This is a genomic window from Leptospira fainei serovar Hurstbridge str. BUT 6 (assembly GCF_000306235.2).
Classification (GTDB): Bacteria; Spirochaetota; Leptospiria; order Leptospirales; family Leptospiraceae; genus Leptospira_B; species Leptospira_B fainei.
Map to the genome: position 1 here is coordinate 111,310 of NZ_AKWZ02000011.1, position 57,671 is coordinate 168,980.

Annotated in this window: 54 protein-coding genes (2 of these 54 only partly in view); 33 read left to right on the plus strand and 21 right to left on the minus strand. The window is 44.2% G+C overall.

Features of this window, described 5'->3' with window-relative positions:
• On the minus strand, positions 1–1,037 hold the 5' portion of the coding sequence (gene zigA, locus LEP1GSC058_RS18255; protein ID WP_016551333.1) for a zinc metallochaperone GTPase ZigA. 193 nt of this gene lie to the left of the window's left edge; the window shows 1,037 of its 1,230 coding nt (coding positions 1–1,037); the start codon lies at positions 1,035–1,037; its stop codon lies beyond the left edge, outside the window.
• A gap of 171 nt (positions 1,038–1,208) precedes the next feature.
• Here zigA and LEP1GSC058_RS18260 point away from each other — a divergent pair, with 171 nt between their 5' ends.
• On the plus strand, positions 1,209–1,922 hold the full coding sequence (locus LEP1GSC058_RS18260; protein WP_016551246.1) for a leucine-rich repeat domain-containing protein: 714 nt from the start codon (positions 1,209–1,211) through the stop codon (positions 1,920–1,922).
• A gap of 10 nt (positions 1,923–1,932) precedes the next feature.
• Here the strand turns inward: LEP1GSC058_RS18260 and LEP1GSC058_RS18265 are convergent, their stop codons facing one another.
• Positions 1,933–2,775, minus strand: a complete 843-nt coding sequence (locus LEP1GSC058_RS18265) for a hypothetical protein (protein ID WP_232224748.1) — start codon at positions 2,773–2,775, stop codon at positions 1,933–1,935.
• A gap of 37 nt (positions 2,776–2,812) precedes the next feature.
• On the opposite strand from LEP1GSC058_RS18265, the gene LEP1GSC058_RS18270 reads away from it, so the two are divergent.
• Complete coding sequence (locus tag LEP1GSC058_RS18270) at positions 2,813–4,429, plus strand: peptidase M30 (RefSeq protein WP_016551381.1); 1,617 nt, start codon at positions 2,813–2,815, stop codon at positions 4,427–4,429.
• 8 nt (positions 4,430–4,437) lie between these two features.
• On the opposite strand, the gene LEP1GSC058_RS18275 is transcribed toward LEP1GSC058_RS18270, so the two are convergent.
• From LEP1GSC058_RS18275 to queA, 3 genes are all read right to left on the minus strand, one after another.
• The gene (locus LEP1GSC058_RS18275) at positions 4,438–4,749 is read right to left on the minus strand and encodes a YbaB/EbfC family nucleoid-associated protein (protein WP_016551110.1); all 312 of its coding nucleotides are present in this window, start codon (positions 4,747–4,749) and stop codon (positions 4,438–4,440) included.
• Positions 4,750–4,831: 82 nt separating this feature from the next.
• Entirely contained in the window at positions 4,832–6,454 is a 1,623-nt protein-coding gene (locus LEP1GSC058_RS18280) for a S16 family serine protease (RefSeq protein WP_016551229.1), read from the minus strand.
• Positions 6,455–6,529: 75 nt separating this feature from the next.
• Positions 6,530–7,570, minus strand: coding sequence for a tRNA preQ1(34) S-adenosylmethionine ribosyltransferase-isomerase QueA (gene queA / locus LEP1GSC058_RS18285; protein ID WP_039948860.1), 1,041 nt, complete (start codon positions 7,568–7,570; stop codon positions 6,530–6,532).
• A gap of 116 nt (positions 7,571–7,686) precedes the next feature.
• Between queA and LEP1GSC058_RS18290 the strand changes: the two genes are divergently transcribed.
• The 9 genes from LEP1GSC058_RS18290 (at position 7,687) to LEP1GSC058_RS18330 (ending at position 17,779) form a co-directional block, all read left to right on the plus strand.
• Complete coding sequence (locus tag LEP1GSC058_RS18290; RefSeq protein ID WP_016551125.1) at positions 7,687–9,015, plus strand: glycosyltransferase family 87 protein; 1,329 nt, start codon at positions 7,687–7,689, stop codon at positions 9,013–9,015.
• Between the two features lie 7 nt (positions 9,016–9,022).
• Positions 9,023–10,165 carry a glycosyltransferase family 4 protein gene (locus LEP1GSC058_RS18295; RefSeq protein ID WP_016551147.1) on the plus strand — a complete coding sequence of 381 codons (1,143 nt, stop codon included), beginning with the start codon at positions 9,023–9,025 and terminating at the stop codon, positions 10,163–10,165.
• 4 nt (positions 10,166–10,169) lie between these two features.
• Positions 10,170–10,781, plus strand: a complete 612-nt coding sequence (locus tag LEP1GSC058_RS18300) for an LIC20162 family protein (protein ID WP_016551086.1) — start codon at positions 10,170–10,172, stop codon at positions 10,779–10,781.
• A 1-nt stretch (position 10,782) separates the two neighbouring features.
• On the plus strand, positions 10,783–12,168 hold the full coding sequence (locus LEP1GSC058_RS18305) for a hypothetical protein (protein WP_016551326.1): 1,386 nt from the start codon (positions 10,783–10,785) through the stop codon (positions 12,166–12,168).
• Positions 12,169–12,248: 80 nt separating this feature from the next.
• The gene (locus LEP1GSC058_RS18310) at positions 12,249–13,748 is read left to right on the plus strand and encodes an MBOAT family O-acyltransferase (RefSeq protein ID WP_016551247.1); all 1,500 of its coding nucleotides are present in this window, start codon (positions 12,249–12,251) and stop codon (positions 13,746–13,748) included.
• A gap of 12 nt (positions 13,749–13,760) precedes the next feature.
• On the plus strand, positions 13,761–14,927 hold the full coding sequence (locus LEP1GSC058_RS18315) for an SGNH/GDSL hydrolase family protein (protein WP_016551320.1): 1,167 nt from the start codon (positions 13,761–13,763) through the stop codon (positions 14,925–14,927).
• A complete protein-coding gene (locus LEP1GSC058_RS18320; protein ID WP_016551165.1) occupies positions 14,924–16,324 on the plus strand; it encodes an MBOAT family O-acyltransferase in 1,401 nt (466 codons plus the stop codon). The genes LEP1GSC058_RS18315 and LEP1GSC058_RS18320 overlap by 4 nt, the downstream gene beginning before the upstream one ends.
• A 9-nt stretch (positions 16,325–16,333) precedes the next feature.
• Positions 16,334–17,428 (plus strand): DUF1574 domain-containing protein, encoded by a 1,095-nt coding sequence (locus LEP1GSC058_RS18325; RefSeq protein ID WP_016551076.1) that lies wholly within the window; start codon positions 16,334–16,336, stop codon positions 17,426–17,428.
• Between the two features lie 3 nt (positions 17,429–17,431).
• Positions 17,432–17,779 (plus strand): nucleotide pyrophosphohydrolase, encoded by a 348-nt coding sequence (locus LEP1GSC058_RS18330; protein WP_016551186.1) that lies wholly within the window; start codon positions 17,432–17,434, stop codon positions 17,777–17,779.
• Here the strand turns inward: LEP1GSC058_RS18330 and LEP1GSC058_RS18335 are convergent.
• Both LEP1GSC058_RS18335 and LEP1GSC058_RS18340 read right to left on the minus strand, forming a co-directional pair.
• Complete coding sequence (locus LEP1GSC058_RS18335; protein WP_016551360.1) at positions 17,772–18,170, minus strand: ExbD/TolR family protein; 399 nt, start codon at positions 18,168–18,170, stop codon at positions 17,772–17,774. The genes LEP1GSC058_RS18330 and LEP1GSC058_RS18335 overlap by 8 nt on opposite strands.
• Positions 18,167–18,652, minus strand: a complete 486-nt coding sequence (locus LEP1GSC058_RS18340; protein ID WP_016551104.1) for a MotA/TolQ/ExbB proton channel family protein — start codon at positions 18,650–18,652, stop codon at positions 18,167–18,169. Before LEP1GSC058_RS18340 ends, LEP1GSC058_RS18335 begins: the two co-directional genes overlap by 4 nt.
• Before the next feature lie 110 nt (positions 18,653–18,762).
• Between LEP1GSC058_RS18340 and LEP1GSC058_RS18345 the strand changes: the two genes are divergently transcribed.
• From LEP1GSC058_RS18345 to LEP1GSC058_RS18355, 3 genes are all read left to right on the plus strand, one after another.
• Positions 18,763–19,497: a ubiquinone/menaquinone biosynthesis methyltransferase gene (locus LEP1GSC058_RS18345; protein WP_084680436.1), complete on the plus strand. Its 735-nt coding sequence runs from the start codon at positions 18,763–18,765 to the stop codon at positions 19,495–19,497.
• A 79-nt stretch (positions 19,498–19,576) separates the two neighbouring features.
• Positions 19,577–21,469 (plus strand): LruC domain-containing protein, encoded by a 1,893-nt coding sequence (locus LEP1GSC058_RS18350; RefSeq protein WP_016551109.1) that lies wholly within the window; start codon positions 19,577–19,579, stop codon positions 21,467–21,469.
• A gap of 55 nt (positions 21,470–21,524) precedes the next feature.
• Entirely contained in the window at positions 21,525–22,907 is a 1,383-nt protein-coding gene (locus LEP1GSC058_RS18355) for a PrsW family glutamic-type intramembrane protease (RefSeq protein ID WP_039948808.1), read from the plus strand.
• Between the two features lie 25 nt (positions 22,908–22,932).
• Here LEP1GSC058_RS18355 and LEP1GSC058_RS18360 read toward each other — a convergent pair whose 3' ends face one another.
• From LEP1GSC058_RS18360 to LEP1GSC058_RS18390, 7 genes are all read right to left on the minus strand, one after another.
• A complete protein-coding gene (locus tag LEP1GSC058_RS18360) occupies positions 22,933–24,918 on the minus strand; it encodes a hypothetical protein (RefSeq protein WP_016551235.1) in 1,986 nt (661 codons plus the stop codon).
• A gap of 136 nt (positions 24,919–25,054) precedes the next feature.
• Complete coding sequence (locus LEP1GSC058_RS18365; protein WP_016551161.1) at positions 25,055–25,507, minus strand: TraR/DksA family transcriptional regulator; 453 nt, start codon at positions 25,505–25,507, stop codon at positions 25,055–25,057.
• 11 nt (positions 25,508–25,518) lie between these two features.
• Complete coding sequence (gene rpmG, locus LEP1GSC058_RS20095; protein ID WP_010409750.1) at positions 25,519–25,671, minus strand: 50S ribosomal protein L33; 153 nt, start codon at positions 25,669–25,671, stop codon at positions 25,519–25,521.
• Between the two features lie 122 nt (positions 25,672–25,793).
• On the minus strand, positions 25,794–26,759 hold the full coding sequence (locus tag LEP1GSC058_RS18375) for a bile acid:sodium symporter family protein (protein ID WP_016551297.1): 966 nt from the start codon (positions 26,757–26,759) through the stop codon (positions 25,794–25,796).
• 3 nt (positions 26,760–26,762) lie between these two features.
• On the minus strand, positions 26,763–27,908 hold the full coding sequence (locus LEP1GSC058_RS18380) for an aminotransferase class V-fold PLP-dependent enzyme (protein WP_016551350.1): 1,146 nt from the start codon (positions 27,906–27,908) through the stop codon (positions 26,763–26,765).
• A gap of 92 nt (positions 27,909–28,000) precedes the next feature.
• Positions 28,001–28,750, minus strand: coding sequence for a ferritin-like domain-containing protein (locus tag LEP1GSC058_RS18385; protein WP_016551260.1), 750 nt, complete (start codon positions 28,748–28,750; stop codon positions 28,001–28,003).
• Positions 28,751–28,934: 184 nt separating this feature from the next.
• On the minus strand, positions 28,935–29,567 hold the full coding sequence (locus LEP1GSC058_RS18390) for a lysoplasmalogenase (RefSeq protein WP_016551160.1): 633 nt from the start codon (positions 29,565–29,567) through the stop codon (positions 28,935–28,937).
• Positions 29,568–29,667: 100 nt separating this feature from the next.
• On the opposite strand from LEP1GSC058_RS18390, the gene LEP1GSC058_RS18395 reads away from it, so the two are divergent.
• From LEP1GSC058_RS18395 to LEP1GSC058_RS18460, 14 genes are all read left to right on the plus strand, one after another.
• A complete protein-coding gene (locus LEP1GSC058_RS18395) occupies positions 29,668–30,669 on the plus strand; it encodes a TerC family protein (RefSeq protein ID WP_016551140.1) in 1,002 nt (333 codons plus the stop codon).
• A gap of 65 nt (positions 30,670–30,734) precedes the next feature.
• A complete protein-coding gene (locus LEP1GSC058_RS18400; RefSeq protein WP_016551295.1) occupies positions 30,735–32,612 on the plus strand; it encodes a methylmalonyl-CoA mutase family protein in 1,878 nt (625 codons plus the stop codon).
• On the plus strand, positions 32,609–34,789 hold the full coding sequence (gene scpA / locus LEP1GSC058_RS18405; protein WP_016551192.1) for a methylmalonyl-CoA mutase: 2,181 nt from the start codon (positions 32,609–32,611) through the stop codon (positions 34,787–34,789). Before LEP1GSC058_RS18400 ends, scpA begins: the two co-directional genes overlap by 4 nt.
• A gap of 5 nt (positions 34,790–34,794) precedes the next feature.
• On the plus strand, positions 34,795–35,826 hold the full coding sequence (gene meaB / locus LEP1GSC058_RS18410) for a methylmalonyl Co-A mutase-associated GTPase MeaB (protein ID WP_016551331.1): 1,032 nt from the start codon (positions 34,795–34,797) through the stop codon (positions 35,824–35,826).
• 217 nt (positions 35,827–36,043) lie between these two features.
• Positions 36,044–36,442: an LIC20211 family lipoprotein gene (locus tag LEP1GSC058_RS18415; protein ID WP_016551116.1), complete on the plus strand. Its 399-nt coding sequence runs from the start codon at positions 36,044–36,046 to the stop codon at positions 36,440–36,442.
• An 11-nt stretch (positions 36,443–36,453) separates the two neighbouring features.
• Positions 36,454–36,933 carry a hypothetical protein gene (locus LEP1GSC058_RS18420; RefSeq protein ID WP_016551382.1) on the plus strand — a complete coding sequence of 160 codons (480 nt, stop codon included), beginning with the start codon at positions 36,454–36,456 and terminating at the stop codon, positions 36,931–36,933.
• Complete coding sequence (locus LEP1GSC058_RS18425; RefSeq protein ID WP_016551346.1) at positions 36,930–37,274, plus strand: hypothetical protein; 345 nt, start codon at positions 36,930–36,932, stop codon at positions 37,272–37,274. Before LEP1GSC058_RS18420 ends, LEP1GSC058_RS18425 begins: the two co-directional genes overlap by 4 nt.
• A 3-nt stretch (positions 37,275–37,277) precedes the next feature.
• Entirely contained in the window at positions 37,278–39,809 is a 2,532-nt protein-coding gene (locus LEP1GSC058_RS18430) for a TonB-dependent receptor plug domain-containing protein (RefSeq protein WP_016551261.1), read from the plus strand.
• 101 nt (positions 39,810–39,910) lie between these two features.
• Complete coding sequence (locus LEP1GSC058_RS18435; protein ID WP_232224749.1) at positions 39,911–40,309, plus strand: hypothetical protein; 399 nt, start codon at positions 39,911–39,913, stop codon at positions 40,307–40,309.
• Positions 40,310–40,384: 75 nt separating this feature from the next.
• Complete coding sequence (locus LEP1GSC058_RS18440) at positions 40,385–40,999, plus strand: MotA/TolQ/ExbB proton channel family protein (RefSeq protein ID WP_016551153.1); 615 nt, start codon at positions 40,385–40,387, stop codon at positions 40,997–40,999.
• A 33-nt stretch (positions 41,000–41,032) separates the two neighbouring features.
• Positions 41,033–41,437 carry an ExbD/TolR family protein gene (locus LEP1GSC058_RS18445; RefSeq protein WP_016551279.1) on the plus strand — a complete coding sequence of 135 codons (405 nt, stop codon included), beginning with the start codon at positions 41,033–41,035 and terminating at the stop codon, positions 41,435–41,437.
• A 13-nt stretch (positions 41,438–41,450) separates the two neighbouring features.
• Complete coding sequence (locus tag LEP1GSC058_RS18450; RefSeq protein ID WP_016551327.1) at positions 41,451–42,107, plus strand: energy transducer TonB; 657 nt, start codon at positions 41,451–41,453, stop codon at positions 42,105–42,107.
• A gap of 193 nt (positions 42,108–42,300) precedes the next feature.
• Entirely contained in the window at positions 42,301–42,747 is a 447-nt protein-coding gene (locus LEP1GSC058_RS18455) for an LIC_20196 family exoprotein (protein WP_408605712.1), read from the plus strand.
• Positions 42,748–42,765: 18 nt separating this feature from the next.
• Positions 42,766–45,171, plus strand: a complete 2,406-nt coding sequence (locus LEP1GSC058_RS18460) for a C1 family peptidase (protein ID WP_016551313.1) — start codon at positions 42,766–42,768, stop codon at positions 45,169–45,171.
• A 208-nt stretch (positions 45,172–45,379) separates the two neighbouring features.
• On the opposite strand, the gene LEP1GSC058_RS18465 is transcribed toward LEP1GSC058_RS18460, so the two are convergent.
• The 3 genes from LEP1GSC058_RS18465 to LEP1GSC058_RS18475 form a co-directional block, all read right to left on the minus strand.
• A complete protein-coding gene (locus LEP1GSC058_RS18465) occupies positions 45,380–46,729 on the minus strand; it encodes an EAL domain-containing protein (protein ID WP_039948861.1) in 1,350 nt (449 codons plus the stop codon).
• An 81-nt stretch (positions 46,730–46,810) separates the two neighbouring features.
• A complete protein-coding gene (locus LEP1GSC058_RS18470; protein ID WP_016551152.1) occupies positions 46,811–48,241 on the minus strand; it encodes a UTP--glucose-1-phosphate uridylyltransferase in 1,431 nt (476 codons plus the stop codon).
• Positions 48,229–48,630, minus strand: a complete 402-nt coding sequence (locus tag LEP1GSC058_RS18475) for a hypothetical protein (protein ID WP_016551206.1) — start codon at positions 48,628–48,630, stop codon at positions 48,229–48,231. Before LEP1GSC058_RS18475 ends, LEP1GSC058_RS18470 begins: the two co-directional genes overlap by 13 nt.
• Positions 48,631–48,681: 51 nt before the next feature.
• On the opposite strand from LEP1GSC058_RS18475, the gene LEP1GSC058_RS18480 reads away from it, so the two are divergent.
• On the plus strand, positions 48,682–49,500 hold the full coding sequence (locus LEP1GSC058_RS18480; protein WP_016551254.1) for an esterase/lipase family protein: 819 nt from the start codon (positions 48,682–48,684) through the stop codon (positions 49,498–49,500).
• A gap of 17 nt (positions 49,501–49,517) precedes the next feature.
• Here LEP1GSC058_RS18480 and LEP1GSC058_RS18485 read toward each other — a convergent pair whose 3' ends face one another.
• Genes LEP1GSC058_RS18485 through LEP1GSC058_RS18495 form a run of 3 tightly spaced genes read right to left on the minus strand, consistent with a single transcriptional unit; the run spans position 49,518 to position 53,462 of the window.
• Positions 49,518–50,069 carry a CsgG/HfaB family protein gene (locus LEP1GSC058_RS18485; protein WP_016551321.1) on the minus strand — a complete coding sequence of 184 codons (552 nt, stop codon included), beginning with the start codon at positions 50,067–50,069 and terminating at the stop codon, positions 49,518–49,520.
• Between the two features lie 13 nt (positions 50,070–50,082).
• Complete coding sequence (locus LEP1GSC058_RS18490) at positions 50,083–52,221, minus strand: 7TM diverse intracellular signaling domain-containing protein (protein WP_016551203.1); 2,139 nt, start codon at positions 52,219–52,221, stop codon at positions 50,083–50,085.
• A gap of 8 nt (positions 52,222–52,229) precedes the next feature.
• A complete protein-coding gene (locus tag LEP1GSC058_RS18495; protein WP_016551063.1) occupies positions 52,230–53,462 on the minus strand; it encodes a TraB/GumN family protein in 1,233 nt (410 codons plus the stop codon).
• 222 nt (positions 53,463–53,684) lie between these two features.
• Between LEP1GSC058_RS18495 and LEP1GSC058_RS18505 the strand changes: the two genes are divergently transcribed.
• The 4 genes from LEP1GSC058_RS18505 to LEP1GSC058_RS18520 all read left to right on the plus strand — a co-directional run bounded on the left by LEP1GSC058_RS18505 (position 53,685) and on the right by LEP1GSC058_RS18520 (position 56,729).
• Complete coding sequence (locus LEP1GSC058_RS18505; protein ID WP_016551240.1) at positions 53,685–54,191, plus strand: chemotaxis protein CheD; 507 nt, start codon at positions 53,685–53,687, stop codon at positions 54,189–54,191.
• A gap of 6 nt (positions 54,192–54,197) precedes the next feature.
• On the plus strand, positions 54,198–55,049 hold the full coding sequence (locus LEP1GSC058_RS18510) for an HDOD domain-containing protein (RefSeq protein WP_016551380.1): 852 nt from the start codon (positions 54,198–54,200) through the stop codon (positions 55,047–55,049).
• Entirely contained in the window at positions 55,046–55,585 is a 540-nt protein-coding gene (locus LEP1GSC058_RS18515; protein WP_016551131.1) for a shikimate kinase, read from the plus strand. Before LEP1GSC058_RS18510 ends, LEP1GSC058_RS18515 begins: the two co-directional genes overlap by 4 nt.
• Positions 55,586–55,835: 250 nt before the next feature.
• Positions 55,836–56,729 (plus strand): tyrosine-type recombinase/integrase, encoded by an 894-nt coding sequence (locus LEP1GSC058_RS18520; protein ID WP_016551145.1) that lies wholly within the window; start codon positions 55,836–55,838, stop codon positions 56,727–56,729.
• 59 nt (positions 56,730–56,788) lie between these two features.
• On the opposite strand, the gene LEP1GSC058_RS18525 is transcribed toward LEP1GSC058_RS18520, so the two are convergent.
• On the minus strand, positions 56,789–57,671 hold the 3' portion of the coding sequence (locus tag LEP1GSC058_RS18525; protein WP_016551207.1) for an MFS transporter. Its footprint extends 563 nt past the window's final position; the window shows 883 of its 1,446 coding nt (coding positions 564–1,446); its start codon lies off the right edge, out of view — the gene reads right to left on this strand; it ends in the stop codon at positions 56,789–56,791.

A 57,671-nucleotide genomic window follows, 5' to 3' on the forward strand; every position in this document is an offset into this window, starting at 1 on the left:
TACGGTTCCTGCCATTGGAACGAGATTTCTCTTTCCAATTCCTCTTCAGGCCATTCCGATCTAGGAGTCGCGGCCCACCAGAGTCCTGCGTCCTCCGTTCGACAAGCCCCACCCGCCTGAGACCAACCGCCAACAGAATCCATACGAGACGCCAACCAAAAAAATCCTTTGGAACGAATTACTCCCGGCCATTCTTCTTGAAGTATGTCCCAAAATTTCTGCGGATGAAATGGCTTTCTTGATCGGTAAACAAAGGAAGTGACTCCGTATTCTTCCGTCTCCGGGAGATGTTCTCCTCTAAGTTCTTTCAGCCATCCGGGCGCCTCCGCGGCCTTTAAAAAATCGAATCGACCGGTATTTAAAATCAGTTTCGGCTCCACTTCCCCTTCCCGTATCGGAACAACGAGCGCCTCCGGGTTCAAGCGCTTCAAAATGGACGTTAAGTTATTTAATTCTTCGTTCGAAACCAAATCTATCTTGCTGACCAAAAGGACATTCGCAAATTCCACTTGCTCGATCAGAAGGTCGACGATGGCTCTCTCGTCCTCTTCGTTTGCCTCTAGATCGCGATCGGCAAGATCTTCCGAAGAGGAATAATCCTTTAGAAAATTACCTGCATCAACGACCGTTACCATTGTATCCAAATCCGCGATTTGCGAGAGAGAAAAACCGCTTTCGTCCTCGAATGTAAAGGTCTCCGCAACGGGAAGAGGTTCGGCAATACCAGTGGATTCAATAATAAGATAATCGAATTTGCCGTCTTTTGCCAGCTTAGAAACTTCGTTTAACAGATCTTCGCGCAACGTACAACAAATGCAACCGTTGGAAAGTTCGACCAAGGTTTCTTCCGTACGCGATAGTTGTGCTCCTCCGGATTTTATCAGGCCCGCATCGACATTCACTTCACTCATGTCGTTTACTATCACTGCAACTTTAATGCCGTCGCGGTTTTTCAGAATGTGATTGAGTACCGTTGTTTTTCCGGAGCCTAAGAATCCGGATAGAACCGTGACTGGAAGTCGGCGAGTCGATTGCATAGAATTCAGCCTTTTCGGACCCCTGAATCTGTCAAACATTATTGATAATTAATTATCAATACATTGAGCTGTAGTCTCATTCTAAAATCGATATTTCCCGATGCTTTTGCCGAGAATTGATCGAGTATAAATTCGTGTTTCCATGAAAGCCTACAAGGTTAGAATTCAGTTATGAGAGGAGCCGGGATTCTTCTAGGGATAATTTTGATCGGATGCTTATTCCCTACGAAATCAGGATTGCCGATCCGAACTCAATCGGGAAAGACACTAGGTTATTATCCGGTCGAAACTCGATGGATGGGCTTTGACCAAGCTCCTTCGCTCGAAGATCTCTCCTCGTTTCAGAAAGTGGAAATCTTGGAATTTCCGCTTTCAAATCTCTCCTCACTGGAAAAGTTACCCCAACTACCGCGTCTTCGATATATCAATCTTAGCGAAACCAAAGTCCGTAATTTTAAACCGTTGGAAAAGCAGTTCAAGTTGGATTCGATTATTCTTAACGGAAATCCGATTAATGATATCGATATCGCCACATATTCGGGCTGGAATCGACTCACTCGAATCGAGCTTTCCAACACTAAAGTTTCTAGGCTGGAATTTCTGGGTATAGGGTGCGCAGTAAGACATCTTGAGCTTCGGAATACGCTAGTTTCCGATCTTCGACCGTTGGCAAATTGTTTACAACTAAGGGAATTGTATCTGCAAGGGACCAAAGTTTCAAACTTGGCTCCGCTGTACGGATTAAACGAACTCATGCATTTGCAATTGGATGGGACTGCGGTCGCGGATGCGGCAATCAGCGATCTCAGAAAAAAATTACCCTATCTAAAGGTCTTTCCCGGCCTACGCAAAATTCTAAGTTCCGAAACCGGATTAGATAGATAGAAAATCCGATTTATTCATAGGCCAAAGGGGAGGCTTCCCCGGGATTCGTATATAAAATAAGATCACCAATGGAAATACTTAATCCATCCGCCTGAATTTCTCCAGTAGTTTCCACGGTAATCAGGGATCTAAGTCTCCGCCTCTTTCCATCCCGTTTTTCTAATACGAGAGCCGCATCTTTTCGAACCTTGGAAAGACGCATTCCCCAGATCTCCAAAATTCCCTGCTTAGCAAACAATACGACGGCGGCTACTCGATTCGGAGCGGACGAAGCTGATCTTCTCAATTTGATCCCCTCCTCTTCGCCTTCCGGTCCCGGAATTAAACGGATTTCATTTTGTCCGGATTTCCATATTAGAAATTCAAAATGGTCGCATTCATAAGCGCGAGTTAACGTCCAACGGTCTCCGCTGCCCTTACTCGTATACATTCTGCAAAGTTTAGGTCGAAACCGGTACCCCCTTCCCTTGGGGTCCGCGACGATTTTTCCTTCAAACCTAGTTTCTTCCCAATTCTTAGCTTCAGTGACCAAGAGTTGACTAAGAAGAAATTCGGGGCGCTCTCTTTTCGTATTAAGGTAAATTTGTCTTACGTAGAAGCCGGTAGGAATACTTTGAATTTGAGAAAAATATTCTCCGTCTTCCGGAAAGGCGGTAATCCCTTCGGGGTAGTCCATAGAGTCCGTACGATCTATCGGAGAAGGACGAAAGGAACATTGGAAAGAAAACAACGATATAAGAAATAAATTTCCAAACGAGGAAAAATATTTCCAACGAGAAAAAATCGAAACGGCCAATGCGACTTGCTCCAACAATAGGGTCTTTCCTAATTGACCATAAGATAGGGTTCGCACGAGTAAAGCAGATTCCTATTTAGGAAGACGACTACCAATGAACAGGTTCGCCAAACAGGAACCGATGCACATCGGGACGAGAGGTCGGATTAAATTCCGCGCCGCAAGATTGGTATGTTCTTTCTTTTTTATTCTGCTGCCGTCGATATTCGTCAATTTTTGCACGGCCTTTCTTCAATCTAAATCCCAAAATTCGGAATATCCCCCCTCGATCAGCCAACTTTTGTCATTAGTCGCTTCTTCTCCCAGTTGCAATGGCGACGGTGCGTTTTGGGCGAGAGACTTGGTTTCAAACACATCCTATTGCACTCAGACGAATCTCGTCGCTTCGGGACAATACATTAACGTTTACGCGGAACCGTCATTAGCCGGTGCATTAAATTATCAGAATATAGCAACGGAATTCGATGCACAGATACACCCTCGATTAGAGGCGGCTTTTGGGGTTCCGAACGATCTGGATCATAACGGAAAGGTAACGATCTTAGTATTGGATATACGAGACGGAAGTACGCCCGGAGGGTCCTTTGTAGCGGGATATTTCGACCCTGCCGATTACTACCCGGATTCGCTTACGTCCCGTATTCGATCCAATTTCCGGGACATGCTATATTTGGACGGGGTGCAATTAGTCGCTCTAAGAAATAAGGATCTGGCAAACGGAAAACCGGATACGTTTTTAGCCACGATGTCCCATGAATACCAGCACTTGGTTCGCTTCCAATATGAGGCGACCGCATTGGCCCAGGGAGGAAATCGGGACGAAACTTGGATTAACGAAGGGACAAGCGAAGTCGCATCCGATATAGCCGGATATTCCCCCCAAACGGCCAGAATCAATTGCTATCGAGGAAATATTCCCGGGGCTTGTGCCAGAGGGGTCAATGGCTCCTCGATTTTCGGCTCGCCTCGCTACAATTCGGTAGTCGATTACGCGTTTTCCTATCCGTTCATGAAATATATATATCTTTCCTCCGGCGATAATACCGCAGAACGAGATCTGTTCTTCAAAGCAAGTGTACAGGGAATTGCCGGAATTCGTGCTGTCGACGCAAGCAGCTTATTCGAAGTATTTCGAAGAACGTCTCAAGCCTACTTTACCCAAGACCCTATCGTGAATTCTCTGGGGTCGACATCGGGAGACACATTTCGCATGATATTCGCCGCCTTTCTATGGCAATCGATCGGGGACACGTCCCCTGATACAGTTCAAGCGGGCACGGATATGATCGGAGCGGATGCGCTTCGCCAATCAATCGATTCGATTATTACCCGATTTCCGTTTGTTGAGGCAAATCTAGACGGAATAGAACTACAAGGTTTATACACTCCAAGCAGACTCCCTGAGATCGTCCCGCTACCTACATTGAGCCCCGGTCAATTTCAGCTCGTAAAATTGAATCAGGAAAATGTGAACGCTTCACCCGGACTATTTTTAATGAAGAAAAGTTTTAATGGAATTAATTATTCAATTCAGGTAAACACCGAGCCGAACCGAATCGGAGATATTTCCTTCTCGTACGGAAAAACGAATTCGGCAGGGGACGGACAAGGAATCGAATTACCGGCTTCGGATAGTCCCAATCCGATATGTCCTCATGATTTCTTAAAAGTGAATTCGGCTCCCGTTAGGTTTCCGGGATTCCCATTATAAAAAGAGAATTAAGGCGTTCCGGAAAGCAATCCGCGAAATTCTCCCATTCTTTCTTCTGCCGCTTTTTGCGCCAATTCGATCGACTGATTCACGGCCTGCTTTATACTTTTCTGTAATAGTTTTTTGTCGTTCTTTGCCAATAACTCGTCTTCGATTCGAACTTCCTGTACCACGAGTTTTCCGTCCGAAATACATATAACCAAATCGTTCTTGGACTTTCCTTCGAAAGATAATGCTTGCAGTTCTTTTTCCAGACGTTTCATCCGAACTCGCATCTGGTTCATCTGTTTTAGATTCTCTAAGTTCTTTCCGCCGAACATTCAATCCCTCTCCGTCCCGGAATTTCCGGTTTCAATTAAAGGATTTTTAGCCGCTCTTACGAAGCAAGTCTTTCTCAGACTATCACGAATGTTCTTCGGCGTCTCTCTTACGGTCGATTCGCTCTTCTATGATTCGGAACAAACTCCCCTCAGGATACTTGCCCGGCTTGGACATCTTTCCCGCCGGCGCACCGAAAATTTCAGGAATCAAATCCTCGACGTGAGAACAGGAAACGATCCGAAATTTTCCTTTTTGCATCGAATGTAGTATTTCTCTCGGTAAATTCAAATCTCGCACATTATCTTTCGGTATATAAACCGTGTATCTATCGCTCGGAGATCCGCTCAGCTTTGTGACATCATACCAGGCCTGTATTTTAATGTTCACCGAGCCCACAGGTAGAATGTCGCCGTACTGCGAAAGCGCCCCCGTAACCGCAATATTACAGGGAATCTCAAGGTCCGAAAGAGCCGATAAAAGCGCCAAGAGCTCGGCACAACTCGCCGAATCTCCATCAATCGGGGAACTATTTTGTTCGAACAAAATCGAAGCATCCAGACCGAAAGACTGAATGTGTGAAAACATTCCTTTGATATAGGATTGTAAAATAAACACGCCTTTATCATGGAGATCTCCGGAAAGATTTACTTCTCTTTCGATATTGATTAAATTTCCGGTCCCCAAGGAAACTCTTGCCGAAACTTGGTTTACTTGCCCAAAATCCAGCAACGACGATTGCAATAAGATCACGGATAATCCGTTGATACGGCCGGTTTTCTTTCCTTTCAACGGGACTGAAATCAATCCCTCTTTAATATTCTCGATGTATTTGCGCTTATGGATAGCGGTTCGTTTCTGGATTTCTTCGGGGGCACGTTCTATCTGAATGCGGCTGACCGCTTTTTGGCCTTTTTTACTAAGAGCGAGAACTTCCGTCACAAAGGAGCGTAATTCGGATAAATGTAAGGACAATCTTCTTTGGCTGTCGTTCCAACGAAGCGCCAACTCTAGAAGAGCATCCAAGGCGCTCTGGTCCATCGGAGGATAGCCGGGTTTTTCCCAAGATTTGACCAAACCCGAAAATAGGGGTAACCACGCCGCAGTCAGACTGATTTCGTAAGGCATATGAATTTTGAAATCGAAGCTCCCGTAAAAATCCGGATCCAGCTGCGAAATGGCATCCACTTCAGTTTCTTCTCCGATCAGGATTAGTCGAAATCTAGATTGAATGCTCGGATAAAATCGATTGATATGACGGGAGTCAGGTCCTTCCGGCAAGGAAAGAAAATCGATCTTTCCGGTTAAGAGGACTCCTTTCAAAAAATAATATAAATCAGGATCTTCCACTAAAGGACGAAGTGGCAAAAGTAAAAGCCCGCCGTCCGCCTCGGCAATTCTTCCTGCACGATATTTGTCCGAATTGGGAAAACCCGCCAAAGACAATAAAGTCGGAGTCGGTTCTGCGATCACCGGCCGATTTTTTCCGATATCGGAAAGGTAATGAGCGAATTGCAAAAGGTTCGATTCTATCTCCGGACCTGTGATCAGTATATGCCTAAAAAGCTCCGGATTTTCGAGTGCTTGGTGAAAAGTTCTGACCTCTTCCTTATGGAAGACCAGGAAATCGGGTAATCCTTTCAGTTGTTTCGGTTTGGGCGCTTTGAATTTAGTTTGAGCCTGGGCGGGAAGAACTTTGCGTAACACTTTCCCATACTCTCTTTACTGGGAGATTTGCTCAATAAAAATAAGCGATTCCATCGTTTTAGATTCGTATCGGTGTTAGAGAAGCAACATCGCGTCACCGTAGGAAAAGAAGCGGAATCCTTTTCGAACAGCGTGACGATATGCGGATAATACCTGTTCTTTGCCTGCAAACGCGCAAACTAGAAGTAGCAAACTACTTTCCGGCAAATGAAAATTCGTGATTAGCCCGTCACAACTTGATATCCGATCTCCGGGCTGGAGGAACAAACGGGTTGTTCCTTCACCGGCTCGAAAGCGTTCCGCTTCCGGATCATACAAGGATTCTAGAGCTCGGAGTGTCGTTGTTCCTACAGATATGATTCTTCTACCGGTTTTCTTTGCGGAATTTAAAACTTCGGAGACTTCCGAAGAAATGAAATACGATTCTTCGTGTAGTTTCTTCTCTCGAAAATGCTCCGGTGAAAGCGGCTGAAATGTTCCATAACCTACTCTCAACTCCAATTCCACAAAATCGATTCCTGCGTTCCTAATTTCGCTCAGCAATTCCGGCGTGAAATGCAAGCCGGCGGTTGGAGCCGCGACCGAGCCTAAATTCTTAGCGTAAACGGTTTGATAACGAATAGAATCTTCTTCGGAACTCTCCCGCTTGAAATACGGGGGAATCGGGATCTTTCCGATGATTTCAAAATCTTCCTCGCGAAAATCGGGCTTACATTTTAAAAACGTGAACTCTTCTTTTTTATGCAGTACGATGAATTCGAATGAGTCGGATTCCTCCGACCTCAACGAAGTTCCTTCCCTTAACTTTTTAGAGTTTCGAATTAGAGTCTTCCAAATATTGCCTTCTCCTCGAGAAAGAAATAAGGACTCATGTCGACGCCCTGAAATCGTTTTTAAATAAACTCTACGCTTACTAACTCGGGCGGCATTTGCTATTAGCACATCCCCCTTCTTGAGATATTTCCGGACGGAGGTGAAAGAAACTTCTTCAAGTAAGGCATTTCGTTTTCGGTCCAAAACGAGGAGCCGACTCCCGTCACGGCGAGAGGAAGGATGCTTTGCAATTTGATCTTCCGGAAGATCAAAGGAGAACTCGGAGAGATCCTGAATTTCCATAGTTCCAGAAAAAACCGGAGAGACTTGAGGAAAACCGATTTTTCTCTTCGGGTCAAAGCGCAACCGAGAATCGTTATTTTGTTGGCTTTTCGAGGCTTCCAGAAAAGAGTACCTGAATGCGGATCGATCTCCGAAGACGGGGGCCCCTGCTCCTTTTTATAACCCTGCTCGCGTATCTTTTATTAAACGGGCTGAGTCACGTATCACAGGACACGGACTTTAAAGATTATTTCGAAGCCTCTAAAAATTTCCGAATCCAGAAAGATCTGTATAATCTCGACGTTTTAGAGGAACTGATAGCGGAATTAAAATCAGGTAAACTAAACTTAAACGATATTCTCAAACCCGAAATTTTTCTACGTCTTCAAGCTAAAATGGATAATGTAGGAGCATATATTTATCCTCCCACATTCGCCTTTTTGTTAATTCCGCTTTCCTTTTCGGAATATGAAATCTCGTCGGCGATTTTCTTTTGCCTTAATTTCGCAGCTCTCGTAGCGAGTCTTTTTTTGATCGGAAAATTCCTAGGATACGATAGGCAATTCCTGTTTCTGACGACCGTTACCCTACTTTGCTTTCGGTTTATCGAAAATCACCAAAACAACAACCAAGTCGGCTTCATTCTGATTTTCTTAATTCTCTCCTCCGTAACCGTCAAAAAAAACTGGCTGGCCGGGTTATTGTTGGCGCTTGCGATCGTGATCAAGATCACTCCCGCAGTTTTTCTTTTTTATTTTTTAGTCAAGAGAAGATATTCCGTAATTTTCTATACTCTCGGATTCGGAATATTATGGGCGTTCCTTCCGGCTTTAACCGAACCTTCCTTTACTTGGAAAATGAATCAAACCTGGTACGAACTCGTTTTGGAAAAATACCTAAAATCTCCGGCCATTCGAGCTTGGAAAAATAATCAAAGTTTAAGTTCCACTCTGGCAAAATATTTCCTACAATATGCGGATATTATGAATCAAGGTAGATTCGGAATGCCATTCGTCGAACTTACTTTAAACCAAATCAAATGGATCGGAAACATTCTATCTTTTGGAATCGCTGCCCCGTACTTGTATAGGGCTTATAAGGGCGCCTCGGATGGTTTTCTTTTGTCCGGACTCTTTTTCTTTTCCGTATTGTTTAGCGGAATTTCCTGGATTCATGCGTTCGTATTTTTACTTTTTCCGACTGCATTCGTTCTTTCCGGTTTTTGGCCTAGCACCGAAAGATTTCCGAATCGGGGCGAATGGAAGTCGTTATTCGGCAAAAATAAAGCGACAGGCATTTATCTGATTCTTTCTTTTGCTGTTCTGCTTTTAAATCGAGCGATTATCGGTTCAGCCGCTGAAGAATTGCTGATGATGCTTTCCTTTTTATTTTACATTTCCGTAATTCAATACTTTTGCCTCTTCTTTGTCGAATCTAAAAAGAATCCGGAATCAGAGCCGACTTAGCCAAGAAATGATTGTTAAGGATTCTTTAAAATATAAACCTAGAATCGCAGTAGACGCCAGGCCATTGGCATACGGCATTAACGGAAATTCCCGCTACCTCGCAGAAATTCTCCAAAGGGTTTTGAATGAAAATTCTCCTTTAGAATATTACCTTTATTCCAATAAGCCGATCCACCCGGTATTTCAGGAAATAACTAAGAAAGCTTCCGTTTTTATTCCCAGTCGACTGCCGGGGCTTTTTTGGCTGAATTTTAGCATGCCCTCGATGTTTCGCGAACATAGAATCGATATTTTTTGGGGAACTCTCCAACTATTACCCGTATTCGGTCGAAATATTCCGATGGCGGTTAATTATCATGATCTAAATTTTCATTCGGCACCGGAGACGATGACCACTGCTAACTATTGGCAGCATCGATTATTTTCCCCCCTGACACTCAAACGAGCCGATAAAATATTTTGCCTATCCAAGAATACCCGAAGAGAGATCGCAGAATATTTACCGAGCATCTCGGATAAATTGCAAGTCGTGTACCCCGGTGCCCAAGGATTTGAAAGTGTCGTTCCTCCGAATAAGCTCTTACCGAAAAATTTCCTTTTTTCCGTCGGCACGTTGGAGCCTAGGAAAAATTTGAATACCTTGGTGGAAGCGTATAGAACTCTCAAAAAGGTCGATCCCCATTATCCGTTCTCGCTGGTTCTTGCCGGACGCCTTGGTTGGAAATCGGAAGGTCTGACCGAAGTTCTTAGAAACGGTTCGCTCGAATCCGAAGGAATTTTTTTTATCGAGAATCCTAGCGACGGGGAATTAGGCTGGCTGTATAAAAATTGTTCTTATTTTATGTTTCCGTCTTTGCACGAAGGCTTCGGCCTTCCGCTTCTGGAAGCAATCCAAGAAGAAAAACCCTGTATCGCCTCCGATATCCCCGTTTTTCACGAGGTCTTGGATTCGCAAATCGATCTTTTCGTATCTCCGAAAGATACGGAAGCTTGGACCAAAGCAATGTCCGAAGCCGGAAATCGCGGGGTTCGGACGCGCGGCGGTAAGTCTAGAAAATGGTCCTGGGACTCCACTGCGCAAGAAGTCGAAGAAGGTCTTGTGGCACTCTGGAAAAATAGAAAACGAAAACCAGGGAAAATAGAGGAATAACGGCATGAGCAGTACGAAAATTCCGGAGAAAAAACTTGCATCTTGGTGGGAATGGGCGCAGACCTCAGCTAATGAACGAAATAAAAAACGTCTCTCTTTGAAACTTCGTAAAAATCCGATCCCGGCAATCGTATCAGTAGGAATATATGCAGGATTTCTAAATCTTATTCTGCCGTTTCGGGAAACCATCGCGATTTGGTTATTTAAATTTGTGGAATTTCTTCAAATTCCCAGAGTATTGAAACTGCAATTGCTCGTGGATCCCCGGCTTTATAAATATTCCGCAATGGTCATAGTCGGATATATTGCTTTTGCGTTTTTCTTGGATTTGGTTCGTTTTTTGGATAAAAATCTGTTCAATAATCTATATTGGGAAGGCGCTAAACTCAAGCTTACTCGAAGAGGCTGGTTAGGAGGAGAGTCCGTTCGCTGGGAACCGAATCAATTAGGATTACAAATTCTGCATAAAGGCGGAGTCTTACGTAGGCTATTAGGTTTGGAAAAACTCGTATTTTTTCTGCAACCCTCGGGCGCCGACGTTTCTTTAATAGCGGAATCGCCGTATTTCTCTTCTCGCAAAAATTCGGAGTTCTTGAAAGAACTGTTTCATTCTTAGGATGAATCCGTTTACAAAGTTTTTTTTCTATCCTTTCTCCCGTTTCAAGGCGCTTTTCGTTCGAAAGTTACCTTGGGAAGGATTTCTATTTTTAGGATGTTTAGCGAGCGCACTTTTTTTATTCGATCTTCGGTTTCTTTCCAGACATTACGACTGGGATTCCATCGTTTATACGCATAATATCAGCACGGACAAAACTTGGAAGGTATTCTTCAATCCCCATCATATCGGTTTTGAAAGTACAGGATATTTGTACCTAAAATTTTGGCGATGGGCCCACGGTCCTGATTCCCTTATGTTCGGGCTTCGCTTAAGGACGCTGTATTTCGCTATTCTATTCATTTTCGTCCTTATGGTAAGCTATTGGAGATTGTACAAAGATATCGTCGGGGCGGTGTTGTTAGGCTTGGGAGTTCATTGTACTCAAGGTTTTTGGTTTTACGCTCAACATAACGACACTCCTCTGATTCACTCCTGTCTGACCGCCTGTCTATATCTATTTTGCGTATGGAATGCGAGAAACGGATGGTCGACGGGGAAATTATTCTTCGCGTTCTTCCTACAAGTTTGGAACGTTTATTTTCATCAATCGGATACGATCTTTTTAACTCTCGTACCTGCCTCCTTGCTGTTTGCTAAAGAATGGCAAGGAGCAAAGTTTGAATTCTCTAAAAAAATCAAAGTCATCCCGATCTATTTGCTCGCAGTCGTTTCCACTTTGACGATCTCTTATTTATTCGTCGGCTTTATCATTTTGGACCGTGATCTTACTTCGCCGCCTACGAGCGAAAAGAATTTTGCAAATTGGCTCTTTCTTTATGCGACCCAAGAGAAATGGGGAGTCGCAAAAGGAGCTAAAGATTATGTTATGAATTTCTATCGAGGTATCGGAGACGCCTTTCTAAATTTTGAAGGAGTTAAAAACGGGCTCCGAATCAAGGTCGCAAACCCAACGGACTTAAAAGCCTTACCCTATAATTTAAATTTGGGTTTTTGGGCCGTATGCATAGGGCTCGCGTTAGCTAACTGCGTTAGACTTTGGAGAAGTTTTAAGATTGAGGTAATTCTTCTTAGCCTCTGGCTGGTCCCGTCCTTACTTTTTTATACTTGGTGGGAAGGGTATTTTTTCGAATTTTGGGTCTCCACTATAATCGGCCTCCTTATTTTTTCGGCATTAGTATTACGATCTTTCATATTCGGGCCCTTGTATTTCGGGACGAGAGCTATCGGGCATATTCTACTACTAGCTTATCTTCTTTTGCTACTTTGCGTAAATTTTACTTATTCAACCTATCCCCGTTCGGAACGACCGACGGTTAGTTTTATCGAAGGAATCGAAGATAAATACAAAGCGATAACGCCGGAGCCCGTTTATGGAAAAGAATGAGCGCCTTCCGAACTTTAAAATAGGGTTGTGGGTTTCTCTTCCCGCAAAAAACTGCTCAGGAACCGAGGAAAGACGCACTCATGCTGTTTAATTCCGTCCACTTCATGATTTTTTTGCCGATCGTTTTGATCGTAGCGAAGATTTTGAAAGGAACCAATCGGAGGGTTTTCCTCCTTCTATCAAGCCTCTACTTTTATAACGCCTGGCATCCGGCCACAATCAAATGTTCCGATCTTCGTACCGGAAGTTGGATCGAATTCTGGATCGATAAGTCGTTTTGCGATTTCGGAATTAACTTATATATACTGATCTTAATCGTTTCGATGATTGTCGATTACTTTGCGGCTCTTTTGATGAGTCGAGAAGGAGCAAGCGACAAATTCAGGAAAATCTGTCTAGTCGGTTCTTTAGTTACCAACCTCGGAATTCTAGGTTACTTCAAATATACGAATTTCCTTCTAGAAGTTTTTGCCGACATTCAAAATCTCGGACCTACAAAGATAGACCCGTTAAAGATCATTCTGCCTGTCGGGATTTCTTTCTACACGTTTCAATCCATGAGTTATACTATAGATGTTTTCAGGAAACAGTTAGAGGCTCGCAAATCGTTTTTGGATTTTGCTCTTTATGTTTCTTTTTTCCCGCAACTAGTAGCGGGACCTATCGTGAGAGCGCATACTTTCTTCCGAGACCTGGACCATCCTCCGACAGTTACTCGACAAGATATAGAAATCGCATTCTGCCAAATACTAATGGGCTTTACGAGAAAAATCGTTTTTGCCGATAACCTCGGCAAGGTTACGGATTTTACGTTCAGAAATTATGCCACTCTCAATCCGATAGAAATTTGGACCGGAACCTTGGCGTTCGGCTGGCAGATCTACTTTGATTTTGCAGGCTACACCGACATCGCGATCGGGGTTGCGAGATTATTCGGATATAAATTCGATCCGAACTTTAACTTCCCGATGGTGGCGAGAAACATTGCGGATCATTGGAGCAGATGGCATATCTCCTTCTCCACGTGGATACGAGATTATATCTATATCCCGCTGGGAGGGTCTCGTGCGGGAACTCTTATCACTTATAGAAACCTCTTCATAACCTGGTTATTCGCGGGAGTTTGGCACGGGGCGGCCTATCATTACGTGGGATGGGGACTTTGGCAGGGAGTAATGCTGGCCGTTCACCGCGAATACGGAGCGACCAAGTTTGCCGCTTGGATCAACGAAAAAGGCGGCAGAACTTACGATATCTTCGTTCGGATTCTGACCATGTTCTTTCTCGCCTTCGGGTTCATCCTGTTTCGAGCTGAAACGATGAGTAAATCCTGGGATATGATGAAATCGATCCTCTTCTTCGTACCGGGAGGAATCCAGTCCGTTAAGTCGTACGTAAATTTCGAATACGGGTTACTGTTGATTGTCTGTTATACGATGGCTTATTATTTTTCTAAAAATACGATCGAATCGATAGTCGAGAATCGCCGTAAGTTCATTCTTTTCTTTTTGGCAAACGCGTTTCTACTTTTGATATTCGGCGTTACCGAAAGTAAGAACTTCCTGTATTTCGATTTCTGAGGTTATCGGAAAATGAATCCATATTTAAGCCTAATTCGAGACAGAAAGTTTTGGATACCAGTTCTGATCCTTGTTTGTTTCGACCTCTGTCTCCAAACGGGCGCATATAGACCATATTTAAAAAAGGGTTCTTTTGCCGCGAATGTAGTGAGAAACACCGAATACGTTTTGGAAAAAAAAGCGGTCTTCGATCCGACAGTCGTTCTTCTAGGAACTTCCGTAGCCCACCAAGGGCTTTCTCTTAGAATCTTAAACGAAACGTTGGAGCCTTACGGCGAAAGATTACAATCCTTTGCGATGGAAGGAACGGAACTAGTCGTTCAAGATGCAATCGTGCATAAACTTCTCCCTCAGTTCAAGAACGTACGCACCGTAATTCATGTGTTGGAAGTTTCAACTCCGTGGTTGGATTTGCAAAATTTGGAAATCCATACACTCTCGATGTTAAGCGAATTAGAGAGAAGCGTGGCTTTTGAGAAAATCTACGAATTCGATTACAAAGTGAATTACGACGACTTGGCTTTTCTCACTTTCAAAAGCGTCGCATACCGCAGAGATATGCGGGATTTCTTTTTAGATCCGTCAAAGCGGTTGAAAGATATCGGAAGAAGAAGAAGAGAAGCCAAAGTGGATCCATGGCCTTATGAAAACCCGAACCTTGCTCGAATCAGCATGTATCCTGAAGCAAAAGACGTGGAGTCATGTTTAAGAGCCACCGATCCCGCAAACGGACAGCCCATCCCTCAGGGCTCGGATCATTTCCATAAAAAAGCGGTTTGGGATACTTGCATATTGGCAAGAAGAACTCCCACAGTCGTCGGCAGGGATGCGGCGGTGGCTAAATTTTTTCACCGATTGAAGATTCTGCACGATGATATACGTAGGATCGGGAAACAAAATGGGCAGGATATTCGAATCATCGCTGTCCTTGCTCCTTACAGCGATATTGTGCAGGCTTGGAGGACACCGGAAAGAAACCGAATCTGGAAGGAGGAACTGGAAAAGATCAAACCGGGAACGCTTTTATTGGATTATCAGTCCAGTTTGGATGGCAGTAATAACGGAGATTATTATTATGATTTAATCCATTTAAATAGATTAGGGATGATTAAATTTTCGGAAGCGATCGTGAAGGACCTCCCTCCGGCGTTGGGTCATACGGGAAAACAAAGTAAATGATTTTTACATCCACTCTTTTCTTCTTATTCTTTCTAATCGTTTATATCGCCTACTGGACTTGGAATTCCAGAAAATTCCGAGAATGGATTCTATTAATCGCTTCTTTCGTCTTTTATGCCTCTTGGAACCCTCCGTTTCTTCTCCATTTACTCGGAATCGTCGTCCTCAATTATCTATTTTTAGGACCCATCATTCGCACCAAAAGTAAGATTTTACTTAGAACCATACTCATCATCGACCTTCTGAATTTGGCGGTCTTTAAATATTTTTACTTCGTCTCCGATAATCTTTTTTACGTAACGAAATGGTCCTTATTCGATACTTCCTCCATGCCCTTCAAAATCATTCTTCCTTTGGCGATCAGTTTTTACACGTTTCAAATCATGGCGTATATTATCGATGCGTATAAAGGAAAAGTGGAAGAAGGAACGACTCTGTTTCATTTCACGTTATTTTTACTTTTCTTCCCTCAGTTGGTCGCCGGGCCGATTATGCGGGCGCGTGATTTTTTCCCTCGTTTAGAACATTTAAGAATCCACAAAACTTCGATTTATACGGGTCTTTTTCTGATCGGCTTAGGCGCTTGTAAGAAACTGTTGATCGCCGACAATATAGGAGTTTTGATCGACCCCGTATTTGCTAGGCCGAAGGAATACGGGGGGCTTTCCTTATTTTTAGCGCTGAACGGCTTCACATGGCAAGTGTATTCCGACTTCTCGGGCTATACCGATGTGGCAAGGGGTTGCGCGTTATTATTCGGATTCAATATCCCGCGAAATTTTCATTCTCCTTTCTTCAGCCAAAATGTTCACGAGCTGTGGAGACGTTGGCATATCACATTGGGAACATGGTTACGAGATTACGTGTATTTTGCGTTGGGTGGGAATCGACTCTCCGAACTTCGCACAAATCTAAACCAAACAATTACGTTCGCTTTAGGAGGACTTTGGCATGGGGCCAATTGGACTTACATTGCATGGGGAGTTTCACACGGATTCTTTTTGACGGCCGAACGGTTTATGGAGAAGCATGAAATTCGCATTCTACCCGCCCAAGGAAAACTTTTTAAAGGAATGCGGATCATTTGGACGTATTTACTCTTCGTTTTCGCAGTCGCTTTCTTTAGGGCTTTTACGATCTCGGATTCTTTATATTTTCTCAGACACGGATTTTTCGGATTTAAACCCGAAAATAAAACGGCCTTCCTCTCTTTCGACTTAATCATACCGTTTCTCCTGGGAGGTTTCCTATTCCATGCTCTGGAAGAACCGAAACGGTATCCGATGTGGTTTCATAGGAATCGGGGAAAACTCCTCGTTGCTTTCCTTTTGATCGGCGCTCTTTTCTTCGGAAATTACGCCGGCAAAGGCCAAGAGTTTATTTACTTCGCATTTTAGGATAGATTCATGGAAACCGCAAAGAACTCTCAATTTCCTCTTTTCAGCAGAAAGATTCTTTGGATTCCGCTAGGAATCGCTGCCTTAGCTTTCTTCTGGGATAAACTCTTATCTTCCGAATTGGTTCGACCTTATACGGAATCCGGCGCAGAATATTATTTTTATGAAATGAAGGGTCGTATTTTAGATACGATGAAGAAGGAAACGGATTCCAAGTCGCCGAATCAAAAAGTTATGACTTTTTTTGGAACCTCGCATATGGGAGAGATTTCACTTTCCGAAATTCATAAGGAAAATCCGAACCTTATCGTTTATAACCTCTCTGCTCCGTCCGCGCCGTATTCGTTTCATGCGTACACGTTGGAAAGATTATTGGATAGAAAAATCCCTTTAGATTTCGCAATTTTAGAATATTATCCGGACTCCGCAACGGACTTCGCGAACCGTTATGCGCTGCGGTACTCATACGATTCAATGTATTTCTTGGAACACTGGAATGTATTCTCTACGACCGATTGGGATACTTTTTTAAGAGCAAGGGTATTTCGAACTTCCGTATTTCCTCCTAGATTTAAGGAAGCCGCATCAAGACTTAAGCATCCCGAAGAAGTTACCTATTTAATGGCGATTCGAAGCAAATTGACGGATGAATCGGATCGGTTTAAAGGCGGAATTCCCAATACTCTTCTGACGAATACCCCTGAAGACAAATTAGATTCTGAAGCGGAACGCATTCATCGGGAAACCTATCGCAATTATAAACGGTCGGAAACCCAAGTTAACTTTCTGAGGGAATTCCTGAAAAGAGCCTCTCAAAACGGAATAACCGTCGTGCTCTGGTCGCCTCTATTGTATTCCAAATTTACGGAAAAAGTAAAACGATCCCCTTTCTATCCGGATTGGATTCGCTTGCGGGAACAGCTAGTGCGCGAATATCCGAAAACGTTGGTCCTGGATCTAGAAGACTATCGGGACCAAGTAAAATGCCAAAAATTCATAGATCCGCATCATTTAAGCGGAGGCTGTTTCGCAGAACCTACTAAGATTCTAATTTCCTACTTGGAAGCGAAGTCTTCCCCCCATAAAAAGAACGTAGAGAAATAAATCATGACGTTCGACGACGCACAAAAATCCGTAGATGACTGGATTCAAAATTTCGGAGTAAGATATTTTTCCGAGTTAACAAATCTTGCCATCCTAATGGAAGAGGTCGGAGAATTCTCAAGAATCGTCGCGCGTAAATACGGAGATCAATCCTTTAAAAAAGGAGAAGATCCCGATGCACTCCCGAAAGAGTTCGGGGATATTCTCTTCGTATTAATTTGTCTCGCGAATCAGATGGGAATTTCTATGGAAGAGGCTCTGCGTTCCGCTTTAGAGAAAAACACCAATCGCGATAAGGATCGACATAAGAACAATCCGAAGTTGGAATCGCCGGATTCCTCGTCTACCTAGACCCTTTAACGGCGAGTTCCAAAGAATCGATTCCCGATCGCCGAACTAAATCTAAAATTTTTACAACTTCGCCGTAATCGGCAGACTCATCCGCAAAGAAACGAACTTCTTTACCTTTTAGATTTCCGTTTCCCAGTTCTTTTTCCAAATTGCGTCTGTCCATATTGGCACCGTTCCAGAGAAACGTTCCGTTCGGCAAGAGTGCGATTTCAATCCGCTCTCCTTTGGGATCCTCGCCTTTTCCGACTTGCGGAAGATCCAAAGGAATGGAACGAATTTCTTTTCGAAAACTCACCGCTAACATTACGAAAACTAGAAGTATGAAAACGACGTCGATAAAACTGGTCAGATCTATCGCCCCTTCCTCCTCCCGCAGGATAGACTTTCTCATTTCATTTCTCCGGGGGGAATTCTGGTCCACGAGAGCGCGTCTCTTTCCAGATCTAATAAACGATGCTTTAAATATTGATAGCCTAATAGCGACGGAATTGCGACCGCTAAACCGAGAATCGTAGTGACAAGAGCCAATCGAATTCCGCCGGCGAACGCATCAAGACTCACCGTCCCCGCAGCCTGTAACGCGGAAAAAGCTTCTGATATCCCGAGCACGGTTCCTAAGAGTCCGAGCATAGTCGCTATGCCGGCAAGATGTCGAATCCAAGAAAGCTTGGTTTCAAGCGGAAAAAGCTCTGCAGAAACTTTCTCTTCCCAGACCCCGGGATCCATTCCCGAAACGAATCCTGCAAATAAATCAATCCTGCGTTTGGGTAAGGTCGTCAGCACATGAATGAATGTCGCTAAATTCCAGATTGAAAGAATTCCGATAGCAATGGAAACCCAGTCCCAACCGTTCCCTAAAATACCGTTACTCATTTACCTCGATTCCTTTTTCACAAAGTAGATATTGTAACCTGACATGTCGACTGCAAGACCTTGTTTGAATCGCTCTTGCCAAAGCGGATTTAAAAAAAAAGCTAAGGGAAATGACTAGTTTCCAAATGCCGACCACCGAGGCAAAAGCCATATTCGTTAAGCAGAATTTCGACGCTATCGCCGCCAAGTATGATCGCTTCAACGATTGGAATAGCTTTTTTCTACATCGCCTTTGGAAGAATCAACTCGTAAAAACGATCGAAAAATTGACCGGACAAAAGATTCGCGTATTGGATTTATGCTGCGGAACCGGAGACATCTCGGTCAGATTAGAGAAGTCACAGCAAGTGGACGGATTGCTTTGTATAGACTTTTCGGAAGGAATGCTGGATGTCGCGAGACATAGGTTGGCGGCTCCGATACAAAAAGGTCGGGTCCAAGTCCAAATCGGCGATGCGACAAACCTTTTCTCCATTCAATCCGATAGCCTAGATGCCGTGAGTGTCGGGTTCGGTCTCCGGAACGTGGACAATTTAGATAAAGCCATCTCGGAAATCTATCGAATCTTAAAACCCGGAGGAATCTTTGCGAATCTCGATGTCGGAAAGGTTAAGCGACCTTTGATCCGATGGTTCGCAAATTTCTATTTTTTCCGAATCGTTCCTCTTCTCGGTTATTTCCTTTGGGGCGGGAAGAACGAAATGTTCAACTATCTACCGATATCTTCGTTAACCTATCCCGACCAAAATTCCCTAAAAGAACTGTTACAAAAGCACGGATTTAAAGATGTCCGGTATAAAAACTTCGTTTTTGGAAATGCGGTTTTGCATATCAGTAAAAAATAATACCCCTTTTGTAGTATTCGTTCCGAATCCGTCGTCTTCTCTATAAATTAGAGCTTAACAGCGGGAGTTTCAAACCGCCATGAAAAAAATCTTGTTGCTGACCTTATTGGTCGGACTGACCCTAAATTGCAATAACGGCAAAAAGAAAGGCCTACTGCTTCCTTTTCTTTCCCTTCTCGGTACCCAAAATAAATCCGACGGCAGTACCGGAGTATCCGGTAATTCGGGCAGCACCGGAGTGGTGTTTACACCTGGAGATGGTTCCGGAAATTACGTCACCCAGCCTTCCGGCAATTCAAGTTCAACGCCATCCACGTCTTCAGGCGCTGGAACCGCAAACTCGGGAAACTCAAGCGGGAGTTCCTCTTCCTCAAGTGGGTCAGGAAATTCGAATGCTTCCAATAATTCTTCTTCAAACAGCGGAGGATCTGCCGGAGGAAATTCCAGCTCTAGTAGCGGTACTTCCGATAACTCATCCTCAAGCAGCGGGGGATCTACCGGCAGGAATTCCGGCTCTAGTAGCGATACGTCGGATAATTCATCCTCAAACGGAAACGGCGGACATAATTCCAATTCCAGCGCTAACTCTTCCGATAATTCGCCTTCAAAAGGCGATACCGGAAACGGTTCCGGTTCAACCAATACTTCCGGATCGGGAAATTCTGACGGAGATAAAGGATCCGGAACTCCAACCGTCGCTGTCGTAGTCGTGGACGATCCGAAAGGAAGTTCCAATTTTAATTATAATACGACTCAAACGATTCCTCTTAACTTAACGGTCGTTGATAAGGAAAGAAAGCCGGTGATTGGCGCAGCGATTCTTGTTTATGACGAGACGAATAATCTACTCTTCCAAGGAATTTCCGATTCTTCCGGTAAGGTAACCGGATCGTTAACCGTACCTACTTCCGTCGAAAACATTACGATCGATATTTCGATAGGAGGAGAATCTATTTCTCAATACGTCAATCTGGAGAAGATTTTAGGAATCAATAGGACGATCCATTATGCGATCACTCTACCTTCCAACCAGGTGGCAGATTCGGACGGTGACGGAATTCCTGACAGTACGGACATTTACCCGAATGATCCGTCTCGTTCTACGGAACTGCTATATCCTGGAGAGGGAGTTTATACTCTTGCATTCGAAGATCTTTACCCTTCTCCCGGTGATGCTGATCTTAACGACTATGTCGTACAATTTAAGAACGAAGAAGACTTGGACGCAGCCGGTAAAATCGTACGGCTTAGAGGAAGATACCAACATGTCGCAAGAGGAGCCGGATACTCGCATAAACTTTTGCTGAAGTTGCCCGTTAACGTAGGGGCAACCGTAACGTACAAACGGACGGACGGGAATGAGAATGCAAAGGTAGCACAAACAACCTCAACCGTAACTGCCGCGCAATTAAACCAAGGATATGAGCTTCTGCCTGATTCGAGCAAGACTCTAAGCGGTCAAAATGCAAATCCGGGAGAAGTCTTCAAACATGGTCATGTCGCCACTATCGAGATCGTCTTCGACTCTCCGGTAACGAGAGCTCAATTGGGCGCGTTCCCGTACGATTTATTCGCACATGTGATCAGTTCGAATCATGATATCCATTTTCCGGGACTTTATAAAAACTCCGACGGATCGGATCCGTATATGGACTCTACGGGATTTCCTTGGGCAATCCTTGTGCCGGGAGCATGGAAATATCCTTATGAAAAGCAGGATATTCGCAAGCCTTCCCAAACCGGTTATGGAGATTTCTCTCTTTGGGTGACATCTAAAGGAACCAATTACAAGAATTGGTACAACCGCATCACGAACGAAAGTAAGGTTTTCCCAGTTCCGGATTCATCAACACTATTAGGTTACCTATTTTTATCGGTGAAGAAATTCGCGGTATTCTACGCCGTCGCACTTTTAGGTATCGGAGGAATCGGATTGTATATCTTGAGAAGAAGACAATCCATCGTTATATAAGAAATACCGTCTTGGATTTACCCTAAGGAAGGCATTGTCCGATACTAGTTGGGCGATGCCTTTTTTTATCGGTCGAACGGAAATCTGGTCGGAATTAGCAAAGCCGATCGCTGCATTAGGAGCCGCATGGTTTTACTGGGATTTTTATAAAAAGACATACTATCCCGGCCAAGGCAATCTTGCGACCGTTACTGCCATTTTTTCCGGAATGGTGGCTACGGGAATTTCTCTAGTCTGGGAAGTTCAAGTTTTTGATTTCTTTCCGGACCTTTCCCATTTTTCTCGAGCGATATTTGTAGGAGCTCTTCCCGAAGAAAGTTCCAAAGCTCTTATTGCGCTTTGGTATTTTCGGCGAGTCGGGAGGACTCTAAGCCTCGCCGACGGACTTTACTTCGGACTAACCGTAGGAGCATCTTTCGGTTGCATCGAAAACATTTTTTATTCTTTTACGTTGGAATTCTGGCCTAGCCTCTTACGAGCAGGTACTTCACTACCTTTGCACGCCTTTTCGGGAGGAATTCTAGGTTTCTTCCTGCTTAGAAATTATCAAACCCGAAAAGCCGCTTTGTCAAACTTCGAAACCTGGGTTGCTTTCTTGGGAGTCATCTTACTTCACGGAATTTATAACCGATTGGTCGCAGACGGAGAAAACGGGATTCTATTCATTCCGATTCTATTAGGATTATCTTTTATAGCCTTGGAATTTCTAGTAGTACAAGCACAGGTGACACTTCCGTTCGAGGTAATGCAAACTGAGGATTTATTTTTGGACGATTACTCGATGATTCAAAAATACAGCCGATATGATTCATGGTTACGCAAAACGCAAACAGGCGAGGCAATTACCGAGATACCTCTATTTCGATCCCTTTCGGCCGGAAGAACGTTAGTCGCAATTTTCTTGTTCGGGATGCCCGTATTTTGTTTAAATTTCTATTTTTTTTCACCGCAGCTCATTCCGCACTATCTTGTAAGCATAGATTTCCAACAATTTATCGCGCTTTTTATGGAGTACCCTACATGGCTCGGTATTTTGTTTCTTTTACGGGGGTTTTTAAATCCTTCCTTCTTTCAGGAGAGAATCCTAAAAGTACCGCTATTTTTGTCCGTGACTTTGGGAACTCATGAGGAAGAGGAACCTACTCTAGCCTATTCTCTTTCTATAAGAGGGTTTTATTCTCCCGTTACTATGGAACCGATTTTAGGGAGAGAAACGAAAGCCTCTTTTTATATCGCCGGAAAAAGCTTTGTAGGAATCAGAGCAGTGCCGGTCTGGAAGAACTTCCGACCGGAAGACCCGAATCATGAAAGCGGGGCATTATATCGATTCCAGAATATACCATGGAGCTTAATCGCTTGGCGATGGATCGTTCGAATCCGGCAGCAAGTACGCAATTCGTTTGATGCGATACACGGAATCAAGTTCCGCCGAAACTAGACATGGATTTATAAATCTACGTCAATTAACGGATTCGGTTTAACCCGTCAAAGTCTTCCGCGGAAATAAAGAATTCGGCAGGTCCCGATTCCATCCAGGAAACTCTTAGAACTTTTGCAGTTAAAAGTTTTGCACCGGCAGGAACAGCTAAAGCCACCGTATTGGATATTGCGTTAAGCGGAGTGCTCCTAGATTGAAGTTCTACGCCTTTTTCATCCGAGAAAATCCATTTAATATAAATTGGCTTTCCAGGTTTCGGATCATGAGCGAGGCCTACTCTTAGATTTACGGAATTTTTATCACCCAACACCCAAGACGTTCCGGAACGGAATACATGGACTCTTGATCCGTTTTTAACGGTATTTTTTTCCCTTGCGGAAAGCTGGAAGGTTTTGCGCTCCTCGTAACGGAACTCGGGGCCCTGTGCATGACTAGACAGCTTGACTAGGGTCTTCATAGCTATTGTAAGACCGAACACCAAACACAGTAAATTAAATGCGGGAACGATCCACCATTTCGGAAGCATCCTAGTGGAAGGTCCGGATGAGCCCAAAATCCAAAATAAAAGGAAACCTAAACTTCCTGCTCCGCCGATCCAAGGTTGGTAAAAGAAAATAGGAAAAAGCAATAAAAGTAAGGTCCAGTAGGTTCCGCGTAAGTATGCCTCGAATCCGATCCACGTAGCAAAGAGTAGAAAAAGTAGGATTCCGCCGTCGCTTAATAATAATACCAAAGAGCTGAGAGCAAAGTCCTGTAGCCCGTGCGCCGGAAAAGATCCTCTAGGACCTAATTCTATCCAACGAAGAGCAAAGTTTCCAAAACCCTGTCCAAAAACAGGAGCTTCCTTCCACCAATTCCAAGCGGATAAAGTTTGAACCCAACCGTCTTTCCAGTACAATTCTAGAATTTTGGAAAGTCCTTTTCCTTTATGCCAAGCTGCAAGTATGTCTTCCTTAAATACTTGCCAAGCAGTCGGCGACCAATCAAAGCCTCCCGCAAAATACATTCCGAGGAATAGAAGAACGGTCCCAACGAAAACAAGTGGAATGAAGGAATATTTTAAAATAGGATTTCTAAATCCTTTTTGGTAAGAGAGAATCGCAACCACCATTCCTTCTAAGGATAGCAGGATCCAAAATCCGGTTCCTTGGAATCTTCCCGCTAAGAAGAGAGGAATTAAAATCGAGATACTTAAAACAACTCTAGTGATAATCCGCCAGTTTCGACTATGCACATGATATAAAAAGAGACCTGCAAGGATCGGCATGCCGATTCCGAAGGAAGCTGCATCCGGAAAGAATCCCGAGACTCCGAATGTTTCCGCGTTACCGGAACTAAACGGAAAAACCGTTTCCTTAGAAAGTCCCTGGAGGGCTCCTAAAATCAAATTCCCGGTGAATCCGACTAGAATTCCTGTTCTCCACTGTTTAACGGGCGGGTCCGTATCATGAGAACTTGTTTCTTCCGCCAGAAAGTAAATTACCGCCGAAAGCCAAGCTCCCAATCCGTCCAAAGTCAATCCAAACGCATACTTGGACGAAATCCCCGCCGAGTATTCCGTATCTTGTAGAATTCCTTCGGTTAAAGGGGAAATACCAAAATACGTTAGTAGTCTTTCTATGAGTAAAAAAGTGAAAAGTGCGAGAAGTCCCGCTTTCGGATTCTTAGTAAAATCGAGAGAATTCTTATACGGTCGGTTGATATAAAAATATCTGAGTACCGGATCCTCTTCGTTAACAGAATGCCCGTAAAACGTGGAAACGTATTGCCTTAGAAAAACACCTAAAGTTGCACCTGCAAATAACGCCGAGAGATAAAGATATCCGGTTTCCGTGGCCAAAAGTAATCCGGGAGAAAGTAACGCAAATGCAGCCGTAAAAATCCGACCCGATTTGCGGTGATGCAAATTCGGTAATAATCCGGCGACGAATTGAATGCAGGCAATGCCAAAACTCGTATCCGGATTGCGCACCAATAAAGACCAGCGCAATAAAATATAAGAAAGGATCACACTTAAGATAAGTGTTAAGAAAGTCGGGGTTCTAAGCGGCCTCAATCGGGCAAAAATGCTTGGCACGAATTGAAAATGGTCCTAGAAAGTAAGTAGATTTCAATCTAAAAATAGGAAAAAACAGAAACGGCGAGACTCAGTCGTCTAAAGAATCTAAATCAGTCGGGATTTTATAAGTGCCCGTCAAGGTCGCGGATAAAGGACTTTTTTTACCGGAAGCACGGTGCTTTGATACCGCCTCTGCATACTCCACAGTATATCTCGTCCAAGGAATCGCTTTTAAGCGGGCTAAAGGTATTTTTTTACCTGTCCCCTCGCAAATTCCATAGGTTCCATCTTCGATTTTTTCGAGAGCTACATCGATTTCACGGATCGTATCGATTTCGGACTCTGTGAGAACGGAACTGAGCATTTCTTCGTTGATTTCGGAGGCGATATCGGCGATATCCCCCATCTCTTTTAAGCCGGAAGGTTTACTATTATCTTCCCACTTGGCATACTTTTCCAGTAGAGAGTTTTTTCTCTCCACTAGCAGTTCCTGCAACTCGTTCAGGATTTTCTTATCGTATGCAAGTTTTTTCGCGACCATCGGTTTTCGGTTTATACCTTAGATTCCTTATGTTCGACGTGCGCTCTGCAAAATTTACAAAACTTTTTCGTAACAAGTTTCTCGGATTTCGCCTTTTTATTTTTAGTCTGGAAGTAAGCGTCTTTCTTACATACCTGACAGGAAAGCTTAATGATCTCTCTCATGGCGGATTTCTCTTTGCAAAAATTAACCTAAAACCTGAAAAACGGGATTTTCGAGTCAAAAATGGCTCTCCCCTATAGGTTTCAAGGCTGCATTAGCAATAAAAAAAAAGTTGGCTGAAAAATCAAGGAAGATCGTTCGGAAACTTCGAAATTTCCTCTTTCCCGACCGGTGGGTATTTTCTCCATATAGCGGCCAAAACGCTTCCAATCACAGAATGAATAAAACTGGATAAGGCGGCGGGAATCGCGACAAGAGGATCCGTAAAATTATTTTTAGAAAGAACGACTCCAAGACCGCTATTCTGCATTCCGACCTCGATAGAAACCGTTCGAGAAACGATTAAGGAACGGGTAATCAATTTAGCAAACCAGTATCCGAAAAAATAACCGGACGCGTGCAAGAGGAAGACAGCGGAAAGAAGAAGCATCCCCGATTTCACAACAGCCGATTTTCCGGCTCCTAGAATAGAGGAGACAATGAGTGAAATCAAAATAACCGCAATAAATGGAGAAACTACTTTAACTCGATCCGCAAATCTAGGAGTGTATCGATTCAAAAGAATCCCTAACGTTACGGGAACAATAACGACTTCAAAAGTGTTCAAAAATAGTCCGAACGGATTCGCGCCCACTCGATTTCCGACTAATAGCAATGTTAATGTAGGTGTAAGAATGACTGAGAGTACGGTAGATATAGCAGTCATGGTCACCGATAGCGCCAAATCTCCTCTTGCTAAAAACGAGATCACGTTGGAAGCAACTCCCCCCGGACAACAGGCGACGACGATTAGCCCCGTAGATAGAGGAGAGGGAAGTTCCAATAAAATTCCTATCCCCCAACCTGCTAAAGGCATAATCGTATATTGACCTACGACACCGACCAAAACGGCTTTCGGAGTTTGGAAGACTCTCTTAAAATCCTCCGGGACCAATGTGATGCCCATTCCAAGCATCGTTAATCCTAAACTATAGGTAATCCAAGGACCGTCAAACCAAGCGATCCAGGTTGGATAAATCCAACTGATGGAAACCCCGGCTATTACCCAGAACGGAAATAGAAGAGAGGCTCGTTCAAAAAATCTAGCCAATGATCACCTTGCCAAGAGATCGACCACATGATCTAACTGCTCTTTTGCAATATAAATATGCGGCGAAAATCGAATTCTTCCTAGACGCAAGGCGCACATGACACCGCTCTTTTTTAAGTGATTAATCGTTTCTTCCAGAGAGACATCCGGCTTTTCAGCCACGACAATTCCGGTTTTAAAATCCGGAAAATGGTCCGAACAAAGCTTCCAGCCCGCTTCTCGTAACCGATCCGATAAATAATCGGCGAGCTCGTAGATTCGAGCCATGGAGGAATGAAAACCTATTTCATTCAGCATTTCCAAGGTCGACTGAAAATAGACCCAGTCTATAAAATTCACGGTTGAAATCTCGTATCGATCGGTGCCTTTCAATTCTTCGCGATACGGAAGATACACTTCGTCATTTACTACCGACCCGGTGCCTTTGAACGGAAATTGGAGAGATTCCAATTTTTCTTTGGCCACATACATGACCCCCAAACCTAGAGGTCCAAGAAGCCATTTCCAAGCAGGAAAGGCCATATAAGAGATCTTCATTTCTCTAGGACGGATCGGTAATAAACCGACACCTTGCGCCCCGTCTAAAGCGAATTCAATTCCCTTTTCAGCCAGAAGATTTCCGATCTCTTCTAAAGGGAAAGGCATCCCCGTGCACCAGTGAACTGCGGAAAGACTAACCAGTCGCGTCTCCGGAGTTAACGAATCTTTTAAGTTTTCTAAAAACCCTTCCGGAGTTTCCGACATCGGAACAAAGGCAAGTTCAACGCCTTTTTCCTTCCAATGTTCCCAAGGATAAATATTCGAAGGATACTCGTTCTCAAGAAGTAAAATTTGGTCCCCAGGCTGCAATTGTACGCCTAAAGAAATAAAATTCATCCCTTCGTTCGTATTATGAATTAAGCTGAGTTCTTCCTGATCGCAACCGAGTAATTCGGCGAGAATTTTCCGAATCGCCCTTTTTACGCTTACATAACGTCTTACTTCGGTGAGACCGCCGTGAGATGCGTATCCATGGAGATATTCGTTGACCCAACGGATCGTTTCGGTATTACAAGGGGTAGTACCGCAATTATTTAACCAAATCATTTCCCGATTTACTGGATATAAGGCTTGGATCTTTGCCCAATCCGGAGTGGCGTTTGTTTTCATCCTTCGTCCAAATTGAAACTTTAGTACGGAAGACAAAACCCTTTTTTAGCGGAGCGTCTCGGAAAGAGAGCGCTCCGATTTTAGTAGAATCTCTAGCGTTTTTTCTTAGCAGCCGCTTTCTTTTTGGGTGCGGCTTTCTTAGCGGCGATCTTTTTCTTTGCCGGTGCGATTTTCTTTTTGGCGGAAGATTTTTTAGGGATTGCAGCGGCTTTCTTAGCTACTTTTTTGGCGGCTGCTTTTTTGGGTTTGGCAACTTTGGAACTTTTAGCCCCTTTTACCGGGCTATCCACCGCTTTAGCGACTTCTTCGGCTTGCTCGTCCCAAAAATACGCACCTCTGCCCGAATGAGTTTGATCCAGGGCGTTGAGTTCCGCTTCCAAAAGGGACTGATAATTTTGGCTATATTCCATAAGTTTGCTAAACAAGAGCCTAATATTCGGATCAGTGAACTTAGTCGTTAGCTTTTCATAAAATGCCACCGAGTTCTCCGCTTCCCTGATCGCAAGTTCCAAAGCTTCATGAGCGTCTTTGGAGCCCGGACCGATAATCGTCCGTTCCACTTTATTCATTAATTTCTGAATCGTCGTCTGATGAAATTTATGAATCGCGGTAAGTTGTTTTAAATTAGGGAGTTCGGCGCCTTCCGCTACTTCGTAAATTTCAGTGATGAATTTAATATGATCATCGACTTCCTCCGCAAGGCGCTCGAAAAGCTCTCGCGTGCGACCCGGCGGAAGTTTTTCGTACGTATCCATATAGAACTCGAAGTAGTCCTTCTCGTGTTGGATCGCCGCTGCAATGGCCTCGAGGAAAGTTGTTTCTTTAAGAGGTTTGATACTCATATGTTAGCTCCGGTCGCGTCAATTCTAGGGAGATTTCCCGATGGGTTCAATACTATTTTTTCGTTTTTTCTCATCCAAAGATTGTCGCACATGTTCATTTTTTTTTGAGGAACTTGACGCTCATAAAAGCGTTTGCGGAAGAAATTCCATTCTTAATTCGAAAAAACAATCCTAAAATTTCGGTTCAAGATTCTTCTTCCGTGGAGACGAAAATTAAAAATTGAGCAAGGTAGTATGTTCCCATAATCCAACTTCCATGCGCCGGGAATCGGATCGCGGTAAAATGACTTAATGCAATCAGCATATCGGAAAAAATAAAAATAACTGCGCCGGAAATCCCCAGCCAAAAATCCAATTTTTCACATTCTCTAGAAGATGCTCTCCAACCCATCGTGCAGATCGCGGCAACGTAAAGTAGGACGGGTAAACTCATAACGATCGGAATTCCAGGTAAGAGCCAATAATAAAAGCCGCCGCCGCCTACTACAAAAGGTATTAGGCGAACGATCTGCACCGGATTTCCTCGGGAGAAGCCCCAAGAATACGATAACTGCGCGATTAGAAAACTTCCTAAACCGAAAACGAAATATTCCGCCGGAAAGGTTAAAATCGCGTCCCCAAAGAAAGAAAATATCAAACCGAAACCGATCCATATTCCGCTTCCCTTCGTCTGCCAACGTCTATCCCTACTGAAATCCCAAAGTAATAGCAGAATCGGTAAAACTTTTGATCCCAACCTAAGTAAAAAAACCTCCGGCCAAAAGTTGACTACAACCAAATGCAAAAGGCATAGGAGAGGGTAAACGATATAGAGCATTGAGCCTCCGGGTTCTGGAAAGTCCGGGATTTGGGATTGTCTTCCTGCTCTCAGGTTAGAACCTGTCTCCCATCAACCATTTTCGGGTCTGGATGCTGCGATGCTCTCTTTTAGCCAAAAAGATTCTACACTTTTTCTCATTTTCACCGTGGGGGTGGGTTTTTTAATTTATCTAGATCTCTTTGTTCTAAATAAAAAAGCACGGAAACTTTCCCTTAGAGAATCCGGCTATTGGACTTTGTTTTGGGTTTCCTTAGCGTTGGGTTTCGCGTCGATCATCTATATCTTTCACGAAGATCCGACTCAACCGACGATCGCAAAAGAAAAAACTCTAGAATTCTTAGCCGGTTATCTTTTAGAATATTCCCTCTCCGTGGATAATCTTTTCGTTTTTATCATGATCTTTGCGAAATTCAGAATCCAATCCCATCACCAGCCCATGATTTTAAAATGGGGAATTTTAGGGGCTTTAATCTTTCGCGCACTGATGATCTTTTCGGGAGCGGAGTTAGTTTCGAGATTCGAATGGATTCTATATCTGTTCGGAATTCTTCTTTTATATTCGGCGTGGAAAATGTACTTTCATACCGAGGAAGAGGATTTCGATCCCGAGGAAATGAAACTCTTAAAATACGCTAAAAAGATATTGCCGATGACTTCGACGTTTCATCCTGAAAAATTGATGGTGAGCGAGCAAGGTAAGAGAGTCTTCACATCCACTTTTCTGATTCTTCTCGTAGTGGAGTTCAGCGATATATTGTTTGCGGTGGATTCGATTCCGGCGATCTTTTCGATCACTCAGGATAGCTTCATTATCTATACTTCTAACGTATTCGCGATCTTGGGATTACGATCCTTGTTCTTTCTACTCGGCGGCGTAATGGAATTATTCGTTCACTTAAAAAAGGGGGTCTCCCTACTTCTAGCGTTTGTCGGAATTAAATTATTATTGCCGGCAATTTCAAAACCGATACTCGGAGAAGAAATCCACGTTTCGATAGAAATTTCACTTTTTATAATCATTGGCACGCTTACCCTTTCTGTGCTCGCCTCCCTTCCCCATTATTTATCAACAAAAAAGGAACCTGATTCGGATTTTTAGACTTTACATGAAGATTTCGACTTATTCCCTAGAAAAAGGATTTTCTTACAAAAGAAGAGCATATTATGGCCGCAGACAAACTCTTTAACGAATTCCCGCCGGTCTCTACGAAAGACTGGACCGATCAAATCATCAAAGATTTAAAAGGAGCCGATTTCGAGAAAAAACTCGTTTGGGAAACCCAGGAAGGCTTTAAAGTTCAACCCTTTTATAGAAAAGAAAATCTTCAAGGATTGGAATGGTCCGTTACGAATCTACCGGGTATCTTTCCCTTTGCTCGTTCCACACGAAAGCTTACGAACGAGTGGAATATCCGACAAGATATAGATTCTATCGATTTGAAACTCGCAAAAGAACTAGCCTTGGAGGCCGTCTCCAACGGAGTGAATTCGATAGGCTTCGTAATTCAGAATTCAACTTCGGGACGAAGGGGAATTCCAGTGGAGAAAAAAGAGGATTTAGAGTTTCTCTTAACGGAACTTCCTTTAAATGATATAACGGTTCATTTTATTGCCGAAGAAAGATCTCCGCAAATACATACTTGGCTTCCCAAAGTAAAACCGCTAATCGGCGGATTAGGATACGATCCGTTCCGAATTTTGGCCCGTCATGGTCGCTCAGGCGGTCATACTCCCGAGACTCTAAAACCAATCTTGGAGGAATATGCGGCGACTTGGCCGAATTACCGAAGCCTTACCGTTCATTCCTCCACCTTCAGAGATAGCGGATCTACGATCGTACAAGAACTGGCCTTTACGTTGGCGCTGGGGTCGGAATATTTATTTCGACTTTCCCAAACAGGGTTGAAACCCGAAACCGTTAACTCTCAAACTATTCTGCAATTTACGGTAGGCCCCGATTACTTTTTGGAAATCGCCAAGTTTCGCGCCGCCAGGACGCTCTGGGCCGAAATTTTTAAGGCTTATTCTTCCGAGACCGGAGAGGCGAGTTTACCTTTTATCGCTGCGGAAACCGCCAAATACAATTATGGAGTCTACGACGTTCATAATAATATGCTTAGGGCGACGACCGAAGCGATGACCGCAGCGATCGGAGGCGCGGAAATTATCACCGTCCTACCCTTTGATCATTTGATTCAACCGGCGGATTCTTTTTCGCTTCGAATTGCACGAAACGTTCAGCTACTGATGAAACACGAGTCGTATCTTGACAAAGTCGTCGATCCTTCCTCAGGTTCTTATTATCTAGAAACTCTAACACAGTCCATGACCGAACAGGCGTGGAAATTGTTCTGCGAAATTGAAAAAGAGGGCGGCTTTCTCTCTTCTTTGCAAACGGGAAAGATCCAAACTCGCATCGCAGAATCCAGGAAAAAGAAGGAAGAAAATTATTCGACTAGAAAGGAGATCTTTCTCGGGACGAATCAATATCCGAATCTGAAGGATAAAATCACCGATAAGCTTTTAAACAAATCCGTGCCGACACAACCTTTAGAAACGAAGCCGGGGGAATCGACTTGTCTTGCGATACCCGATTTTTTTGCAGGCGGCGAGATCGAAGAAATTCGTTTCTTAACGGAAAATTGGGAACAAAAGACGGGCAAGCCAGTAAAAGTTTTACTCATTCCGGTCGGGGATCTAAAGATGAAGAAGGCAAGAGCAATCTTCTCTTTAAACTTCTTAGGTTGCGGAGGTTTTGCCGTTATCGATCCGGGCAGTTACGAAAATTCCGCCGAAGCGAAATCAGCGATCGCGAAAGAACAACCTGAAGTGATTGTTTTCTGTTCGTCCGATGAAGAAGTCCTCAAATGGGTAAAAGAAATTCTTCCTGAATTGAATCCAAAACCGATCCCGCTCGTTGCCGGAAATCCTAAAGACGCAATCTCCGAACTGGAAACGTCGGGAGTCAAAGGCTTTTTACACATCAAGTCCGACCTGCTCAAAACCTTGACCGATCTTCAAAAAAGGCTGGGAATACGATGAACCGACCCATATTCGACTCTAATCTTAAGCATTCTAGTTCAAAGGAAACGTACGCCGATTGGTCGAAGGAGGCCTTGGATGAATTAGGACTTTCTAATTTAGAATCCAGAATCTGGCACACCCCGGAGAAAATTCCGGTTAAACCCGTTTACACTGCCGAAGATGCCAAAGGACTCGAGCACCTGGAATATGCTGCGGGAATTCCACCTTACCTTAGGGGACCGTATTCGACCATGTATGTCCAGCAACCCTGGACAATCCGACAATATGCCGGATTTTCGACGGCAGAAGAATCCAACGCGTTCTATCGCAGGAACCTGGCTGCGGGACAGAAAGGTCTATCGGTCGCGTTCGATTTGGCGACCCATAGAGGGTATGACTCGGATCACGAGCGAGTCGTTGGAGACGTAGGAAAAGCGGGCGTAGCAATCGATTCCGTTTTGGATATGAAGGTTCTTTTCGACCAAATACCGTTGGATCAAATGTCCGTATCGATGACTATGAATGGTGCTGTCATTCCGATTCTTGCCTTCTATATCGTAGCCGCCGAAGAACAAGGCGTAAAACCGGAACTACTTTCCGGAACCATCCAAAACGATATCCTGAAAGAATTCATGGTACGGAATACTTACATTTATCCGCCTGAACCTTCCATGAGGATTATCGCGGATATTTTTCAGTACACCACGAAGTACATGCCTAAGTTCAATTCGATCTCGATTTCCGGATATCATATGCAGGAGGCGGGAGCGACCGCCGATTTGGAATTGGCTTATACTTTAGCGGACGGGCTCGAGTATCTTAGGACGGGAATCAAAGCCGGAATGGACGTGGATAGTTTCGCACCGCGGCTTTCGTTTTTTTGGGCAATCGGAATGAATCATTTCATGGAAATTGCGAAGATGCGCGCGGGGCGCTTGCTCTGGGCAAAAATCGTCAAAAGTTTCCAACCTAAAAATAACAAGTCGCTCGCATTGAGAACCCATTGCCAAACTTCCGGTTGGAGCTTAACCGAACAGGATCCGTTTAATAACGTCGCAAGAACTTGCATTGAAGCGTTGGCCGCAGCCTTAGGACATACTCAATCGTTACACACGAATGCGCTGGACGAAGCCATCGCTCTTCCCACCGACTTTTCCGCAAGGATCGCAAGGAACACTCAGATCTATCTGCAGGAAGAAACGAATATTCATAGAGTAGTCGATCCTTGGGGCGGGTCGTTCTACGTGGAATCTCTTACGAACGATTTAGCTCATCGTGCTTGGGACCTGATCCAGGAAGTGGAAAAATTGGGTGGAATCGCAAAAGCGATCGAAACCGGTATTCCCAAAATGAGGATCGAAGAAGCCGCCGCGCGGAAGCAAGCTAGAATCGACTCAGGAAGGGATATAATCGTGGGGATTAATCGATATCGGCCGAGTAAGGAGAACCCGCTTGATATATTAGATATCGATAATACGGCCGTTCGTGAATCCCAAATTCGCAAATTAAACGAACTTAAAAAGAATCGCGATGCCGGCGCCGTTCAATCGGCCTTGGATGCGATTACTAAATGTGCCGGAGGCGGACAGGGGAATTTACTGGATCTCGCAGTGGATGCGGCCAGAAAACGGGCGACTCTCGGAGAAATCTCCTTTGCTATGGAGAAAGTCTTCGGCCGTTACAAAGCGATCACCCATTCCATCACCGGAGTCTACTCGGAGGAAATTATGGACGATCCCGACTTTAAGAAGGCTAAAACTTTGTCCGAGAAATTCTCCAAATTGGAAGGACGTCAGCCTAGGATTATGGTCGCGAAGATGGGACAGGACGGACATGATCGGGGAGCGAAAGTCATCTCTACTAGTTTTGCCGATATGGGATTCGACGTGGATATAGGTCCGCTCTTTCAAACTCCCGCCGAAGCGGCCAAACAAGCGGTGGAAAACGACGTGCATATTTTGGGTGTTTCCAGTCTTGCTGCCGGTCATAAAACGCTGGTACCTCAGGTAATCCAGGAACTAAAACGTTTAGGTAGGGATGATATTCTCGTAATTGCCGGCGGAGTGATTCCACAACAAGATTACGAATTTCTATATAAGGCGGGAGTAAACGGTATCTTCGGACCCGGAACAAAAATCTCGAAGGCCGGAGTGGATATCCTGGAACTTCTGATCAAAACCGCCGAAGGTGTTTAGGATTCGTGCCTGAATCGGAGAAAAAAAGAGAAAGCCTTCTCAGAGGCGGCGGCCATCGAAAGGCTCTTCCGGAACTCGGTACGTTCGTAAAAGGAATTTTAGACGGAGATCGAGTTTTACTCAGTCGGGCAATCACCCTCGTAGAGAGTACTCTGCATTCCCATCAAGAAATGGCGGAACAAATTATCGAGCGTTGTCTTCCCCATTCCGGAAAGAGTATCCGAATCGGAATCACCGGAATTCCGGGTGTCGGAAAAAGTACGTTCATCGAAACCTTCGGAAATCTCCTGGTTCAAAAAAGTAGAAAGCTCGCGGTATTAACCGTAGATCCTACTTCGCAGCTCTCAAAGGGTTCCATTCTTGGAGATAAGACTCGAATGGAAACTCTTTCCAGGCGGGAGGAAGTGTTTATCCGGCCGACTCCTTCAGGAGATTCTCTTGGAGGGGTGGCTCGTAAAACTAGGGAAACTATTTTCCTATGCGAGGCGGCGGGCTTCGATACTATCTTAATTGAAACGGTCGGAGTCGGCCAATCGGAAACAGCCGTTCATTCAATGACGGACATCTTTTTACTTTTACTCATTGCGGGTGCGGGCGACGAATTGCAGGGAATTAAAAGAGGCATTATGGAGATGGCCGATTTAATCGCGATCACGAAGGCCGACGGAGAAAACGCGCTGAGAGCAGAGCGCGCCAGATCGGAAACTTTATCGGCGATTCATTTTCTTCCGCCTCACGAATCGGGCGCCCCTACGAATGCACTGACATGCTCGGCGCTGACGGGCCAAGGGATTCAGGAACTTTGGCTCGAAATTTTAAAATATATCGAAATCGTGCGCGCGAACGGATATTTTGAAGAAAATAGAAAAGATCAGGCTAAACACTGGCTACAAGAATCGGTCCAATCTCTCTTAATAGAAGATTTTCGGGAAAAACTAGAATCGGAATTTCTGTTAGCGGAACAAAAAGTCACTCGAGGTGAGGAAAGTTCGCTAAAAGCTGCCAGAGATTTACTTCGGCTCTACCGAAAAGGTTGATAGATTTATTACGGTCTTATAATATATTTTTAACGTTCATTTTTAGTCCGTTATTTTCGGATCGAATCGCCAAGCAAATCCCAAGTCGAACTCCAAAACAGAATAGAATTTTTTCCTTGGAAAATATATCTTTTCCGATCGTTTAGGCGGATTAGAAAAGTAGAAATCGAACAGGCGCCTTAGACCCGGGTCGGTTTCGTCCAAAGGAAAAACATCAATGCCTCTTCCGTTTGTAAGAATCCTAGTTGTAACCGCTTTTATCGGGATTCTTTCCGCCTGCGCAACTTCCAGCGCCGGTCTTTCGACAAGTACCGTACCGATGGCTGACAAAAAATATACGGTGTTAGGTCCCGTAGAAGGCATGAAATATTGGATCACGTTCGATGTCGCAATTATCGGGATCCCTTTAAAATCCCCTCCGATCGATATCCTTTTGGAAGAACTTCAAAAAGAAAAAGAAGCCGACGCATTGATCAATCTGCGATACTGGACGGATAAATATATCTTTCTCTTCCTAACCCTGAATCGTCTGCATATTTCAGCGGAGGCGGTTCGTTTTGATGGAGTCGTTTCAAATCCCGTGTTGCCGCCTGAACCGAAACGAAAAGGACGATAATCTCTTTTCCCATGAAGCGATTTTTCCTAAAAGCCATTCTGGCCATTTTCGTTATTCTCACTCAAGCCTGTTCGGGAACGATCACTCGCACTGAAGTAGGAGGAAGAGTTCGAGATCCGAGATTCGTCGATTCGGCAACCATATTGCGAAGCACCGATTACGAAGAATTAGGGACGTCTACCGGAGAAAGTTCCGTCTTTTTTTTGTTCGGCCTGATTCCTATGACCAATCCTTTGAATATGGACTATGCGTTAAGCGAAGCAGTTCGTAAAATTCCGGGCGGGAAAACGATCGTTAAAGTCAGGTATTGGCACGAGACTCATTTATTTTTTCCGGTCGGAACTGTCAGTGTTCTCAAGGTAAAAGGTATGGTGGTAGGCGCGCCGTCTACGGATATAGGCTCCGAAATAGAGCCTACGACTAAGGGCGCCGCCGCAGTCACGGGAAAAAGGTCAGCTAACGGCGGTGCTTCCGCGGATGGAAAGCAATGAAGAAGATTCTATCATGCTTCGCCCTAGTTTCCGCATTCTATTCGGTGGGATGCGTCCGGGAAGATCGAGTTTCCCAGGGAGATTCGAATAGTCAAATTTATGCCGCCGCCAAATATCTTGCGACGAAATGCGGCGATCCGATTCCTACACCGTTTCCTGTCGCAATCGGCGACGTTCAAAGACGGAATTTGGATCTTTGCAGTATCGCGATCACTAAATCCGACTGCCCGTTCATAAGTTATCCCATAGCATGCCTATTGATCTACATGGACAAACCGACCGGCGATATTCCTTGGTATGAGAATTTTAAAGATGCGTATGTTACTCCGAAGGTGCCCTAAGTTATGAAACGTATCGCCTTTAAATTCTTAATTCTATTGGCGTTTACGCCGATCGAACTTTTAGCCGAAGTCACATTCAAAGCTAGGCTATTTTCTCGCCAAAAAAACCAGGGCGAAGCTAAGGCAAATGTTCTCTTGTTCGAGACCAAGAAATTCTATAAAACCGATGCAGAAGGTTATTTCGAAGCAATCGTACCTGTCCCCGGCACATATACATTCCGAATCATTAAAGTGGACGGGATGCAGGAGATTAAGGGAAACGTGGATGCCTCCGGTCAACTCGTAACGCTATTTATCGATGCCCCGGCTTCTTCAGGCGGTATCGGGATCGGCGGGAGCAGCGTTTCTAAAGGATCCATTAACGTTACTGCGGAAAGGGAAAAACCGATCTTATCTCGAACCACGATCAAATACGACGAGATTAAACGTATGCCTGGAACCTTCGGGGAGCCTCTTCGTTCTCTAGAGACGATTCCGGGCGTAGTGCCGGCTGCGGCCTTCGGAGGCGGCGCAAATAATTACGTGATCCGAGGCGCGGATCCCAATACGAACTTATATTTAGTCGACGATCTTCCCATTTTATATCCGTTCCACTTCGACGGATTGAGCGCGGTCGTAAATGCGAATCTAATAAAATCCATCGACGTCTACACCGGCGTTTTTCCCGCTAATTACAATAACGCGTTGGGCGGGGTCATTCATATCGACACCGTCGATAAGGTGGATACTTCTCAACGAAATGTGATCATTTCCGCTTGGGCGACCAGCGTAAATTATATGGCTCCTACCTTCGGTGGAAAAGGTTATATTATGGCGGCGGCCCGAGTCGGATATCTGGATAAGACTTTTAGCGAACTAGGAAGCCGGTTAGGTGCAAGCTTACCCGACGGCCTTCGTCTTCCCAGATTCGTAGATTCGCAAGTTAAGTTCGTACATAACTTCACCAACGAACATCAAATTTCTTTCCACTCGTTCACGTCGAAGGACGACTTTGCACTCGACGCTCCGGCAAAATCAAAGAATGATCCGACTAAAGATCCGTTTGCGTCCATCGCTGGGGGAAGCATTTCCGCCGGGCAAGGATTTAGAACTCAAGCTCTTCGATATACGTGGAAACCGACTGAAACTTTCTCGAATCGATTGACTCTAATCAGCTACGATCCTTTCACCGATTTCAATGTTTCCCTAGGATCCATTAAGGGAAAAGATAGGGCTACCGGCGCGTACAATGGGATGCGACAAGACGCATTCTGGGATCCGAATCGCCATGTAAGCGTTGAATTCGGATCAGAGTTTAGGCTTTTGAATTATTCGTCTCAGGGTTCTTCCATCGTTCAGACCGATCCCACCAACCGAAGCCCCAATCCTTATGACACTCAAAATCCCGCGTACCGTACTATCCCGACTAATATTCGCGCGCAGGGGACTTACTACAATTCTTACTTAACGACAAAGCTTCGCTTCGGGGGATTCCAATTCGAGCCAGGGGTTCGTTACGATTATATTCCTTACGTTCATCATACTGCGTTAGGGCCTAGAGGACAGGCATCCTATAAATTCGAAAAAGGAACTACGATTTTTGCCGGGGGTGGAAATTTCTATAACTTCCCGCTGGATACTAGATTCAATAAGGATAGCGGAAATCCGCATTTGGATTTTCAAAAAGTTTTTAAATACGGCGGAGGTATAGATCAGCAACTAGCCGGCGATTACCAGATCAAAGGAGAAGTCTTTAAACAGGAATTCTCCAGACTAATCGTGAGTGATCCTTATATCACCGACCCGATCGGAACCAATCCGGATCCTTATGGAAAAATCGCTCAGCCTTTTATCGTAAATAAAAACTTAAATTATTCGAATAATGGGACAGGCTGGTCGCACGGATTTGAACTCGTACTTAGAAAAAATTCACGCCCGGGTACGCGGAATTGGTTCGGATGGATCACTTACACCTGGTCCCAGACATTTCGGAATAATAACGTATTTATACAAAATCCCGGTGATCCGCCTTTAACGTCCGATCAGAGGTATTTGGTCCAATTCTATCATAATGCCAAGCAGACACTGTTCGATTACGACCGAACAAACGTGATCAATATGGTTTTTGGATGGCGCTGGAGCCAGGAATGGCAATTTGGAGCGCGCTGGTCCTACTTGACGAACACACCCTATACTCCTATCGTAGGCGATGACGGGGGTAGGTTTAGCAACCCTGCGAACGGGCAGACCATTTGGACTCCCGAATACGCGAATAACCCCTTTCTCGCGGAGTACATAAATTCGCGAAGATTGAAACCGTACCATCGTTTGGACCTGAGGTTTGACCGATTCTTTAATTATGAATGGGGTTTTGTGAATACGTTTTTTGAAATCATCAACGTTTATCTACGGGAAAACGTGAACGGTCAAAATTTTGACAACACAAGGCCGTATTCTGCCACCAACCCGAAGCCTTCCCCTACCTTCGGGACAATCACTCTTGCCGGCGGCGTCGTTATCCCGTTCTTCAACATTGGAATTGAGGTAAAATTCTAATGCTTGCCGTCTCGAAGAAGTATTCTTTTTTTATTAGATCCTTCCTAATTCTCTTTGGTTCCTTTTCCCTCGTTGCCTGTTTGAATCAAGGAGAACAATCTTTGAATAAGGGTACGGACCCGGGCTTGATCTTACAATCTCTTCTGCAAAATTTGCCCGATCCGTTGAAAGCTTGTGTGAACGCGAACGAGGAAGAAGAAGCCTGTGTAAAACTAACGGACGATCTATCAGGTATTAATGAATCCTCGTTGGCAAAAATCATTTCCGGAAATCAATCAACGAGGTATTCGCAATACTGCACTTCTTTACTTTCTTCCGAATCATTTTCAAAACTAAACGTAAAAGCGCAAGAATGCGTTATGACATGCAACGAAGCCTATTGGTCTGCACTCAGGTCGGCGGGACGATGCGAAGGGCAAAGCTCCGATTTGATCTCAGCGGAAGGAGCCGATACTCTGTCTTGCATTCGTAATTGTTCAAATATATCTTCCGGTCTCTGATAAAAACAGGGAACAAAAACGGAATGACGGCGATCCTAGCTCACGAAAAAACAGGAATTAGGAAGGATAGGTAGAATGAACTTTGAGATACTTGTAGAAGTCGGAGAATCGGCGATCTTTATCATCATGATTATTGCAAGCATCATCGCCGTTGCTGTCGCCGTTGAACGCGGTATTGTCTTCTTCAAAAATACGAAAGATTCTAAGAACCTTTTGCCCGAAATCGTTCAAACGATTCGAAACGGAGATATCTCCAAAGCGGCAAAATTCACCGAAATTCATCCTGAAAACGTTTATGCTCGATTTGCAAGTTTCTCGGCAGAGCATTCCAAAGGCGGAAAAGACAGCTTAGCAGAACTGATGGAAGGAAAAGCGATCGGGGAACGAGTCGAATTTGAGACGCGACTTTCGATTTTGAATACCTTAGGGAATAACGCTCCGTTTATAGGACTTCTCGGAACGGTTTTCGGAGTCATCAACGCGTTTTATAGATTAGGAACGTTAGGCAATACCGGTGCGGAAGTGGTCATGCGAAGCATCTCAACCGCTCTACTAGCGACGGCGGCGGGACTCGCAGTGGCAATTCCCGTCGTCATGGCAAATAACTATTTCACTCGAAAGCTGAAAATTATCCAATCCAACTTAGATATCCTTTCAAAGGAGTTTCTAGCAAACCTTTCCCGGAAATAAATACCGGAGCAGATAAAATTAGGAGGAAAGGATATGGCGGGACAAACCTCTTCCGGAGACGGAGAAGAAATCGGTAGCATAAACATTACGCCCATGGTCGACGTAATTCTCGTTCTGTTGGTCATTTTTATGGTCACAGCGAACTTTCTAAAAAAGGAATCCATCAATATCAATCTTCCGAAAGTCCAGGCGGCCGATCCTAACGTGGCTCAATCCGTTCAGGTAGCGCTCACAAAAGACGGAAAAATCGTTTTGGAAGGATCGGAAACTACCGCCGAAAAATTAGGAGCTCAATTGGCTCGGGACTCGAAAGTCAGACCCAATATGAGATTGACTCTCTCTGCAGATTCTTCTCTTCCTTACGGAAAAATCGCGGAAACAATGGGAGTCATTCGACAAGCTGGAGTGACAAAGATCGCTCTTTCAGTTAAGAGATAAGTCTCGAATATCGATGAACGCAAGGTTACTGACAGTCCGGGATTCGATCTTGAGCTGGTACGAAGGTACGAACCTTTGGGATCGCTGTCTGTACGGTTCGATTCTCGTGCATTTCCTCTGTTTCGGGACCTATTACGTCGTTACACATCTAAAACCGGGTGAAATCGATTCCGATAGATTAGAGTTTCAGGATATAGAAGTGGATATCCAGGACATCCCTCCCGAACTTATAGGCGGTGAAAATTCTCCCGCTCCCGTTGAAAAAGAAGAATGGGTGGAAGGATCCGATAAGGACGGCAAGGATCCGGAAGAGAACGATATCGACCCCAACAAATTAAGCGGAGATGGGACCGACAAGGACGGCTTTTTATACGCGTATATGGGTGATAAACCCCCGACACCGATCATAGATTTCGATCTACGGGATTATTTTCCCGAAAAAGCCAAACTGCAAGGAATTTCCTACGCGGACACTATTCTTGAAGTTAGAGTGGACGAACATGGTAATCTAATCGATGCCAAAGTTTTAAAGGCAGGAATCAAAGGATACGGATTCGAAGATGCAGCGATTCGCGTCGTTCGAGCGGCTCGTTGGAGCCCCGGTTATGTTAAGGGACGTCCAATCAAAATGAACCATCGTATTCCCGTGAATTTCAAATTAGACGACTGAGCGATTGCCATCGCACGCATGAAACACCTTTCCTGAAATCACTAAACGACTTTTTACCGAAATCTCGTTAATTTCTTTTTTCCAAAATGGGGAGAGAGTTACTCATCAGCGCTTGAAAATCGGTTGAAAAGGATCAGGCTAAAGGAGTAAGGTGTAATGCCCTTAAAAACGTACCCCTGGAGCGATAAGAATGATTCGTCTGGCAGCTTCCTGTATTATGATCTTTAGCTTTCTTCTTCTCCCTGTAGAAGCCCTGACTCCTCCTCCTTCTTTGGAATCGCAGGTAACTCATTCCGATTTTATAGCTCTCGCAAGATTATCCAACGTTAAGGAAAGCAAGATTTCCGCGAATTCGGTATCGGTAACCGCAAATATAGAAGTGTTAAAGCCGATAAAAGGCGGTTCGAATTTGCCGACAAGATTCGACTTAGCATTTCTCGTTTTTCCGGAATATTTCGGGAAATGGCTGAAGGCCCCTCCGCAAGAAGGAGATTATATTCTTTTTTTAATTAAGAAAAAAGTAAAGGATAGCAAGGGAAAAGAGACGGAAGTTGTCGCTCTCTACGAACCTCATCCTTACGCCTTTCGAGAATACTCGAAAGAGTTGGAAGAAAAAATTCGAGCCGAAATCAAAAACTAATCTAGTTGGGAGAACCGAATGAAAATGTTCAGAAAAATTTCCGTTTTAATATCGACTTTACTGCTCGCCGGGAACGGCATATTCGGGCAACCGGCGAAATTTCCCGGATTAGGAATGAAGCAGGAGCCGTTCGAGCTCCTGTCTTCTCTTAAAGAAGCTAATCCAAATCGAATCTCTCATCGCGGAATGGCCTCCAGCGTCGACCTCTCGGATTCGATGCCGCCGGTGGGTGACCAAGGCCAACAAAGCTCCTGCGTGGCTTGGTCCACGGCCTATGCGACGAAATCGTTTCAGGAATATACCGAGAGGAAAGGAAGAGGTAATTGGAGCTTAAAAACTCCGGACGGTTCCCCGAACTATTCCTCCATCTTTTCACCGGCATTCATTTACAATCAAATCAACGGCGGAAGGGATAACGGCTCGTTAATTTCGGATGCCATGAAATTGGTCGTGGAAACCGGAGCCGCCACTTGGGACGCAATGCCCTATAACCCCAATGATTATCTGACTAGGCCGCCCCAATCCGCGTTCGACGTAGCTACTAAATACAAGGCCAAGGAATTTCTAAGGGTTCGCCAAACGGATCCGATGGAAGTAAAGAATCAACTCGCCCAAGGGAGACCTGTAGTCGCCGGAATTCTCGTTTATGAGAATTTCATGAACCTAAAGGGGAAAGACATTTATAAGGAAGGTGTCGGTAAAGCGTACGGCGGACATGCGATTTCCATCGTCGGCTACGACGATTCTCAAAACGCATTCAAATTCATTAATTCATGGAGCACTCAATGGGGAGACCAGGGTTACGGATACATCGACTATAAGTGGTTTACGAAAGTCTGTCAATCCGCCTTCGTTCTAGTTGACGAGGTAGCGAGCGTTCAGGAAGAACCGACACCGGCTCAGACTAACGATAATAAACCTCTTCCGCCTGAGAAAACCAAACCTGTGCCTCCGAAAGAAGTTTCCGCGTCGCAAGGATCCTACTCCGACCGAGTACAAATCACTTGGGAAAGCATTACAGGTGCTATAGGTTACGAAATTTATCGGAAGGGACCCGGAGATTCCGCATTTTCCAAAATCGGACTTTCGCAGACCAACGGATTCACGGACGACGGCATCCAAAAAGATACTGCTTACGCGTATAAAATCACAACTCTTACGGACTCGGATTCTTCGGACCAATCGGACGGAGAAGCAATCGGCTATGCGAAGTCGGAGGAACAGAAAGCGCCTGCAAAAGTTGTGGGCCTGAAAGCTAGTCAGGGTCAATTTTCAAATAAAATCGATATGACTTGGGAAGCGATGGAAGGAGTCGCCGAATACTCCGTCTATAAATGGAGCGCGACGCAAAAGAAATATATTCTAATCGGAAAAAGTAAAACCAATTCCTATTCGGATAATGGCGCGGCAAAGAACGGAAGCACCGAACTTTATGTAGTTTCAGCGACTAACGGCGGAAAGACGGGAGACCCTTCCGACGCCGCCTCGGGAAGCACGGCAAAAGCCGATTCCAAACCTCCAAAACCCGTCGGCCTGATCGCGACGAAGGGTTTGTATAATAGTAAAGTCGAACTTCGTTGGCAGAAAGTTAGCGGAGCATCGCGGTATTTGATTTATCGCTATAATACCGGAGGGCTTTTCGGTAGCGGGACTTGGTCGAAACTAGCGGAAGAGGCAAAAGAGAATTTCGTGGATGAAAAGCTTCCCGCCCAGTATGCGTTCTATGCGGTAGCGGCCGTAAACAAAAACGGTTTAGCAGGGCCTTTTTCGGACTACGCTTACGGTTATATCGATCCTAACAAACATAGAGGGGAAAGGCTTCCTTCTCCGACCGGTTTGAAAGGGAATTTAGACGCAAAAAATAATAAGATCACGCTAAAATGGGAACCTGTTAAGGGCGCCTCGGAGTATTATGTTTATCGCAAGAAGCGCGGATCGTCCTCCTGGGATTTCATATCTTCCGCCAACGCAAAGAGTTCCCTATTTACCGCGGATATCCCTGAAAAGGAAAGCTTCTTCTTGTATACGGTTACGGCCAAAACGGACCTTGGAGGAGAAAGCGAATATGCCTCGCCCGTTTCGGCGGTACTTTCCGCGGCAAAACCCGCAAAATTGATGCGAGCTTTCGGCGGGGATTCTACTTTAGAGAAATTTAAAGGACCGTGGACTGCGATGTCATGGGACGGATCGAAGGGAGTCAACCAAGTCTTACTGGAGATCGAGAGTCAAGATAACGTTAATTACGTCGTAAAGTTTAATAAACAGAAGATTTTCGAAGGAAAATACGTTGAAAATAGTCCGATCATAGATAAGGACGGAAAATTCCGGATTGAAATCGAAAAAACCGGAGATGCGCTTTCGGTTACTTTGAAAGATAACGCGATTATCAATCAGAAATCCACCTTAAGCTTTCTGAAAGAATAATATACGTTAAGCTTTAGTCTCAAGAATGGAACTTCTCCCGTTTTCGCAGGCCGAATTCGGGAGAATCCGATACTTTCACTTTAATATACCCGTTTTATTTTCGAGAAAGCCGATTAACTGAAGCTTCAACAAAATTGAAACTGTTTGGGAAATTAATCTGTGGGAAAAAAAGATCCGAAGGGTTTTCTTCTGCAAACGGTTCCGGAAATTAAATCAATTCAACTTCTCTAGCAAGCGTGAAGATATTTCCGATTTCCTTCAACCTTTGGGTCAATTCGACGGAGCTGAGTATCGTCGTGACGGCGCTCTCCGGAAGCTTTTGCATCTCCATGAATCGGTCCTTATAGTCCTGAATCCAAATTTTGCGACAAAACAAATTCGCCTGGAAATAGTATACTTGGTGAGTGATCAAGAAATTCAACGAATCTATATCTTCTAGAGCTTCTGCGGTAATAATCGCTTCCCGGTTATCGGACAGTCGACGGCAATAATCTATGAACGCAAGGTTATCCAAGAATTTGGTCAAGTCCTGATCGGCTTTAAATTTGAAGCTGATAGGATCTAATTTAAATTCCTTAATCATTTCTCCCAAGTCCAACACGACTTGATGACTTTGACTTTTGACTCCGAAATCGTCCGCCGCAAAGCTGATTCCGAAATTCCAGAACCTTCTGCATACGGATTTAAGGGTGGCCTCGCCTTCTTCGTACGGTTTTTCTATCAGCTCCATACGAATATTCTGGGGATTCAAATTTTGCTTTAGTAGAAGCTCGTGGAATCGGGTAACTTTCTCGTCGGTATCGAAGGTATCGATCAGCGTCTGAGGAGAAATATTGAACTTCAATAAACCCGGCGATCCATTGCAGGACATGATCAATTTTTCGAGAATCAAAAGTTCGATTCTGTTTAAGTCCTGATCGTGAGGAATGTCGCGTATTAGGTCTGCATAACCGGCATAGGCCTCCCCTCCGACAAAGACCTCGCCACCCTTCATCGAGAAAGTATGATCCCTGTGATTATAATGAATAATCGGTTGAATAACCGCGTCGGGGCGATCGCTCGCAAAATAATCGTTTACGCGATTTAAATAGGTCCAGCTCCAGCGAACCAGATTGTCCTTTAAATTTTTTAAGGAGGAAGATTCTAACTCTCGAAAGATTTCCTCTACATAGGATATGAAATTACATTGGGTTCGGCCAATTCCGAAATCAAAATTTAAACTTCCGTTTCGAACGGCGTTATCATGAAACCTTCCGATCGCGGCATCGAAATTGGCCTGGTTCTCAAATCCGGAATTATCAAGAGGGGCAACCCCGATCAATAAATTCTTTTTATCTCCGTAAGTATAATAACGAAGAAATTCGCGATGAGAGGGTTCTACTTCTGCGATCTTTTGCGGAACGAGTTGGATGAATTCAACGAGAGAAATTACGGAAATACTTTGGAATCTAAGGAGGAATATAGGTTTTCCTCGATTCTCGTTAATAAAAACAGTTTTGAACTGTTCTAAGTCCCCAAAATCAAAGGACCTTAGTCTGAGGTTTTGGGAATCTGTCATTTCAGCTTCGACTTTTATCGCCATTAGAGCGGACGGCTTTCCCCATAACGCCCGTAGACAGGATTTTAAACGACTGTTGTTTTATGTAAAGCGGAAACGTATTGTTTCTCCTGAGATTCGATTTTTGCCTAGTTCGGAGACTTTTTTCTGGAATTTGTTCGGGTTGGAGATGGTTACGTCACCTTCTATCTCTAAAGGAACATCAAATAAGATATCTCCCTCGACTCGTAACGAGGTGCAGCGCACTAACGACGGAAGAACTTTCATTCTGGAAGTAAAGTCGTTAATTTTCTTATAATAATTATCATCCATTTGAACGATCACTTCTCCTAAACCGGCGCTTTTACGCTCCTCGGTCATCGTTATGGAAAAATCAGAATTCAAAGTATATGCGTCGGAACGTCGGACTAAGTAGTCTTCGCATTTTTTTACCGGAGCGAATCGATCTCGCGGAATAATAATTCCTTTCGCTTTCGGAAAGTTCTGAATAGCGGATCCCATTGCAGTTTCCAATTGTAGTACCTCCTGCCCTTCGACCTTCTTTGGATTTACGATCAAAGATAAGTAGAATTTTCCGGAAACTAAACGTTCCTTAAGCGCATCCAGACGAATCCAAAGATTATTGGTAGAAAAACTGCGAAATTTAGAAACTCCTTCGAACTCATGCATGTGATCCTGAGGAACTTGCGCGGTTTCCAGTAATTGGTAATTTAGCTTTTTACCATTGACTGTCCTTCGAAAAATCGCGCCGCCTTTCTTATCGGCAAGGGTTTTCGGAGTCATTTCCATGCAGAATTCCAGTTCTTCCTCCATCATGTATCGTAAGATTCCAGGATGGACCGTGGCTCCTAGATTATCTCCATTAGAGACGAAAGCGATTTTATATCCTTTCTCAATCAACGAATCTAAGATGCCGGTTTCAAGAAGTGTGAACCAAATATCACCGTGGCCAGGGGGACACCATTCCTCATTTTCATCACCGGGGAACTCCAACGGCTTTAGGCTATTTTTTAGGAGCCTGGGGACTTTATGCTGCAGGAAGCTTGTCGGGAAAGATTGGGAAAATCCGATTCGCTTTAACTCGGCCTGACTTTGTTCCAAAGTGCTGAAACTGTCCATAAGCAGCAACGGAACTTCGATCTTATACTCTTTGCGAATAAACTCGATCTGCCGAGCAACGATCTCTAAAAAAGACATTCCGTTCTTGATTTCTATAAGAGATTTTGGGCCGGACAATCCCATGCTCGTTCCTAATCCGCCGTTCAATTTAATAACTACGAGCTCGTTTAAAACGGACTGGTTTGGCTTACCTTTTGATTCGATTGATTCGAGAGAAATTTCGTCCGTAGCCGAGTCTAGATCTCCGACCTCTTCCCACTTTACGATTCCTGTTTCTCCATTTCGAACCTCGTCGACTTTCGACAAAAAGTCCGAAATGAATTCTGAAGAAAGCCCGGCCTTAAGCATCTTCGCTTGAATCAGTGCATCCGATTCCGCTTTCATCGAATCCATCGAATTATCCCCCTCGTATCGTAGGCCTCGTCGAATTCACTCAACTCTACCTCGTATTTTTCCGACGATAGAGGATCGTATAGAAGTTTGACTTTCACTTCCCGGCCCCCTTCTTGCTGAACCGGTTTTTCCGCTTCTTCCCCATAACGCGGAAGAAACACCAGATAGGTGTAGATATAGACGGTCCTCTTTGAGGATTTTCTGTATTGAAGGATTCCCTTCCCGCTTATATCCCTCTTTACTATCTTAGTGAACGGTATCGGAAAGGTTCTGTTCCAAGTAGAAAGTAGAATCCTGTCCAGCTCCGAATATTTCGGTATATTCGAGTAGACAGGAGCGACCGCCAAGAAGAAGATCAAAACAAGTTTGGACCAATTTTTTCCCAACATCGAAACCTTCTGACATATTGCAGTTAACCCCGGATACTTCAAGCTTTTCGTATGAAAAAAACCTTCGCAAGCTTACGCGAACTCTATTACTACTTCGTTGAAATTTTCTCCTTTCTTTTCTCTTTGGCGACTTGTTATCTTCCTGAGACTCGAGAAACTCCGACCGAGAGAGCGGATATTCTGATAATTCCCGGTTTTTTTTCGGGTCCGGTATATTACAAAAAACTTACAAGAAAATTGGAACAAGCCGGATTCAAACCCAAAGTTTTAAAAATACCCCCGATTTTTTTAAACACGACAAATATCATTCGATCCCTCGATTCTCAGCTCAAAAATCTACCGGACAAATACGTATTTCTAACACATAATACGGGAGGTCTTTTATGCCTTCTTTTGCCGGATACGTCTAGAAGGAAAGTTAGCGCCTTGATTACGTTAGGAACTCCGTTTCGAGGAACTTCATTATTTCGATTTTTAGGACCGAAAGAATTGCGTTGGAAATCCCCTTTATTGGAAAAGATGTTTAATACCTTCCTTTTTATGGATCGCTTCCAACCGCTTTCGCCATGGAAAGAAATCTTCTTTCTCCCCAAATCTTCATCAGAATTCGGACAAGGCAGAGATCTCTGGTTCGACGTCGTTGGAAATTTTAATATCGTTAGGGTCGAGGAAAACCTGCGTAGCATTACCGACTACCTGCAAAAGAATCATCCGCCAAAACATTCTTCGGAACCAGGTTCTAAAGCTGATAAAAATCCCGTCGTCAGAACCGAGAAGCCCTTAAAAGCTAAGAAGAAAGCTCAAGCGACCAAAGCAAAAAAACCGATCCGTAAGAAAAAGATACAACCCGTTCGTAAGAAGCGTATGTAGAGAATGTTATTTCGACATTACTGAATACGTTCTCTAAATTTGGAAAACGTCTCGTCATTGGAATCGAAACGAACTTCCGTCGTCGCGAGGATAATTCCGGCAAGGGAAACGATACGAAGATTCAATAAAAAATCCTGATCCTCGAACAATATCTGCCCTAAGAGAAGATATTCCGCACCGGAAAGCTTTCCGAGCGAAATTACCTGATCGGAAAGAACTAATCCGCTTTCCTGAAAAGTCTGTTCGCCCACCACACGATTGAGCCGATCCCTCTCCAATAGAACGAAAACATTCGGATCGAACAATTCTTTCGTCAGTTTGTCGGTCAGAATTCCCCCCAGCTGTGATTTTGAACCGTCTCCGTTGACTATATTCAAAATTCCTAATCTGCCGGGCATTTTTCCGCCTTGAGATTTTGCGGAAGCCACGAATTGATTCTTTAAATCCGCAGCGATAGTCTTTATGGCGCTTTCCAAATCGGGAGCTTTATTTTTCGTTCCGATAGAGGCGCAGTTTATCGGTAGAATCCCGATCGCACCGACCAGAAGCAAATTGCGAAAAAATGTCATAGGCCGACCCATATTAAAAATATTTTACGAGAGTCACTTGATTTCCGTTGCTATTGAACTTTACAACGTCGAACGTAGACAGTGTCAACGTCAAACCTCTTCCGTGAGTCAAACCTTCCGAGTTCAACTGTTCCATCTTATTCTTTAATGTTCGAGCGTGATTAAAGCCTTTGCCTTCGTCGGTAATCCTTACTCCGAACCGATCCGCCGAAAGCGAATATTCGACCTTGATTTTTTTTCCCTTATAATAGGGATCCTTTTGACGCTCTTGAACGAATCGAAAGTAATTTCCATCTTCCATTGCCCTTGTCTTCTCGTCGAAACTGATATTCAAGTTTCCGTGCTCGATCGCGTTTATTATCATTTCTCGCAGGCAATTCCTGATCGCAACGATGGTTCCCGGATCCGTAAATCGAAATAAATTCGACGTCAGCCTTTGGCTCAATAATTCTGCGTTCTGAAGATAATTGTTAGCGGCAAAAACGAGTTTTTCGCTATCGACAAATCTAGCCATCAGATCTTGGTCCGGCTCGTACGCTCTCCCTAATATTTCCCGTTGGCCTTCGTATTCCAAGACTTGAAACTGGACTTGTAGCTCTTTAGGCTCTCTAAGATATTTTTGGAGAAACTCCGCCAGAAATCGGACCGGCTTTCCTTCGGAAGAAAGCTCCTCCAATTTTTCCAAGACGTATAGCTTTTTGTACGCATCCTGAATTCCGCCGGACTTGTACACCAACTCCATAAAATTTTTGCCGATAACTTCCTGCGGCTTATACCCGAGATGCTTTGCCACCGAACGGTTCGCAGCGACGACCGTCCAATTTTGATCGATGGAGAAAAGGAAGTCCTCCTCCGCTTCAAATAGACTCCGATATTTTGCTTCGGATTCCTCGGCGTTGATCCTCATTTTATCCAATTCAAGAACACGATGACTTAACTCGTCGGAAAGACCCTTGATTCGATCCGCGAGTCCTAAAGATAATAGACTGACTTCCATCACCGAACCGATTTGGATTCCGTACAAAGTAAGAAAATTATCCGGTAGAAGACCGAAGGATTTTATTCCGAAGATGAAACTAAAGAAAATAAAGACCGACCAAGCTAACAGAAAATAACGCGCCTCTCGCCTTCCGGCCAAAAGACATTGTACTCCGTTGAAAATCAGGAAACCGAGCGTTAAGAACATGACCACAAGACTGGAAACGATCGAAGTCCGGTAATCGAGAAGCGTCAACGTGGAGACCATTCCAAGTATCTGAAGGCAAAATAGAAAAATGTAAATGCGAGCCGTTTTTGGAGTATATTTTGCCGCTCCTAAAAATGAGCGACCGAACAAAGAAGCCGTAAACAATCCCAAAAAGAGAGAAAAAGGAAGACTAAAGTTCGCCCACACCGTTGAATTTCTCCAAAGGTATTGAAACGATAATCCGTTTAGAGTGAACTGAAAGAGAATATAACTTAAAATATAGACGACGTAATATAAGTAACTTCGATCCCGAATGGAAAAGAAAAGGAACAGGTTGTAAACGACCATCACTAGCATAGTGCCGTAGTAAAAACCGAGTGCAAGTTGTTCGGAAAAAACGTGTTCGGTAAACCGGCTCTGCGTAAACGCCAATAGAGGAAGAAGAACAGAACTTTTGGAAACGACTCTGAAATAAATTTCGCGACGACTCGAAGGGAGTTCTTGAAATGCGTAGGCGAAATTACGATATTCTATCTGCCTCGAACTAAAACCTCGCATATCGCCAGACATATTCACGGGGTCGTTCCCTGTCGTGCCGGTATATAGGTCCACATAATCCAATAAAGGGTAATCAATGTCCAATATCCAATCCGTCTTAATCGGAACCGGATTCGAAACTGTGAGCCGAATCCAGATAGCGGCTTCGGTATATCCGATACTATTCTGCTCCAAAGTTTTGAACAGACCGTTTACGGACACTTCGCGCACATCCGAAAAGGTCATTTTTCCCGAAGTATCTTTGAAAATACTAATATACGGAAGTAAGGACATTCCGTCCATGTCTTCGGCGACTACTAAGTCTTTGGCAGTCTGTTTGGATAAAATTTCCTGGGACGGGTAAAAGAAAAGAAATGCGACGCCTACGATCGTAATAAGGACTCCTATATTTTTCCAAGCGCCGCGCATAACTCTTCTTATCCGCCGATGATTTGGCTGAAAATTCGGGTGAATATTTCCGATAGCCTCTTGAACAACTCCGCAGTGACGATAAAAGTTCCGATGCTGCTACCGATTTGCGGGAGCATGAAAACCAAGAAAATTCGAATCACATTATTCTGCCAATAGCCTTTGAAACGTTCGGAATCTTCTCCTATTTTCTCAAAATCCTCGACAAGAGGTTTCCTCAACCATGACTCCGCAAGGGCAGCCACCCAACCGGGTTTGATAATAGGATTAAAATTTCCTATCGGAGCGGCGACGAAAGCAAGTAGAATCGAAACGGGATGAGCCAAAGCGATTAGAGCCCCGATTGCGGCTAACGTTCCTTTCACAAGAACCCACCGAACGATGAATTCCTGTCCGGCTTGCTTTCCTCCGAACATTACTAATGTCGCGACCAGAGTCAGAATGATCGTCGGAAATAGGAAAGGACGGATTTTATCCCAAGAGCCTTTGCTCGGAATGACATCCAAATGCTCGAGCGATTGATCCCGCTGTATATTCTTCATGATTCCTTCTAAGTGGCCGGCTCCGACGACCGCGAAGATTTTCTTCCCGTGTTTTGCGGCTTCCCGAATCCGTTGGGCAAGATACGAATCTCTTTCATCTATGATGACATTTTTTACGGATTCATAACGGGACGGTAGTTGAGAAAATAAATCCTTTAGTACGTCGTCGGATTTCATTTCCTCGATCTTTTCGGGAGAAATTTCTTCCTTTACGAACAAGGAAGTAACCAGCGCCGAAAAGAGATACATTCGATCCCAAAAACCCACTTTCCACCAGGCCCTTTTTAAAGTGACGGAGATCTCCCGATCGACGGGGAAGATTCTGGCTCCCGTGCGTTCTCCTTCCTCGATGGCTCGGCGCATCTCATCACCTGGGCGAATGCTTCCGTTGCCCATCTTCTTTTGGAAAGAAGAAAGAATTAAGCTGGAAAGAAGTAGCCACATCTTTCTTTCCTTGAAGACCTTGAAGATATCCAATTTCTTCCAATGGTCCGGATCCTTAACGGACCTCATTCGAGAGCCGCAAAGTTCCACACAAATGACGTCCGGTTTTTTTTCGGAAACGATTCGAGAGACTTCTGCTATGCTTTTTTGACTGATATGCGCCGTACCCAAAATCGTGATCGCGGATCCGTCTAGGTCAAAGGTTCGAATCGGTTCGATAGATTCGGCGGTTTGTAAGGGAGAATTTGATTCCATTTCTTTCTCCGGATAGTTTCGTCCGGTCAACAAGAGATGAAACTCAATTTTTCAGCCAGACCGGAGATTTCTGACGTGTTTTTTACCCTTTTCTCCGTCTCTTGAAATAAAGAAAGGGATGCAATTTGTCCCGTTCTAAAAATGATTTGAAGGATTCTACAGGGGCGGCAAACTGAACGCCGTTTTCGAAAGCTTTCGGCAGAGAAAAACAAAACCTTCATTATGCTCAACAAGGACGTAAAAATCATCAACGTTGGAATTGCGGATTTACAAGGAGGACAATCTCCTTCTGTCATTCGTACTACATTAGGCTCCTGTATCGGAGTGGTTTTCTATTCTCCGGACAAAAAGGTCGGAGCCATGGCGCATATCATGTTGTCCAAGGATCCGACCGGAAAAGATTCCGCGAAAAATCCCTACAAATATGCCGACACCGCTCTACCTGAATTGGTAAAAAAAATGACGGAACTCGGATGCTCCAAGGGCGAATATCATGCCCGGCTGTTCGGCGGCGCATCCATGTTTAAGGGAATGAATTCCAGTTTTCTGCAGAATATAGGAGAACTGAACATTTCCGTGGCTCGCGAATTTCTGGAGAAGGAAAAAATCACCTTACTCGTCGAAGATGTTTCCGGGCACGAAGGACGAACAATCAGTTTATATTTAGACGACGGACGGATTCTCCTGAAAAAAGGCGGATTCGAGAAGTACCTCTACAAGGTCAGGTAGGCGGAAATGAAGGAAAAAATAGACCAGCTCTTCGAAAATGAAGCACAACTCCCGAAAATCTCTTCGGTAGTAAGCAAAGTAATGGAGATGGTGAATCGTCCGGATGTCGTCATTGCCGACTTAGCGAAAGAAATCTCCAAAGATCCCGGTTTAACGGCCGCCGTTATCAAACTTTCCAACTCCGCATACTACAGACCGACCAAACCGGTTAAAACGGTGCAGGAATCCCTTATGACATTAGGGATCAAAACGGTCCGAGAAATGATTCTCTTAACCGAAGCCAAAGGTATTTTAAAGAAAGATCTGAAAGGGTACCAGGTAGACGGCGAATCAAACTGGATGCATTCTTTAACCGTCGCAGAACTTGCAATGAGAATCACCGTTCAGAAAAAGTTGAAGTTCGATAAGGATGTCGCCTTTACCGCAGGGCTCCTTCACAACATCGGAAAAGTAATCTTAGCCGAGTTCTTTCCGTCGATCATCCTACAATTGAGAGCCGAGCTTCAATCGTACGAAGGACCTTACAAAGACCTTGAAAGAAAATATTTCGGGTACACTCACGAAGAAGCCGGAGCGAAGCTTTTAACAAAATGGAATTTTCCGGAAGAATTGGTGGAAGTCGCTAATTTCTATACTGAACCCGAAAAAGCTGTGAAATTTCCCGAACTAGTTTCGGTCGTTCATATCGCCCATTGTGTCGTAATTTTAAGCGGAATGGGAATTGACATAGGCGGCTTACGCACGCCACTCTCCCCGCAAGCCCTCAAAGTAGCGGGAGTAACGGATAGTGATCTACAAATGTACTATACCCTACTTCCTGAGATCGCGAGGCATCTTGCGGAGCTTGTCGCTGTTTGAAAAACCTTGCGTTGATCGGCCCTAGAGGGGTCGGAAAGTCGAAAATTTCTAGGAAGCTTGCGAAGTTAACAGGCAGGCCCGCTATTTCAACGGATATGATTGCCGTTTACGAAACGGGAGGAATTTCGATTCCGGATTTCATCAAAGCAAACTCCGGTGATTGGAAACCCTTCCGAGATTTAGAATACAAAATCTTAACGAAATTATCCGGTTCCCAAGGTTTAATTTTAGACTGCGGTGGAGGAATACTCTTCGATCTTGATACAAGCGGAAAAGAGATTCCGAGCGAAAGAAAAATTCAGCTTCTACGCAAAGATTCAATCGTAGTTTCTTTATCCCGTCCGACTGCATATTTGGTGGAAAAAATTCAGAATGATTCGACTCGTCCTCCTCTTAGCTCGGTAATTTCCTATAAAACCGTATTGGAATCGCGGTTACCACATTATCGCGCACATTCAGATTTTCAAATTGCTCTAGATGAACGCAAAATAGAAGATGTGTGCGAAGAAATCCTACGCAAATCCGGATGGCTCTGATCTATCTCGAGCGATTTGCCTTTACTTTAACAACTCAAAACACAAACGAATCTAGGAAATAAGAAATCACTTTACGAGATTTTGAACTTCTTGAAATGTTCGTTTAACGGCCTTGTTCATGCTCATTCGCTTTTAATGCGGATAAGTAAAGAATAGGAACGTGTTTTAAAAATATAGAATACCCTGTGGCGATGATCAAAAGGGAGCGGATTCCCGAATACCATGATAAAGAAAAAACTAGAGGTCGCGCATGTTAGATACAGAAATCCCGAAGAAGAACAAAGCTTCTTTCGAGAAACTCGTAAAATTGATCCGGCAGAGGAACTATAAGAAAGCTACTGAATATACATATTTAAGATACAATTTGGATTTTCTTCTTTTTGCCGATAAGCCGGCGGAGAAAGTCGTCACTAAAGATATTGAGAAATATATAGAACACTTAAAAAAAAGAAAAGTGTCTTCATCAACGATACAGATTAATATCAGCTCGCTCAAAATGTTCTTTGAAGAAGTCTTGAATATGGACGTTTTCGACGATTTTAGACGCCCGGCACGCGAATATAAAACGCCGAAAGTTCTTACGGTAAAGGAAATGTCAGCGTTATTGGAAGCCTCGGCATTGTCGCCCCGTTCTCATCTATTAGTCGGACTCGCTTACTATGAAGGACTCCGCGTTGGAGAAATCGTTCGCTTAAAATGGGGCCAGTTCGATTTGAATAAGAAATCTCTATACGTCGACTCGCCTGTCCCTACTCAAAAAAGGACAGTGATCTTAGACAATGATCTCTTAAAAATCCTAAAGCGGTTCGAAAAAGAAGTCGGCACCGAGAAAGGATCCCATCTTTTTCCGGGCAAATTCCAGGGAAAACCTTTAACGTCGCGGAACGTGGAAAGATTAATCGGCGATTTGGCAAAAGAAGCCGGAATCAAGACGATCGTAACGTTATTTACGCTTCGACATAGCCGAGCCGTTCATCAGCTTGCGGAAGGAAAAACATTGGAGGAAATCAGAGACTTTTTAGGCCATAAGAGCCTGGCCACAACCGAAAGTTATCTGCCGATTCGAAAAAATCTTCGTCCACAAGTCCGTCAAAAACACATTCAGGACGCCTTAAAGGAAATTAGAAAGAAATACAGAAAATAAATTTTTGATTTCCGGAGGTTTATAGAATAAATTCAAAATTCATTTTATAAACCTCCGTTTCAATTCGGACGAGACCGATCATTCTCCGAGAAAACTTTCCTTCTCTGTTCCATCTTCATTCTAAATGCGCGTCTTTGAACCAACAAAGTTTGGATCCGCTTGTGCTTAGAATCCACTAAAGGCATTCTTGCAAAAATAAGCGCCCCTAAAATAAAAAACGCTCCGACGACCGGCCCGAATAATATTGTCAACCGCCATCCTAGTTCCGGGGCTTGTGTCGCAGCTCCTTCTCGATATCCGATCGCCTCTAAAACGAAACCTAAAAATGCAAGGCCTACCGCTCTTACAACTTTGGTTGCCATTTTCCAAAATCCGAAATATACTCCCTCCTTTTTGTCGCCGGTAATCAGTTCATCGTAATCGACTACGTCTGCGACTAACGAATCGAAGAGTAGAATCGAGCCCGCGCAAATGCCTCCCACAAATGCTGCGATTAACGGAGCGGTATAAGAGCCTTGCGGAAACAACGGATATGCAACGACCGTCATAACTCCCAGACCGAGACTCCCCCAAAAGGCGGGACGCTTTTTCCCGTATCTCTTAGCTAAGAAAAGCCAAAAGGGGATAGAAACGAGTAGAAAGAAGACAAAAGGCATTAAAATACGGATAACGACCTGCGAGTCTTCCAGAAGAAGTCGTTGTTTATAATATAATAAACCGATTGAAGAGTTTAAAGTTCTTGCCAATGCTGCGATTATGAAAGCGAAGAGGAGAGGAAGAAAGAAACCGTTCTTTATCACGGACGAGAATGAATGAAAAAATCCCGTTCTCCGGTTTTTTTTCAAGCGCAAATTCTCGAGGGGGATGTCTCTGCCTTCAGTCACACCGAATGCAAGTAAGGCGGTAAGAACCAACGTAACTCCCACGGCCATAGAGGAAAAA

Bases quoted from the DNA above. Each gene is read 5' to 3' on its own strand.
- LEP1GSC058_RS18480 (WP_016551254.1), top strand. From the start codon at position 48,682: ATGAAAAAAACCTTCGCAAGCTTACGCGAACTCTATTACTACTTCGTT.
- LEP1GSC058_RS18305 (WP_016551326.1), top strand. From the start codon at position 10,783: ATGAATCCGTTTACAAAGTTTTTTTTCTATCCTTTCTCCCGTTTCAAG.
- LEP1GSC058_RS18465 (WP_039948861.1), bottom strand. From the start codon at position 46,729: ATGACAGATTCCCAAAACCTCAGACTAAGGTCCTTTGATTTTGGGGAC.
- LEP1GSC058_RS18420 (WP_016551382.1), top strand. From the start codon at position 36,454: ATGAAGCGATTTTTCCTAAAAGCCATTCTGGCCATTTTCGTTATTCTC.
- LEP1GSC058_RS18485 (WP_016551321.1), bottom strand. From the start codon at position 50,069: ATGACATTTTTTCGCAATTTGCTTCTGGTCGGTGCGATCGGGATTCTA.
- LEP1GSC058_RS18380 (WP_016551350.1), bottom strand. From the start codon at position 27,908: ATGAAAACAAACGCCACTCCGGATTGGGCAAAGATCCAAGCCTTATAT.
- LEP1GSC058_RS18325 (WP_016551076.1), top strand. From the start codon at position 16,334: ATGGAAACCGCAAAGAACTCTCAATTTCCTCTTTTCAGCAGAAAGATT.
- LEP1GSC058_RS18430 (WP_016551261.1), top strand. From the start codon at position 37,278: ATGAAACGTATCGCCTTTAAATTCTTAATTCTATTGGCGTTTACGCCG.
- LEP1GSC058_RS18345 (WP_084680436.1), top strand. From the start codon at position 18,763: ATGACTAGTTTCCAAATGCCGACCACCGAGGCAAAAGCCATATTCGTT.
- LEP1GSC058_RS18320 (WP_016551165.1), top strand. From the start codon at position 14,924: ATGATTTTTACATCCACTCTTTTCTTCTTATTCTTTCTAATCGTTTAT.
- LEP1GSC058_RS18475 (WP_016551206.1), bottom strand. From the start codon at position 48,630: ATGTTGGGAAAAAATTGGTCCAAACTTGTTTTGATCTTCTTCTTGGCG.
- LEP1GSC058_RS18365 (WP_016551161.1), bottom strand. From the start codon at position 25,507: ATGGTCGCGAAAAAACTTGCATACGATAAGAAAATCCTGAACGAGTTG.
- LEP1GSC058_RS18330 (WP_016551186.1), top strand. From the start codon at position 17,432: ATGACGTTCGACGACGCACAAAAATCCGTAGATGACTGGATTCAAAAT.
- LEP1GSC058_RS18315 (WP_016551320.1), top strand. From the start codon at position 13,761: ATGAATCCATATTTAAGCCTAATTCGAGACAGAAAGTTTTGGATACCA.
- LEP1GSC058_RS18290 (WP_016551125.1), top strand. From the start codon at position 7,687: ATGCGGATCGATCTCCGAAGACGGGGGCCCCTGCTCCTTTTTATAACC.
- queA (WP_039948860.1), bottom strand. From the start codon at position 7,570: ATGGAAATTCAGGATCTCTCCGAGTTCTCCTTTGATCTTCCGGAAGAT.
- LEP1GSC058_RS18340 (WP_016551104.1), bottom strand. From the start codon at position 18,652: ATGAGTAACGGTATTTTAGGGAACGGTTGGGACTGGGTTTCCATTGCT.
- LEP1GSC058_RS18460 (WP_016551313.1), top strand. From the start codon at position 42,766: ATGAAAATGTTCAGAAAAATTTCCGTTTTAATATCGACTTTACTGCTC.
- LEP1GSC058_RS18470 (WP_016551152.1), bottom strand. From the start codon at position 48,241: ATGGATTCGATGAAAGCGGAATCGGATGCACTGATTCAAGCGAAGATG.
- LEP1GSC058_RS18505 (WP_016551240.1), top strand. From the start codon at position 53,685: ATGCTCAACAAGGACGTAAAAATCATCAACGTTGGAATTGCGGATTTA.
- LEP1GSC058_RS18390 (WP_016551160.1), bottom strand. From the start codon at position 29,567: ATGCTCTATATCGTTTACCCTCTCCTATGCCTTTTGCATTTGGTTGTA.
- LEP1GSC058_RS18520 (WP_016551145.1), top strand. From the start codon at position 55,836: ATGTTAGATACAGAAATCCCGAAGAAGAACAAAGCTTCTTTCGAGAAA.
- LEP1GSC058_RS18395 (WP_016551140.1), top strand. From the start codon at position 29,668: ATGCTCTCTTTTAGCCAAAAAGATTCTACACTTTTTCTCATTTTCACC.
- LEP1GSC058_RS18490 (WP_016551203.1), bottom strand. From the start codon at position 52,221: ATGCGCGGCGCTTGGAAAAATATAGGAGTCCTTATTACGATCGTAGGC.
- LEP1GSC058_RS18425 (WP_016551346.1), top strand. From the start codon at position 36,930: ATGAAGAAGATTCTATCATGCTTCGCCCTAGTTTCCGCATTCTATTCG.
- LEP1GSC058_RS18295 (WP_016551147.1), top strand. From the start codon at position 9,023: ATGATTGTTAAGGATTCTTTAAAATATAAACCTAGAATCGCAGTAGAC.
- LEP1GSC058_RS18510 (WP_016551380.1), top strand. From the start codon at position 54,198: ATGAAGGAAAAAATAGACCAGCTCTTCGAAAATGAAGCACAACTCCCG.
- LEP1GSC058_RS18445 (WP_016551279.1), top strand. From the start codon at position 41,033: ATGGCGGGACAAACCTCTTCCGGAGACGGAGAAGAAATCGGTAGCATA.
- LEP1GSC058_RS18260 (WP_016551246.1), top strand. From the start codon at position 1,209: ATGAGAGGAGCCGGGATTCTTCTAGGGATAATTTTGATCGGATGCTTA.
- LEP1GSC058_RS18495 (WP_016551063.1), bottom strand. From the start codon at position 53,462: ATGGAATCAAATTCTCCCTTACAAACCGCCGAATCTATCGAACCGATT.
- LEP1GSC058_RS18450 (WP_016551327.1), top strand. From the start codon at position 41,451: ATGAACGCAAGGTTACTGACAGTCCGGGATTCGATCTTGAGCTGGTAC.
- LEP1GSC058_RS18310 (WP_016551247.1), top strand. From the start codon at position 12,249: ATGCTGTTTAATTCCGTCCACTTCATGATTTTTTTGCCGATCGTTTTG.
- LEP1GSC058_RS18415 (WP_016551116.1), top strand. From the start codon at position 36,044: ATGCCTCTTCCGTTTGTAAGAATCCTAGTTGTAACCGCTTTTATCGGG.
- rpmG (WP_010409750.1), bottom strand. From the start codon at position 25,671: ATGAGAGAGATCATTAAGCTTTCCTGTCAGGTATGTAAGAAAGACGCT.
- LEP1GSC058_RS18300 (WP_016551086.1), top strand. From the start codon at position 10,170: ATGAGCAGTACGAAAATTCCGGAGAAAAAACTTGCATCTTGGTGGGAA.
- LEP1GSC058_RS18440 (WP_016551153.1), top strand. From the start codon at position 40,385: ATGAACTTTGAGATACTTGTAGAAGTCGGAGAATCGGCGATCTTTATC.
- LEP1GSC058_RS18350 (WP_016551109.1), top strand. From the start codon at position 19,577: ATGAAAAAAATCTTGTTGCTGACCTTATTGGTCGGACTGACCCTAAAT.
- scpA (WP_016551192.1), top strand. From the start codon at position 32,609: ATGAACCGACCCATATTCGACTCTAATCTTAAGCATTCTAGTTCAAAG.
- LEP1GSC058_RS18270 (WP_016551381.1), top strand. From the start codon at position 2,813: ATGAACAGGTTCGCCAAACAGGAACCGATGCACATCGGGACGAGAGGT.
- LEP1GSC058_RS18400 (WP_016551295.1), top strand. From the start codon at position 30,735: ATGGCCGCAGACAAACTCTTTAACGAATTCCCGCCGGTCTCTACGAAA.
- LEP1GSC058_RS18275 (WP_016551110.1), bottom strand. From the start codon at position 4,749: ATGTTCGGCGGAAAGAACTTAGAGAATCTAAAACAGATGAACCAGATG.
- LEP1GSC058_RS18355 (WP_039948808.1), top strand. From the start codon at position 21,525: ATGCCTTTTTTTATCGGTCGAACGGAAATCTGGTCGGAATTAGCAAAG.
- LEP1GSC058_RS18335 (WP_016551360.1), bottom strand. From the start codon at position 18,170: ATGAGAAAGTCTATCCTGCGGGAGGAGGAAGGGGCGATAGATCTGACC.
- LEP1GSC058_RS18385 (WP_016551260.1), bottom strand. From the start codon at position 28,750: ATGAGTATCAAACCTCTTAAAGAAACAACTTTCCTCGAGGCCATTGCA.